Below are 57,671 nucleotides of genomic sequence, written 5' to 3' on the forward strand. Positions count from 1 at the left end.
AACCTGTTTGGTGTTGGGGTGATTAATGCCGACATTGCTGCAAGTCAGTATAAAGATGAAAATGGCTATTCGGCTCTGGTTGGTTTAGAAGGGCGCATTAGCAAGAATATTTCATTTAACACCAGCTACCGCAAAGTATTTGATAACTACTTTGACTTGGCACGGGTGTCGCAAATTCGATATTTGAAAGAAAATCAGCTTAATGCTGAATCACAAAACTATTTAAACTACAGCGCGCTGGCAGACGAGATTATTAGGGCAGGGATTAACTATAACTTTTATACGGGTTATGGTGTTTATGTCGGCTATAACCAGATCAAATACAGTGATAACTCGTATAAGTTACTGTCTGCCAACTTAAGCGGAAGTTTAAACAAGAACTGGGGCTTTTATAGTTCAGCTTATAAGGATTATGAGAACCATAAGGACTATGGCATTTACTTTGCGCTGCGCTATACACCATCTACCAGAGTCAATGCAATTACAAGTGTATCTAATGACAGTGGTAAAACAACCTACAGGCAAGAAATCAATGGATTTACAGATCCGCAAATTGGTTCATTTGGATGGGGTGGTTATGTTGAACGAGATCAAGATGCACATGCTAACAATGCATCGGTCTATGGATCTTATCGAGCACGAGCTGCGTATCTGACAGGTCGTTATAACCGAATTGGAGATAATGACCAAGTTGCACTTTCAGCGACAGGATCTTTAGTTGCAGCAGCAGGCCGTATATTTGCAGCCAATGAAATTGGAGATGGTTATGCTGTTGTCACCAATGCTGGACCGAAAAGCCAAATTATAAATGGTGGAGTAAATTTAGGAGAGACAGATAAGTCAGGAAGATTCTTAATTGCGAATTTAAGACCGTATCAATCTCATCATATCTATCTAGACCCATCTTATTTACCACTGGAATGGGATGTGACAACGACCAATCGAACAGCACTTGTGGGCTATCGCCAAGGAACTTTAGTTGACTTTGGTGCTCATCGAGTTGTTTCAGGATTAGTCAAAGTTGTAGATAAAAATAACTCGCCATTGTTACCGGGTTATAGCGTCCGAATTAATGGACAACAAGATGCCGTAGTGGGCTATGATGGTGAGGTCTTCGTTCCAAACCTATTAAAGCAAAATAAACTTGAAATAGATCTTCTTGATCATGGTTCATGTCAAGTTAATTTCACTTACGAAAGTCAGCAATACAGTGCTAAAAAATTGGGGCCTTATGTATGTCAATAAGTATTGTAAGTCATAGTTCCTACATGCTAGCCAAAAAGTTTTCATCTACTTTAAAGTATGTTTTAGCTAGTTTATTGTTATTTGTACTTTATGCTTTTTTTAGTTCAGCACATGCTGCCTGTACGGTAACTGGAACCACAAATAGTACTTATAATTATACAGCAGCAACGATTAATAGTGACGCTACCATTACTTATACAGGAACTATTCGCTGTACGAACGGTGGAACTACTGCTCAAATATCAAAATATATGTGCATGAAAACAGTATTTACTGGTGCAACTACTTCAAATAGTAATGTTTCATTACCTTATACGGTTATTGCAACTGTAGGTGGAGCAGGTTCTTCTACTACAAATCAAACTTCAAATGTTTGGTATGGTCCTGTTACTACGGTGGCACCGAGTAATATTATTAGTTACTCAGTAAGTGTTAAAGTTCCAGCAAGATCGGGCTCTTTAACAGCCTATCCGGTAGGGACTTATATTGGCTCCGTTCAAGTATTTTGGGACATGCAAGCAAATTCGAGCAGTGTATGTGAGGGTGATAGTGGCGGTGGCTGGGACTCGGGTAATATGACGATTACAGCTAACTATGTAGTACCAAGTTTCTGTCAGCTAGATTCCACATCAAATGTCGATTTTGGCAATATTAGTGATATTGGTACAACAAGTCGTGACTACACTGCTCAAGGTGCGATTAATGCAACTTGCAACAATGGAACACCTTATAGCATTTATTTGGGGGACGGTAATAATCGTATAAGCGGTGGATTTAGACGTATGACGAATGGAAGCAGTCAATATATTCCTTATCAGTTATATAAAGATTCTGCTTATAGCACCGTGTGGGATGCTACAGGTGGTACAACAACGGTGGGTGGTTCTGGTGGAGTGTCAAAGACAGGATCTGGCACTAGTCAAATTTCAAATGTATACGGAATAATTCCACAAGGAACAGCTATTTCAAGTACGCCTGGTAACTATTCAGATAGCATAGTTGTTACAGTGACCTATTAATTATTTACCAACTCACTATTCACTTAAAGCAAGCAGATAGTGAGTCGGTACCTGTATTGTTTTTATGAATCTTATTTAGTTTGTAGAGAGCTTGGTTTTCGTATTAGCAATATAAACAGTGTAATTAATAAGCTAAATCCGAAAATAGGCAAACTAATTCCTAAAATAATAAGTGTAAGTGCCGTGATTATTTTTTGTTGATTAGTTGCACGCTTCCAAACCAATAAAGTTTGGCTAACAAAATGGCTAGTCGTAAGTTTTAAATTAGAAGTTTTAAACCAAGCTTTATATGCATAAATAATCATGATACATAGCCCAAGGGCATATAAGGCGAGTATCAATTGATTGATCCAACCGAATAACACGCCAATATGAGCATCGACCCCCCAGCGTGTAAGTTTTGCAAATAACGAGTAATCTTTAAAAGCCAGTTTGTCGATGACTTTGTGTTGATGTACATCAATCGCTACACTGTCTGCTTGTGTTGGCCATTTACGCTGTAGTTCAGTAACAGTCCAAGCCTGATTTGCATCAACTGGTGGTTTGATTTGTATTTGTGCTGAATGAATTCCATTTGCTCTAGCAATTGCTAATGCAGAGTCGAATTCAGTTGGCATGATCTTTAAATTCGAAGTTTCCATGACCATACCATGATGTTCTTTATGCTCATCATGAGACATTTGGGGTAATGGAGCATTATTTAAAGTTGTGGCTAATGTTGGTGTTTGCCAATTTAACCATTGACGAGCGATACGAATATTATCACCAGCCCATTGGGACCATGTAAGACCAGTAATCGAAATGAACAATAAAAGTGGTAATAGGGTCAAGCCGATAGCGCTATGCCACTTTAATAAACGATTTTTAGATGTTTGTCTGATTTTAAAATTTTGACGACGCTTCCACCAACTATATAGGCCCGTTAGGGTTAAAATGCCCAGCCAGCTTGCTGCAAGCTCACTATAAAAACGACCCCATTTCCCTAATAATAAATTACTATGTAATTGATCTAAGAATGTACGAAATGGAAGTACTCCACTGGTCCCATATACTGCAAATTGACCTTTTATAGAGAGTGTATAAGGGTCTACAAAAACAGCTTCATTATTTAAATGATGAGCCTTGTCAGAAAAAATAACTCGTGTTGTTTGTGTGGAGCTTGGAGCTGGCCTAACTTCTGTAATTTGTGCAGATTCGGGCATCACTTTTTTTGCTGTCTCAACCTGTTGGCTTAGTGAGTAGGTATCTTTATTTAAAGGCTGAACATACAATGTATCTTTATAGATAGATTGTTCTATCTGAGGAGTAATTGCATATAGAAGACCTGTAAATGCCGCAATGAATATAAATGGGGCAATAAAAATACCAGCATAAATATGCACAAGACGAAAAAGACTACGCCAAAAGCTAGGGGTATGAGGCATGTTGAGGAGTATTAAACAAACTGTGGTGTGAAGTATAGCTACTTTATTCTTAAATTTTAAAATAATTAAGGGATGAGGGTGTTTTGTATATCTAAGCACTTGTAAGAAAGGCTTTTTTAAATAAATAGATTAGATGGTTGATATAAGGTTTTGTTATCATGATTTTTATGAAAATTGGATAAGATTGACTATAGTCAGTTAAGGCAAAAAGATATTCAGATATCTTTATGGTGGATGGCTTAAGCAATAGATTGATCAAACGACTAATAGAAATAACTTATCAGCTATTAAATTTCTACTAACCTAATAGTTTATAATTGCATTTTATATAATTAAATAATTTATATAGCTATGAAAATTCATCATTTGCGAAGTGCAACTTTTATTATTGAAGCTGGCCCTTATTTTATTTTAATTGATCCGATGTTGGGTGATAAAGGTTCGCTTCCTGCTTTTTCATACCTCCGCTTTAAGGCTAAAAAGAATCCTTTAGTTGATCTACCTTTGAATGCCCAAGAATTATTAAACAAAGTTACCCATTGTTTAATTACTCATAGCCAAACTTTTGGAATAAAAGCATTTCAACATACTGATCATCTAGATCAAAAAGGCGAGGACTTTCTTGTTCAAAAGCAAATTCCTGTTTATTCCTTTCAAAATGATGTGTCGTATTTATCTAAATATGGGATAAATGTTCAGGCAGGTATTGATTACTGGAAAGAAATCGAGTTTTTAGGTGGAAGATTGGTCGCGATACCAGCGCACCATGGGCATGGCTGGATTAGTAGATTGATGGCGAATGGTTGTGGCTTCTATTTAGAATTGCCAAATGAACCTTCTTTATATATTAGTGGTGATACCGTACTTACTCATGCTGTTAAAAATGCCTTACTTAAATTTCGACCTGATATTGCGGTAGTTGCTGCGGGACGAGCGCAAATGGATATGGGACAGCCGATTCTTATGTCGAAAGATGAAGTACGCGAATTTATTGAGCTTTCGCCTAAATATGTTATTGCTAATCATCTTGAAGCATTAAATCACTGTCCTGTAAAACGAGATGAGATAAAGCAAATTCTGCATGAAATGAATGCAGTTGACCGTGTACAAGTACCCGATGATGGACAAACACTTATTTATGAAAATTAAGACAAAATTTAATCAATATTTATTAAATGAAAATCTTGTAATTCCATATTTTCTATTATGAATAACGCTATGAGTTTTTTATGTAAATGATAGAATTGCGACGGTCGGTAAGTTGATATCTACTTTGTCTAACTGATGCACAGTCTACAAAATGTTTAAGATTAAGTTTGTAGACTGTTGAACTACAAGTGAGGGTAAATGTAGATATACATATGTAACCATCTAAAATTTTAACCTATTGAAAATACAAAGGTTTATCACTTGCTCCCATCACTTACAATCCAAACCAGACTTGGTGGATTCTACTTTTTCTATTATTCCATTGTTGGTACATTCATGCCGTATTGGAATTTATATCTTCAAGATCAAGGGTTTAATTATCAGCAAATCGGAATTTTATCATCTATTGCGATTGTGACACGATTTTTTGCACCTTTAGTTTGGGGGTGGATCGCAGATAAATCTGGTAAAAGAATGCTTTTGGTGCGACTGGCAACTTGGATGGAAGCCTGTATATGGTTGGCTATTTTTATAGTTCCTAATACCTTTCAATCTGTCGCTTTACTCATGCTTATTTTTAGTTTTTTCCAAAATGCAATTTTAGCTCAGTTTGAGGGGGTAACCTTATTTTGGTTAGGTGATCAAAGAGCAAAACTCTATGGGAAGATTCGAAAATGGGGATCAGTTGGATTTATTGTAGGTGTATTTACTATAGGTGCCATTTTAGAAATTATTCCAATTTCTATGTTGCCTATTTTATTGCTTGTTATTGCTTCACTTGCTTTTATTTGGGCTTTCACTATTCGTGAGCCTGAGGGAGCTCCAACTTCTCAAAAGCATTTAGAGCCTTTATTACCTGTGTTAAAGCGTCCTGAAGTTGCTGCTTTTTTTACAATCGAATTTATTCTCCTTTTTTCGCATGCACCTTTTTATAGTTTTTATAGTAACTTTCTAAAATCTTTAAATTACAGTACGACTGAAATTGGCTTCTTATGGGCAATGGGGGTTGTCTCTGAAATCGTAATGTTTGCATGTGCGGCTACTTTCTTCAAATATTTTTCTTGGCGTAGTCTTGTTGCTATATGTTTGGTTTTAACCAGCATACGTTGGTTGCTAGTAGCTCTCTTTTCTCATTACTTTATAGGTCAGCTATTTGCACAATGTTTACATGCTTTTAGTTTTGGTCTATTTCACCTTATTGCAATGCGGCTTATTTTCCAAAACTTTTCAATAGGACAGCAAGGTCGTGGACAGGCTTTATACAGTACCATGTGGGGATTGGGAGTGGCATTTGGAAGTATTTTAGCGGGTCATTATTGGAAAACTCTGACGGGTGAGCATATTTTTATGATTGCTGCGCTCGTTGTGCTATTCGGTTTATGTTTTGTATTTTGGTTACCTAAACAAATTGAAAAGCCAGCTTCTTAATCGAAACATCACTAACATTGTTAACATTGCATGGTTAAGCGGCTAAATTGTTTTATGGAAAGTATCTATTCGTTACGGTTGAAAAATATTGTTTTTATATGGTTATGAAGCAATGATTTTCTAAAAAAATGTGCTAACTTAAACTCATGCGTTTAATGATTAATAAATCTATGAAAAATATTTATATTATGGGATTATTATTAGCTTTTTCTGGTTTTGCTATGGCTGAAACAGCAACGCAAAAGCCTGCTGAACAGCCTGTTCGAACCGCAAGTAATCCTAATGCTATACGTATTGTTACGCGTCCTGAGATTATGGGATTATGGGGAATGGAGATTCCAAATAATAAGAAATGTGTAGAGTACTATAACTTCCGCAGTAGTAATGATGTAGTGATCAAAAGTGGTGAGGAATGGTCATATGGTATTTATGAATACCAGCCATCTGATGACCCTAAAGAGCAGTTATCTGCTTTAGTTATGCAGATTAAGTTTGATAATAATAAAGTAGATTGCTCTGGTCAGCAGCAAGATCAGACTGGTGATGTTTCCCAATATTTTGTGCAGTGGAAAAATGACCATACTATTAATTTCTGCTCAACTGCTAAAGGTGAGCAATGTTTTGCAACTTTACGTCGAATGTTGCCATAAATCTAAATAGATATAAAAAAGCCTCTTATTTAAGAGGCTTTTTTATTATGCATGTTATGCAGTTTCAGCTTTCTTCTTTTCTTCCAATTGCTTCAACAAGTGCTTTTCAAGGTAATGGATATCCATTGCCTGCTCACAGAAGCTTTTGTCTTGCAAGATAAGATCTTTATGCAAAGGAATGTTGGTTTTAATTCCAGTAAGAATCATTTCGTCTAACGCTTGACGCATACGAGCAAGCGAAGTTTCGCGATCTTTACCATGAGAAATTAATTTTGCAATCATTGAGTCGTAGTATGGAGGAATACTATATCCAGGATAGATATGAGAATCTAAACGAATACCTGCACCGCCTGGCGCATAGAAGCTCTCAATTTTACCTGGTGAAGGTAAGAAAGTTGTTGGATCTTCTGCATTAATACGACATTCAATAGCATGACCACGAACTTCAATATCTTTTTGTTGAAGCTCTAGACCCAAACCAGCTGCAATACGTAATTGTTGCTCAATAATATCGACACCAGTAACCATTTCAGTTACAGGGTGCTCGACCTGAACACGAGTGTTCATTTCGATAAAGAAGAATTCACCATCTTCGAACAAGAACTCAAATGTACCTGCACCACGATATTGCATTAACTGACATGCGTTAACACAAGCTTCTAAAATATCAGCACGTGCTTTTTCTGGTAGATTTGGAGCAGGAGCTTCTTCTAAAACTTTTTGATGACGACGTTGTAATGAACAGTCGCGATCATATAAATGAATCGCATGACCATTACCATCACCTAAAACTTGAACTTCGACATGGCGAGGTTTTTGTAAGAAGCGTTCCATGTATACGGTGTCATCACCGAACCACATTTCTGCATCACGTTGAGCAGCTTGAACTGACTCAAGTAATGTGTCTACGCGCTCAACAATACGCATACCACGACCACCACCACCAGCTGCCGCTTTAACAATGAGCGGGAAACCGATTTCTTTAGCTTCTGCTAAAGCGTTGTGGATGGTTACAGCATGGTCGCAACCAGGTACTGTAGGTACACCAGCTTTTTTCATTGCAACAATTGCAGAAACCTTGTTACCCATTAAACGAATATGTTCTGGGCGAGGGCCAATAAATGTGAAACCCGAGCTTTCTACAATTTCGGCAAACTCGGCATTCTCAGAAAGAAAGCCATAGCCTGGGTGGATTGCATCAGCACCAGTAATTTCTGCAGCAGTAATAATTGCTGGGATGTTTAAATAGCTGTCACTACTTGCACCCGGACCAATACATACTGCTTCATCAACGAAACGTAAATGCATCAAATCTTTATCAGCATCTGAATAGATACCGACAGTTTTGATTCCTAATGTTTTGCAAGCCCGGGTAATTCGTAAAGCGATTTCACCACGGTTTGCAATTAAAACTTTTTGCAACATAGTTGTCCCCGGGGTATTACGCGCGATAACGGAATAAAGGTTGACCGAATTGGATCACATCACCATTTTTCACTAAAATTTCTTCAATCACGCCGCTTTGAGTTGCTTCAATCGGGTTCATGATTTTCATTGCTTCGATAATACCCAAAGTCTCACCAGCAGATACAGTTTGACCTACTTTAACAAATGGTGCTTCACCTGGGCTTGGAGCAGCATAGAACACACCAACCATAGGAGAAGTTTCAACTGCTCCACGTGGGGTTTTTGCAACAGGTGCTTCAGCAACAGGAGCTGCTGGAAGTGCTACACCAGCCGCAGCAACGACAGGATTACGACGAGTTAAAGCGATTGATTGATCACCTTCTTTAACTTCAATCGCTTGCAAGTCAGACTCAATCATTAAATCGATGAGTTTTTTAATTTTGCGGATATCCATGGGCGACTATTCCTGAACTAGTTTGGGTTAGATGGTTGAATTTTTTCGATAGCGTAATCGAGTGCAAAGCTATAACCTTTTGCACCTAGACCACAAATCACGCCAATTGCTTTGTCTGATAAATAAGAGTGGTGTCTAAACGCTTCACGTGCGTGAACATTTGATAAATGTACTTCAATAAATGGAATGGCAACGCCAAGTAGAGCATCACGTAAAGCAACTGAGGTATGAGTAAGGGCAGCAGGGTTAATAATAATAAGTTTTACGCCTTCTGCTTGTGCCTGATGAATGCGATCAACAATGGCACCTTCCCAATTGCTTTGAAAAGTATCGAGTGTAATAGAGGCTTGTTTAGCTTGAGCAATAAGTTGTTGGTTGATATTGTCTAGGGTAAGATGACCATATACTTCTGGTTCGCGTTTTCCCAGCAAATTCAAATTCGGTCCATGAATTACCAAAATGGTCGAACTCATTCAGATTGCTCCAGCTCTAAAGTTGCAAATAGTCTTTGCAAGATGTCTGCAAAGTTTGCTTATTATGGCATATGTTTCTACAAGTTTTTTATAATTTCTTTTAATTGTCGCAGAAAGGGTACACCAAATTCGGCTTATATATTGTAAATTTTGCGACGAATTAGCAATGTTAAAAAATGACAAAATTTCAAGTAATTTAACAAGGCTCATTTTAAACCGAATTGACAAAAACAGTTCATGTATTTTGTGTAACGACGGTATGGGCATCTTCAATTGTTAACATTTCATTCCAGCGAGTTAGGTAGTTTTTTGAGCGATGGCATTGTTTCATTTGCCAAGATGGATTGCGCGAGTGATATCCCACTTGTAAATAATGACTACCAAAACGCTTACGAACTGTACCTAAAGTTTCCATTAATTGTTGTCTTTGATGAATAAGTTCCAGAGGCTGCCATAAATCATCAATGTGTTGTTGACGCGCGTGTAGACCACAAAATAATACTCCAATTTTTATATAATTTTTATTTTCTTTATATAAAACATCAATTTGATGCATTGCTGCTTTTGTGATTATGCATAAGTCATCTGTTGCATAGTGAAGACCAATGGCCTGAGAAGTGGCTTTTTTATAAGGTGGCTTATCGGTTTTCTCATAAAGCATGACTTGAATGCAGGCACAAAGTTGTTCTTGTTTCATTAAGCGGCGATGCGCTCGATTAAGATGAAAAATAAGTGCTTGTTTAATAATCTCGATACTGGATAAAGCTTGAGCAAAACTTCGTGATGCTAAAATCCGTTTAGTTGGAATACTAGGATCGTCAAGTTCAATACATGATTGGCCTTTTAGCTCACGAATAGTGCGTGCCATGACCACAGAAAATGCCTTTGCCATATGGTGTTCATTGGCAAAAGTTAAGTCTAGGCAAGAGTACACTTCATAACTTTGTAGTTGTTTGACCAATTGATAGCCAATTCCCCATACTTCTTTGACCGATGTCTGTTGCATGAGGTCTTCCATAATTAATGGATCTAAGGTGATGAAATTACAGATTCCCTTAAAACTTTTAATTTTCTTAGCAAAATGATTGGCAAGTTTTGCTTGTGTTTTTGAATATCCAATTCCAATACAACAAGGTAGACCTAACCATTGGAGGAGAGTTTCTCTCACCTTAAAGCAGTACTCAGATATATCAATAGATTGAAGGTAAGGAGTAAGATGAATAAAGCACTCATCTATAGAGTAAGCTTCTATATCATCTGGAGAGAAAAATTCACCGAGAACAGCAAAAAAACGACGGGACATCTCGGCATATAAAGTGTAGTTGCTTGAATAGACTTGAACACCAGCTTGCACGGCATCTTTCTCAATTTGAAACCACGGTACTCCCATCTTAATACCTAAAAGTTTTGCTTCTTCACTACGTGACACAACACAACCATCGTTGTTAGATAAAACAACTACAGGTTTATCAATGAGTTTAGGGTTGAAAAGTCGCTCACAGCTGACATAGCAATTATTGATATCAACCAGTGCATAAACTTCGCGGTGTGAGATCTCTCTCATTATTTCATCCCCCCAAATTCATCGACTCAAAATTCATATTTTGAATTTGTAACACAATCAAGTTAACAAAATTATGCACAGATATCTAGGGGAGTTCTGGTTGTTCGTCGAAATTATGAAAAGGATGTAAAAGTAATGAATTGTCAGTTATTGATATGAAAATGTCTGAAAATGATATGTTTAGATAGATATGATCATTTCCATAAGCGCTATATTTTCAATGGATCAGTTGAGCCTGAAAAATATAGTAATGCGTGTTTCGCATTTTGTCTTATGGGTCTTTCAAGCTGTCTTTTTTATAAAAGACAGCTTTTTTTATGCTGATTTGACTCTTAGATAGCTTATGAAGAATATAGCTGTTTGGCTTGTTCATAAGCCTCAAGATTAATACATTGAGCTCCCAAGCTTGTGATTTGTGCTTGGTCAATTTGAAGTTCATCCCACTTTTGCATTTGTTCAAATAGCCAATGGAAATCTTCAGGTTGTGGGGCAGCATTTTCTTTAACTAAGTTTTTTACAATATTTTGAATCATATAGTATTTATCGACATGTACTTCTTCAGAACAGTGAAAGCGGACAATTCCAAAATCGACCAACAACTTTAAGACAGGTGAAAAGTCTTTCAAATCACTCAATTCCTTTTGAGCTTTTATAATTGCTGCGGTGAGTGCAATTAAAGTTTGAGGATGTTGTTCAGCCCATTCTTGAGTTACTGCAAGAACTTTATCTGCCACATTGGGAATAATGTCTTGACTTGAACATACGATTTTACTTAAGCCTAAAAGTTCGCCCTGTGTATTCCACGGTTCTCCTACACAAAAACCATCAATGACATGATTATCTAAAGCTTCGACCATATAAGGTGGTGGAAGGGCTTTGAGCTTAAGTGTTTGAGCTATTTTTGAATCTGCCAAAGCAAGCCATTCTCTTAAACAATAATGATGAATTGAATGTTTAAATACGTGGGCTAAGGATAGAGCATTATCTTCTTTAATGTAGCTCGTCACTTTTTGGGCAGTAGTTTGTGCATTATCGTTTTCTTTAATAGCCAGTTGATGAGTTAATTTTTGGCTTAAGCTAATAAAGGCACGGTTTTTACTTAAAATAAGAGGGGTTTGCAGTGCAATACCAATTTGGTCTGCACCCACGGCTGCTGCAGGTAGCATGGCAGATAAACAATGTGTAGCATCTAATAGCCCAAAAGCTAAACGGTCTCGAAGACTTGCCCATGATGCTTCTTTAACTAAAGTAACATCTAAACCAACTTCTTCGAAAAAACCTTGCTGTTTTGCCCATAGTAAAGCGATGCAATCAAGTAAAGGAATATAGCCGAGTTGCAATTGAGTGTTTTCTAATGTGCTCATTTATTCGTCCTTTAGTTGATCATTTAGTAGTTTTTGAGCGTCAAGTAAACGCCGTGCCATTTCCCCAATGGTTATACGATGGCTCATGGCATTTTTTCTAAGAAGTTGAAATGCAGTTTCTTCAGGTAAGCCATGCAGTTGCATGAGTAGAACTTTAGCTTTCTCAACATCCTTACGGTCAGCAAGTTTGGTTTGAGCTTCTTTTAAATCACCTTCGAGTTTTTTATGTTTTTTATATTGCTCAATTGAAATCTCTAAAATGGTATGTAAGCGAGCAGGGTCTATACCATCTACAATATAAGCAGTTACTCCTGCATCGATGGCTTGTTTGATGGTGTCTTTATCTGAATTTTTAGTGAACAGGACAGTTGGTAGGTCATAGCTACTAACACAGCTTTCAATAATGTCGCGGTGAGGATGATCCATATCGAGCAAGATGACATCGGCTTGTAAATCTTCAAGACGAAAAATATTTAAGTGGTCCAAAGTAAGGCAGGCCACCACTTCAAAGTCATTTTCAAGCAGACTGTTTTTTATATAGTCGGCCCGCGCATGATCATCATCGATAAGAGCTATTTTGAGTTTTGGCATAAGTTCAGAAAATCAGGCTAAGAAAATGCGCCAATTCGACGCGTTTTTTGTTATTAGGTTTTAAGCAAGATTAGTGCCATCCAAAATTAAACCAAAAATCAGGAGTTATTGACAATCTAGGAGGCTAAAGAGTTGTTTTGATCGATATTAGTGCAAAACTGCGATTCATTTTGTGGCAAAACTTATTTTTGTTTAAACCATATAGAGGAGCACCAATAGTGCAGGAAAAATTAAATATTCTTTATGGATGAAAAGATGTTTTAATTTAAATAATTGAAAATAATAATAAAAAATTATTAATATTAATCTTGAAAAGAATTGGCATGCAAAATGCTTAGTTAATTACAGGTCGAAGACGACCATAAGTTTTAAAGACGGCCAACGATGTCCGTTCTGATCGAATTTGTGAGTGCAACTGTACACACAGAAAATTTACGTTCAGTCGGAGTGAAGGTTATGTCTTTATTTTTATTGCATAAAAAAGTTACATCTGAATTAACTAATTTTTCAGTTCCAGCGATGCGAGCCTTCTCTATGAGGGGGCTCGCTTTTTTTATTTGTTTTTATGACTTTGCTATGCATTGGGTGTCGTCAACGAGTGGAAAAAATGGATTCCAAGCAGCTATATGCTTTGTGATGTTGATACGTTTCTCGGTAGAGCACAAGGCAAAACAACAATGTCTATTTGAGAACGTAAGAACGCAGTTTAAAAGCAACGTGATTTGAGGAGAAACACTATGAAATTGGTAATGATTGGTCATGGTATGGTGGGCCACAAATTCATCGAAGCCATTTTAGAAAAAGCAGATGATGAACTGGAAATCACAATTCTCGCAGAAGAGCCTCGTATCGCATATGACCGCGTACATTTGACTGAATACTTCTCAGGGAAATCGGCAAAAGATTTATCTTTAGCACGTTTTGATTTTGCCGATGCGTATGGCATCGACCTGCGTTTAAATACTAAAGCAGTGGCGATTGATACGACGGCACAAACCGTAACAACCAATCATGGTGATGTGATTAGCTATGACAAGTTGGTGCTGGCGACTGGTTCATATGCATTTGTTCCGCCAATTCCGGGTAATGACCGTGAAAACTGTTTTGTTTACCGTACTATTGAAGACTTAGACGCGATTCGTGCAGCGAGTCTCAATGCAAAAACAGGTGTAGTAATTGGCGGTGGTTTACTTGGACTTGAGGCAGCCAAAGCTTTACGTGATTTAGATTTAGAAACGCACGTTGTTGAGTTTGCACCACGTTTGATGGCAGTTCAAATTGATGACTTAGGGGGCAAAGTTTTACGCCGTAAAATTGAAGATTTAGGTGTAAAAGTTCATACACAAAAAGCGACTCAGTCAATTGAGTCTGGTGTAAATACCACTCATGTGATGAAGTTTGCCGATGGTAGTGAACTCGAAACTGATGTGATTTTATTCTCTGCGGGGATCCGCCCACGTGATGAGTTAGCGCGAAATAGCGGGCTTGCGATTGGTGAGCGTGGCGGTATTGTAATTAATGATTATTGCCAAACATCTGATCAAAACATTTATGCCATTGGTGAATGTGCGCTTTGGCAAAATAAAATTTATGGCTTGGTTGCACCGGGCTATGACATGGCGCGTATTGCAGCAAAACATATTTTAGATGAAGAGTGTCATTGCTTCGCTGGCGCAGACATGAGCACCAAGTTGAAGTTGATGGGTGTTGATGTTGCCTCTGTTGGTGATGCTCATGCCATGACTCCGGGTGCATTAAGCTATTTCTATGCAGATGAGCATGCACTGATTTATAAAAAGATTGTTGTAAATGCCGATAAAACCAAATTGCTGGGCGCGGTTTTAGTGGGCGATGCGAAAGAGTACAACGACCTTTTACAAATGATGTTAAACGGTCTGGCTTTACCTGAAGTTCCTGAAAGCTTAATCATGCCTGGCTTTGAACAATCAGCAGGAAAATCTGGTGGTAGCGGAGTCGATTTGCTGCCAGACGGCGCGACCATTTGTTCATGTAACAACGTATCAAAAGCAGACATCTGCCAAGCAATTAGCGATGGTTCGACCTCTTTAGGTGCATTAAAGAAATGCACCAAAGCAGCAACAGCATGTGGTGGTTGTGCACCATTAGTGACTCAAGTATTGAAGTCAGAGTTACAGCGTCAAGGCGTGACTGTTAACAATCACATTTGCGAACACTTCCCGTACTCGCGTCAAGAGTTGTATCACTTGGTCCGTGTCAATGAAATCAAGACATTTGATGATTTGATTCATCAACATGGGCACGGTTTAGGTTGTGATATTTGTAAACCAGCCGCAGCAAATATTTTGGCATCTTGCTGGAACGATTTCGTCCTTAAGCCAAGTCACGCAGGTCTGCAAGACAGTAACGACTACTACCTAGGTAACATTCAAAAAGATGGCTCTTACTCCATTGTACCGCGTATGGCAGGTGGGGAAGTCACTCCGGATGGCTTAATTGCGATTGGCCAAATTGCGAAGAAATATAACTTGTACACCAAAATTACTGGTGGTCAACGTGTTGATATGTTTGGTGCCCAAGTTCATGAACTTCCATTTATTTGGGAAGAGTTAAATGCTGCGGGCTTCGAGTCTGGTCATGCCTACGGTAAGTCGTTACGTACAGTGAAATCTTGTGTGGGTAGCACTTGGTGCCGTTACGGGGTAGATAACTCTGTTGGTTTAGCGATTGAACTTGAAAACCGCTACAAAGGTTTGCGTTCACCGCATAAATTGAAAATGGCAGTGTCTGGCTGTACGCGTGAATGTGCAGAAGCGCAAGGTAAAGATGTAGGCGTAATTGCCACTGAAAAGGGTTGGAACCTTTATGTATGTGGTAACGGTGGTATGAAACCGCGTCATGCAGAATTACTCGCATCTGACCTTGATAAAGCAACGCTCATACGTTACATCGACCGTTTCTATATGTTCTACATCCAAACAGCAGACCGTTTACAACGTACCAGTGTATGGCGTGACAACATGGAAGGCGGTCTAGACTACCTTAAATCTGTGATCGTTGATGACTCTCTTGGTTTAGCCGCCGAGCTTGAGCGCCGTATGGAACACATTATTGGTACATATCAAGACGAATGGCGTACAGCTGTCGAGAACCCAGAAGTTCGTAAACGCTTCCAAACCTATATCAATGCAGGAGCGAATGAACAAGCTGATCCGCACATTCAATTTACAACTGAACGTGGTCAAATTCGCCCATTAACCGAAGCTGAACGTTCAGAAGACCGTATTCCAATGGTTGAAGCATAAAGGGGAACTTATATGAATATTGTACAAGACAAAAATATGCTTCCTGATGATCAGTGGATTGACGTTTGTGCACTCGATGATTTAACCCCAAACACTGGTGCAGGAGCGCTAGTGAGCGGTCAAACGGTTGCAATTTTCCGTGTGGGGCATGAAAAACGTGTTTATGTACTGAGCAATAAAGATCCGTTTAGCCAAGCGAATGTGATGAGCCGCGGGATTATTGGTGATTTACAAGGCGAACGAGTCGTTGCATCTCCAATCTATAAACAACATTTCAGTTTAGCTACGGGCCGTTGTTTAGAAGATAAAGACCAAAAATTGGCGGTTTATCCGAGCAAAATTATTGATGGCCGTGTTTGGGTCAACGCGGTGCCGCAAAAAACTTATATTACCAATACAGGTGTATCACAAGACAAACTTAGACTGGTGCTGATCGGGAATGGTTTGGCAGGAATGCGTTGTCTGGAAGATTTACTTGATATGGCACCAGACCGTTATGAAGTTACGGTGATTGGTGAAGAACCATGGGGTAACTATAACCGTATTATGTTGTCTCCGGTTTTATCGGGTGAAAAAACCATTGAAGACATTATGTTGCATCCACCGAAGTGGTACGACGATAAAGGCATTAAATTTATTGCTGGTGATAAAGCCGTAAAAATTGATCGTCCGCGTAAAGTGATTTACACCGAAAAAGGCCAGACAGTTGATTATGACCGTTTGATTCTGGCAACAGGCTCGGCACCATTTATTCCACCAGTTCAAGGTGTTGACCTAAAAGGGGTGTTAACTTTCCGCGATATTTATGACGTTAACACCATGATTGAATACTGTGGTTCAAAAACCAACGCCGTGGTGATTGGTGGCGGTTTGCTGGGTTTAGAAGCTGCCTATGGTTTAAAGCAACGTGGTATGAATGTCACGGTATTGCATTTAATGGACCGTATTATGGAGCGCCAACTTGATGGGCGTGCGAGTCAATTACTTCGTCATAGCATTGAGCAAAAAGGCATTCAAATCATTACCGAAGCCAATACCGAAGCGTTAATCGGTGATGAAAATGGTCATGTCAAACAAATCCGTTTGAAAGATGGCACAGTGTTAGATGCTGACCTTGTGGTGTTTGCTGTAGGTATCCGTCCAAATATTGCTTTGGCGCAAAGTGCAGGATTACGTTGTAACCGTGGTGTATTGGTGAATGACACCATGCAAACATTTGACCCAAGTATTTATGCCGTGGGTGAGTGTATCGAACACCGTGGTCAAACTTTCGGTTTGGTTGAACCACTGTGGGGCCAAGCTTTTATTTGCGCGACCCATTTAGCAGAGCACGGCAGCTTAACTTTTAAAGCGCCAACCGTACCGACTCAGTTAAAGGTGAGTGGAGTCGATGTATTCTCTGCGGGCAATTTTGAACCGAAAGATGATTATGAAGACATTATTCTGAATGATGAAAAACGCCAGATTTATAAACGCATTATCATTCAAAACGATCGGGTAATCGGTGCAGTATTGTTTGGAGATACTGAAGATGGCATGTGGTATGCAGAGTTAATTGCAGATCAAACTCCTGTTTCTTCATTTAGAAATAAGCTGCTATTTGGTCGAGATTTTGCATTAAAAAATGCAGGCTAAATAGGGAAAGGAGCAGTTATGAATAGTATTCCAAGCGTTGAAATTGATAGCTCCGACCATGTTGCAAAAACAACTAAAACAACATGTCCATATTGCGGTGTAGGTTGTGGTGTTAGTGTAAACGTTCAACAAAAACCTCAAGGACCTGTGGTGCAAGTTGAGGGGGATGCTGAGCATCCTTCCAACTTTGGGCGCTTATGCATTAAAGGTAGCCGACTTGCGGATACTTTGGGGTTAGAAACACGTCTACTTCAACCGATGTTTGGTCGTAAGCCACATCGGACTGTAACCACATGGGATGCAGCAATCAATAAAATTGCCGATAAATTCCAGTCTTGTATCGATCAATATGGTCGTGACAGCATCGCATTTTATGTTTCAGGTCAGCTTTTGACTGAAGACTATTATGTGGTGAACAAGTTTGTAAAAGGCTATTTGGGCACTGCAAATATCGATACCAACTCACGTCTTTGCATGTCATCTGCAGTGGCAGGTCACAAACGTAGTTTCGGTGAAGATATTGTGCCTGCAAGTTATGAAGATTTTGAACATTCAGACATGGTGGTTTTGGTTGGTTCCAATACCGCATGGTGCCATCCTGTGCTGTATCAGCGGATTATGCAGACTAAAAGCCAAAATCCAGATATGTTTGTGGTGGTAATTGACCCACGTTTTACCAGTACCTGTGAACAAGCTGATTTACATTTACCGATTTTACCGGGCCAAGATGTCGCATTGTTCAATGGTCTATTCCAATATTTATATCAAAATGGTCATGCCGATCAGGCTTTTGTAGATGCTTATACCGAAGGTTTGCAAGAGGTTTTGGCAAGCAGCGAGCCAGAAACTAATGTGGAATATTTGGCAAAGCGTACAGGAATTGCACTCGATAAGATGCAACAGTTCTTTGAGAAATTTGCGCAGACTGAAAAGGTAATCACGCTATTTTCAATGGGTGTGAATCAATCAAGTCAGGGTGTGAATAAAGCCAACAGCATTATTAATTGCCACTTGCTGACAGGCAAAATTGGAAAGCTCGGCGCTGCACCATTTTCAATGACAGGCCAGCCCAATGCTATGGGTGGCCGAGAAGTGGGTGGCTTAGCTAATATGCTGGCTGCCCATATGGATTTGGATAATCCCCTGCACCAAAAAGTAGTGCAAATCTTTTGGGACAGCCCATTTATTGCAACTCAAGCTGGCTTAAAAGCAGTTGATTTGTTCCGTGCTGTTGAAGCTGGAAAAATTAAAGCCATCTGGATTATGGCAACCAATCCGGTGGTAAGTTTACCAGATGCCGATCAGGTGAAACGTGCTTTAGAAAAATGCGACTTGGTCGTTGTGTCAGATATCTGTGTCGATACGGATACTACGGCTTACGCCGATATTTTGCTTCCAGCTTTAGGTTGGGGTGAAAAAGATGGAACTGTGACCAACTCTGAGCGTCGTATTTCACGTCAGCGTGCATTTTTACCTGCGCCGGGTGAAGCAAAAGCAGATTGGTGGTCTGTTAGCCAAGTCGCGAAAAAATTAGGCTTTAATGGTTTTGACTTTGCGAGTGCAAGTGACATCTTTAATGAGCACGCAGCGTTATCTGCACAAGACAATGCAGACATGGATATGCGAGAAGAGAGTAATAATTTTCGTTATTTCAACCTGAAAGGTTTAATGAATCTGAGTAATGCTGAGTACGATGCTCTACAACCAGTGCAATGGCCAGTATGGGATAAAAACCAAGACGCTAAAGCTGTTCAACAACTGTTTGGCAAAGGCCAGTTTAGTCATAAAAATGCCAAGGCAAAACTAATTCCGACTGTTGCAATTGATCCAGTACATGCAGTTTCAGAAGATTATCCGCTCATTTTGAACACGGGACGTATTCGTGATCAATGGCACACTATGACGCGTACTGGTTTGTCGCCAAATTTAACCAGTCATCGTGCTGAACCATTCTGTGAGATTCATCCAAGTGATGCATTGAAGTTTGGTGTACGTGATCAAGGCTTGGTAGAAGTTCGTTCGAAATGGGGCAGTTGTGTACTGCGCGTGACATTCTCATCAGGTGTTCGTCGTGGGCAAATTTTTGCACCGATTCACTGGACTGAACAGGTCGCATCCGACGCCCGTATTGGTAAAGTCGTGAATCCGGAAGTTGATGCAATTTCAGGTGAGCCCGAGTTCAAACATACGCCTGTAACCATTCAGCCGTTCTATACCACTTGGCAAGGTGTGCTCTATATTCGTGAAGGATACGATTCGCACATTCAAGAATCGCTACATCACTGTGCATGGTGGACTAAAGTCAAAATGGTGAAAACCAATCGCTATGAACTTGCAGACCGCCAAACTTTTCATGATACTCAAAAGAACCTGAAAAGCTTTTTGCCATTTGCTGATGAAACCTTTGAATGGTTAAGCATAGAAGATATTTCTTCACAGCTGAGCCATAGCGTTATTTTGAAAGATGGCATTGTAATTGCAAGTCTATATATTGCACCGCCAGATTTATTGCCAGACCGTGACTGGGTAGCAAGTCTGTTTAAACGAGAACGTTTGAGCGCTTTGCACCGTAAAGCTTTACTAGCAGGTATGCCAATGTCGGCTACCAATAATGATGGGCCTTTAGTGTGTAGTTGTTTTAAAGTAGGTAAGAATAAAATTATCGATGTGATAAAAACACAAAACATTACCCATGAAAAACAGGTCACTGCATGTTTAAAAGCAGGTGGGAACTGTGGTTCATGTTTACCTGAAATTCGGGGCTTGATTAAAGCTTGCCAACAAGAGGTGGAAGTGTGAATAAGGGATATCCCGTAACTGATCTGGTTATTCTGGCGGGTGGACAAGCCCGCCGTATGAATGGTTTAAATAAGCTGTTGCAGCAATTTGATGGCGATACGCAACTACTCAAAATTCATCAAAAGCTAAAATCTTCAGTATCTGAAATTTGGGTAAATAGTCATCGCGACTATTCAATCTATCAAAGTATTGTGCCCGATATTAAATGTTTTCAAGATGATGCTTCCGGTTTTTTTGGTCCACTTATGGGGATGAAAAGTGCATGGTCACATGTAAAAGCAGATTATGTTTTGTTTATCCCTTGTGATGTGACCTATATACCTACGCAAGTCGTTGCGAAATTACACAGCGCTCTTCGGAAAAATAAACAGGCTCAGGCAGCTTATGTTTCAATTAATGGAGATGCCTTATACCCATTTTGTTTGTTAAAACGTGAGAGTCTAGAAGTTTTGCAGCAACAAGTTGATAAACAACAATTGAGTTTAAAAAACTGTTTCAAGCTTTTGCATGCGCAAGTCGCCATATTTCAAAAGCAAAACTTATTTTTCCATAGCATCAATTCTTTAGATGAACTTCAACAATATAAGCAAATTAAAGCATTTAAAGAAATTTTTTCGACAAATTAGAACCTCAATCATATCGATTTAAAATTTACATTGATAATCTGAAATCATTTTTTAAATTTTGAGTTATTGACTGTTTAGAATTTAAGTTCTATTTTGGAACTTGTTATTTTCATTCTAGCCAGATGTATAAAAATAAACGGAGCCAGAAAAATGATGGAAGCAGCTCAGCAAAGTAAAACAGATGTGACCGCATGTATTTTATGTTCAAGAAACTGCGGTTTGAGCGTAGAAATTCAAGATAACCAATTTGTCAAAATTAAAGGTAATCCTGAGCATCCATTTTCTCAAGGTTACATTTGCCAAAAAGCCGCAAGATTACAGCATTACCAGAAACATGCAGACCGTTTAACCGCACCTTTAAAACGCCAGCCAGATGGTTCATTTCAAGAAGTGAGCTGGGAGGTTGCCATACAAGAAATTGCTGATCGATTAGTTCAGATTCGCGATAATTTTGGCGGCACTGCTTTTGCCTCTGTTGGGGGCGGTGGTCAGGGTAACCACTTGGGTGCAGCCTATGGGCGACAACTCTTGTTGGCCATGAAAAGTTATTATGCTTACAACTCGCTTGCTCAAGAAAAAACGGGTGATTTCTGGCTCAATGGTCGCCTATTCGGTAGTCAGGCTTGCCATACGACAGAAGATGTTGAGTATGCCGATTACGTTCTTTTTATTGGGACAAATCCTTTTCAGGCCCATGGTATTCCGAACGCACGAGACACGCTAAAACATATTAAGAAAGATCCGAACCGAACCATGGTGGTGTTCGACCCGCGTGTTACCGAAACGGCAAAACAAGCAGACATTCACGTGCAGCTAAAACCGGGAACAGATGCTTTTTTAATGTCGGCCATGATTGCGATCATTATTAAAGAAAAGCTTTATGATGCAGCGTTTATTGAGCAGCACACACATGGGTTTGAAGACGTAAAAGCTGCATTTAACCATGTTCCGATTGAAGACTATATTGCTAAAGCTGATGTACCTGTCGATTTGATTTATCAGATTGTTCGAGATTTTGCCAAGGCAAAAAGAGGCTGTGTACGTATCGATTTAGGTATTCAACATACTTTGAATACAACATTAAATGGTTATTTAGAAAAACTTTTATACTTGCTGACAGGGAACTTTGGAAAACAGGGTACCAATAATTTGCATACCATGTTTATTCCAATTTTGACCGATACAGATGAAAGAAATCCAAAATATCGACGTAGCGTTTATCATAAAATGTTCCCGATTTCAGGGTTTTTCCCGCCTAATATTTTACCCGATGAAATCCTAAAAGCAGGGGAAAAACAAATTCGTGCGGTGTTTGTAGATAGTTGTAATCCACTATTAACTTACCCTGATACACCTGCCTATGAAAAAGCCTTTAAAGCATTAGATTTGTTGGTGGTAGTTGATGTTGCCATGACAGAAACCGCGAGACTCGCTAACTATATTTTGCCTGCTCATACTCAGTTTGAAAAATGGGAATTTACCGGTTTTAACTTGGAATTTCCTAAGAATGGTTTTCACCTGCGTCATCCCATATTGGCTGCTCAAGCAAATACTTTACCGGAAGCCGAAATTTATACACGATTACTTGAAGCCATGCAGGTGATTCCAAAACGCTTTCCAATTCTAGAAAAAATAGCTGCGGTCGACTCGAAAAAAACAGCCTACTTACCATACTTGTCGGCGCTAGGACTTACCTTGGCACGGCATAAAAAATATATCCCTTTTGCTGCTTCTATTATTTATCGAACTCTTGGCAAACGACTTGGCAATTCTGCAGATTCAGTTGCTTTTTTATTGCCGCTATCTATTCAATATGCTGTTTTACATACCAAAGCGGTACGCCGTGCAGGTTATAAAGGTAATCCGTTAACTCAAGGTGTCAAACTATTTGAGCAGATACTAAAGCAACGTTCAGGTATGGTTTTATCCCAACATGAATATGATGAAGTCTGGAAACTGGTGGCTTATAAAGATAAGAAAATACGTCTTGCAATTCCCGAGATGTTAAGTGAACTCGCAAGCTTGAAAAGCCATAACGTTAATATTGAAGAGTTTCCTTTCATCCTTTTGTCAGGTGAACGTCGTAGCTATAACGCCAACCAAATTTACCGTGACCCAGCTTGGCGAAAAGTAGATGCAGAAGGTGCACTACGTATTCATCCCGAAGATGCAAAGCACTTAAATGTAGATACAGGAGAGCAGCTTAAATGTATCTCACAGCATGGAGAAATTCAGGTAGCTATTGAGTTAGATGATGGGATGAGAAGAGGTGTTGTGTCACTGCCACATGGCTACGGTATGCGCTTTCAAAATGGAGAACCGATTGGGCCACAATTAAACTTGCTTATTTCTGCTGAACATTGTGATCCATTGTCGAAAACGCCGTACCATAAATATGTACCCATCCGTCTAGAAAAGTGTTAGAAATAGAATCAAGTAAAACATAGATTTTACCGTGCTAACTTGAGATTTATTTTTTAATTGTTCTTAAGGTAGTGCGGTGAAAAGTCTATAAAAAATTTAAATATTATGGAAAATAAGTAGAGCTGGAACAAATTTTGCTATTAAAAATCAAATCACTATTAAGATGCAATTTTTTGTATTTGATTGTTCATAATCGGTGCTCGCAAGATTTGAAATGTTCTCGATATGAGTGCAAATGATGAAACAATATCACTCTGAAAATGCGCCAAGCCTTCTACAAGATCAATATGGGCGTATCAAGCGTAAGTTACGAATTTCTGTAACTGATCGTTGTAATTTTAAGTGTGTATATTGTATGCCTGAGCATCCAGAATGGTTAAATAAACAGGACTTGCTTAGTTTTGAAGCGCTCTTTCAATTTTGTCATTTTATGGTGCAGCAAGGTATCGAGAGTATTCGCATTACGGGTGGTGAACCATTAATGCGTCAAGGCATTGTTCATTTTGTTCGTGATTTGCAGGCCTTAAAAGCATTAGGTTTAAAACGTATATCGATGACTACGAATGGTCATTACCTTGCTAAATACGCTAAACAACTAAAAGACGCTGGATTAGATGATTTAAACATTAGTTTAGATAGTCTTGATTCAATTCAATTTAAAGAGCTCACTAAGAAAAAGTTAGAACCAGTTCTTGAGGGTATTCAAGCTGCTAAAGATGCAGGACTACCTTTTAAAATTAACTGCGTATTAATGAAAGATAAAAATGATGATCAAATCTTACCCATGGTGAAGTGGTCAATCGCCAATCATATTCCGCTACGTTTTATCGAGTTTATGCCGCTTGATGGCGATGCACTTTGGTCAAATAAAGATGTGGTGAGTGAAGCTGAAATTTTACAGGCATTGCAACCGTATTATTCGGTACAAGTCATCGAGCAACAACATGAGCCAGCACGTCAATATCTAATTAACGGTAGCTACTATTTAGGAATTATTTCCACAATTACGCATTCATTTTGTCATCAGTGTGACCGCATACGAATTACAGCAAAAGGCGAACTATATAACTGTTTGTTTGCACCGCAAGGCTTAAATATTAAGCCTCAGCTTGAAGCATTGGTAAGTAAACAACATACGCCAGAATATGATATGACGGTCCAAAATTTAAATCATTTGGTTCATCCTTATATCTGGCACAAAGCCAAAGGTTTCCATGCCTTACAACATCAACAAACCCGTAAAATCAGCATGCATATGCTTGGGGGATAAATGCAACAATCTATTCAAATTAAAGTCGAAGCATTTGGTGCAATCGAAAAATTGCTACCTGAAAATCTTTCGCTAGTTTGTCCTAGCCATATTTTGGTTAAAGATGTATTAGATGAAATTGTTTCATTACATCCAGAATCTATAAAAGCCATGGAAAAATGTGCATGTGCGATTGGTGACAATGTCATCACCAGACAAGCTACCTTAAGTGAGCCATGTACTTTGGTTTTATTATCACCAGTTGCGGGAGGTTAAACCATGCGAGATTTTGCACGTATACAAGAGCAAGCTTTAAGCCTTGATACTTTTGATCCGATTCAATCTTTTCCTGAGTGTGGCGGTATCGATATTTTTATGGGTACGGTTCGTAATCACCACGAAGGTAAAGCGGTAAAGGCGCTGAAATATACATCGTATAAACCACTTGCAGAAAAAATGATACGTGAAATTGAACTAGAAATTGAGAAAAAGTATCAGGTATCTTATGTGCGAGTGGTTCATCGGATTGGATATCTAGATGTCGGTGAAACAGCCATTATTGCGATTGCGTATGCAGCCCATCGCCGTGAAGCTTTTCAAGCATGTGAGGAAGCAGTCGAACGGGTAAAACATGAAGTGCCTGTCTTTAAAGAAGAGTTCTTTACAGATGGTACAAGTCACTATGTAGAAGGCTGTTGTATTCGTAAGGATGCATCGCACGAACACAAACATCACCATGCCGGCCATGAACACTCACACTGAAATATGTAACACTAGGATAAATAATGAAAAACGTAGGAATGAAGCCGGAAAGTTATCGTGTTGCCGAAGCACAAGCGATTTTATATGCACCACCGCACTGTATTGAATTATTAAGACAAGGAAACACGGAAAAAGGTGATGCATTAAAAACAGCGCGTGTTGCAGGAATTTTGGCAGCAAAACGAACTGATGAGCTGATTCCATTATGTCATCCGCTACCGATTTATCGGGCAGATGTTGAATATGAATTAGAACATGACTTTGTAAAAATTATTACAGTCGTTGAGACCATTGGACCAACTGGCGTAGAAATGGAAGCTTTAACGGCGGCAAGTCTGGCCGGTTTAACCATTTACGACATGTTAAAGCCACATTGTGAACCAGAAGAGCTCTGGATGGATCAATGTAAACTACTGAAGAAAAAAGGTGGTAAATCACACTTCAAGCGAGTTCTTCGTCAACCTGTTTCGGCTGCGGTTATTGTATTGTCAGATACCGTAGCAGCGGGTAGAAAGCCGGATACTGCCGGAAAATCTGTGGTTGAAACGTTAACTGAAGCAGGATTTGATCCGATTCACTACCAGATTTTGCCAGATGAAGCGGATACTTTAAAAAACTTAGTGCTTGAGTTGAGCAAATCATATGCTTGCATTATGACTGTTGGTGGTACAGGAATTGGCAAGCGTGATATTACAGTTGATACGCTAGAGCCTCTTTTAGAACGTAAATTAGATGGTTTAATGGAAGCTGCTCGCTCATTTGGACAAAAACGCACGCCATATGCTGCTATGTCACGTGGAGTGGCAGGGTTTATTGATCGTTCATTAGTAGTAACTTTACCGGGAAGCCGTGGTGGAGCAAGCGAATCAATGGCTGCTATTTTACCTGCCTTAGTCCATATTTTTGATGTTTGCCGTGATTTACCGCATCCAGGAGGCTATGAATAATGTCAGGTTGTGGTGCTGAGCGTGGATTAATCAGTATAGATGAAGCGCTAGATTTAGTGATTAATAAGCCTAAAAACTTAAACTCTATTCAAAAGACTCTAACAAATAGCCTAGGTAGTTATCTTGCAAAAGAGATTTACTCTGAAATTAATCTACCAAGTTTTTCTCAAAGTGCGGTAGATGGCTATGCACTTTGTAGCCATGCAGAAGACTTAAATTATCAAAAGTTCCAAGTCACAGGTGAGATTCGTGCCGGAAGTGAGAGTCATGACATACTCGGTGAAGGTCAGGCGATTCGTATATTTACGGGCGGCAAAATTCCTGAAGGGACAACGCATGTAGCTCGACAAGAAATCGTATCGGTTATTTCGGCCCAAGAAATTTGTTTAACGGAACATATACGCCCTCAATCCGATATCCGTTTTACTGGTGAAGAAATCCAGCAGGGGCAGTTGCTTGCTCAAGTTGGACAGTTTCTAAATATTGGAAGCTTGGCTGCTTTAAGTATGGCGGGAGTGCAAGAGCTTACTGTTTATCGTAGACCAAAAGTTGCAGTACTAGTCACAGGTGATGAAGTTGCTCAAACGGTAGATGATTTAATTGATGGAAAAGTCTTTGATGCAAATGGGCCTTTATTAAAAGCTTGGTTTATAGATTATGGTTTAGATATCGAACTCATTCATGTTGCAGATGAAGCTGAACAGGTCACTCAATACTTTAACCAGTTAAAAGACAGCTATGATGTCATCATAACAACAGGCGGAGTTTCGGTCGGAGACTACGACTTTGTTCGACCTTGTGCTTTCGAAGTTGGGTTTGAACAAATCTTTTGGAAAGTTAAACAAAAACCGGGTAAACCTTTATTCTTTGCCGAATACCATAATTCACAAGCTAGCCATTCTTGCTATTTGTTAGGCTTGCCGGGCAATCCGGCTGCGGTATATGTAGCAATGCAAGTTTACGGCAAATCTTTGCTTGATGCATTGCAGGGCAATAGACAGGGATCAGAATGGTTTACTGCAATTTTAGAGCATGATTTAAAAGAAGATGCACGTGAGCGTTTTTTGCGAATGTATGCTTATTTTGATGCAGGACAACTTAGAGTAAAAAGTTTGGCTAAGCAGCAGTCTCATATGCTGAGTAACCTTATGCAAGCCAATTGTTTAGTCCGTATTCCTGCGAGTACAAAACTAGAGTCAGGTACATTATTAAAAGGAATCTTTATTTCAAATTAGCCTATAAATAAGCTGAATATGATTAATTTATGCTTATAAGTTAATCATATTTTATAAGTATTTCTATTCATGGTTATTTAAAAAATAAGCATCATAAGTACATTAAAAACTTATTTTTAAGCTGAATATTGCATATAACATATTAAGTGGTTTAGGGTATAAATAATAAGGCAAGTAGGCCAGTTCTATATTGAGGTAAGCATAAAGATGAAATGGGATGACATCGGTGATCAACCTTGTTCTGTTGCCCGTATGCTATCAGTAATTGGTGATCGATGGACGATGCTAATATTACGTAATGCTTTTATGGGAATTCGCCGTTTTGATGATTTTCAAAAATCGCTAGGTGTCACTCGTCATGTCCTATCGGATCGTTTAAAGCGTTTGGTTGAATACGAAATTTTAGTCAAAGCTCCTTATTTTGACCGTCAGGAACGCTTTGAATATCGTCTCACAGATAAAGGATTTGAGCTTTATCCAATTATATTATCTATGGCGAACTGGGCAGATAAATGGATGGATCAAGGTTTAGGTAAACCGTTGGAATATCGTCATAAAGCTTGTGGTCATAAATTTGAACCAGTCATGGTATGTTCGGTCTGCCGTGAACCTTTACATGCAAAACAAGTTCAAGTTACGGCTGGACCGGGCTATTTTGCTTATATAGAACAAAAGCAAAAACAAGCTTAAAGCATTTTCTTTAAAGACTCTTGCTGAAGTGCCTCTGTAAGAGTCTTATAAATATAATCATGGTTTGACTGGGTAATATTAAAACGAATAAATTGGCCTGCCGATTGTGCTTGGCTAAAGGCATTACCCGGAGCAAGAATTACTTCTCGATTCAGACAAAACTGAGCAATCTTCGCTGCATCTACACCTTTGGATAACCGACACCACACAAAAATTCCAGCCTTTGGTTCAATCCACGGTTCTATTCCAATCGCTTTAAGCTTTGCTATCGTTTCCTGCATGGCTTGAGATAAACGAACTTTTAACACATCTAGATGCTTACGGTATGAACCATCGGTTAAAGCTGTATGTAATATTTTGGCTGAAAGGCCATTGTGAGAAAAACTGGTAGCTATTTTTAAATCGGTAATTTGATCAATCCATTCTGGTTTAGCAATAATATACCCGCAGCGAATAGAGGCAGAGAGTGTTTTAGAGAAACTTCCAATAAAAATCACGCGTGAAAGGTTGTCTAGGGCCGCAAGTCGTGGCGCTGAAGTATGTTCAAAATCTGAAAATATATCGTCTTCAATCACAATCAAATTAGACTGCTCAATCAGTTTTAATAATTGATGAGCGATCGAAAGTGAGAGTGTTGCACCAGTGGGGTTGTGTATTCCAGAATTTGTAATGTAAAGCCGTGGATTATGGGTCTCAATCGCTTCTTTAAATGCTTCTAAATCTGGACCATTTGGTGTGTAAGGAATACCAATAACTTTAACTTGATGAACTTTAAGTAAAGCATGAAAGTTAAAGTAACAAGGGTCATCAATCAAAACAACATCATCTGGTTTAAGTAAAAAACGACAAACCAGATCAATTGCTTGGGTACCCGAATCAGTTAAAAGAACTTGGTTTAAGTTTGCTTCTATACCTTTACTTTGCGCTCGCCTAGCGAGTAAATCTCTTAATGCTGGTAGCCCTAAAGGTGACGAATAGCCCATTAAGTTATCATCTTCGTTACGCGTAGCAGATCTTAAAGCTTTACGAATACTCTCAAGTGGCATCCATTCATTTGGTAACCAACCACAACCAGGTTTAAATGCATCGGGTTTTGCTTCCAAAGACTGACGTGAAATCCATAACGGATCTATAGAACGATCTAATTTAGGGCCTAATTCACTTAAAGCCAAAGGGGCAAGCGGTCCTACGACATAAAAACCGGAGCCACTACGAGATTCAATTTTACCTACGGCAATTAACCGCTCATAAGCTTCAACAATAGTAGAAACAGAAAAACCTAAATCTTTGGATAGTTTACGTACAGAAGGTAAACGGGAGCCTGGTGTTAAAGAACGATTTTTAATTTGCTGTTCAATCTGTGAAATAACAAGCTCGATTTTTGTTTTTGACTGATTCACGTTAACCATCTCTAACTGTATTGCTTATTTATACATAACAGTTTTTTGAAATTGTACTGCTTTGTATCTGGTTTTGACACCATATCACAGCTTAAATTCTTCGTATAGTTGCGGAGAATAATATGCAAAAGTTTATGAATGGTTGGGTAAATGGTTTTATTGGGGTTGCGATTTTTGCAGGCTCATTACCAGCCACCCGTGTTGCGGTTACCAGTTTTGATCCTGGTTTTCTCACGGCGGCAAGAGCAGCCATTGCGGGTATTTTGGGTTTAATTCTTATCTTTTTGCTTAAAGAAAAAAGACCTGCTAAACAATATTGGGGGCCACTTGCTATTGTTGCTTTAGGTGTTGTGGTGGGTTTTCCCTTATTTACGGCACTTGCTTTGCAATATATGAATGCAGCACATTCAATTGTCTTTGTGAGTCTTCTACCGCTCGCTACTGCCATATTCGCAGTAGTAAGAGGGGGAGAAAAACCAAATTTATTTTTTTGGATATTTGCAATTTTAGGCAGCCTGGTTGTCTTTACCTACATGTTTTTTTTGTCGGGTGAAGCTTCTTTTGGCATCGGCGATTTATACATGCTTATTGCAATTATTCTATGTGGATTTGGCTATGCAGAAGGCGGAGTACTTTCGAAAAAAATAGGTGGTTGGCAGGTGATTTGTTGGGCGCTTATTTTAGCTTTACCGATTATGTTATTTGCTACTATTTTTTACATGCCTGTTTCTTTCCAAGATGTATCTACATCGGCGATAGCAGGGCTGGTTTATGTATCGTTATTTAGTATGCTTATCGGGTTCTTTTTCTGGTACAAAGGGCTTGCACAAGGCGGTATTGCTGCAATTAGCCAGCTACAGCTTTTACAACCTTTAATGGGACTCGCGATTGCCGCACTGTTATTACATGAACATGTAAGTTGGTCGATGTTAATGGTAACGGCAGTAACAATTCTATGTGTCGCTGCCGCTAAAAAGTTCGCATAAAAAAGTTATAAACAATTTGCTGGTTTAGGAATGCCTGCCAAACGACTGAGATGGCGCGCAACTAAACCAGTATTAAATTTTTGCTGTAAAACAGCATTATTAATATCTGGGCTGACGGTTTTCATTAAAAACTTAATCAGAGGGCGTGTTGCAGGAGAGTGCCCAAATTGCTGATAAAATTGGCGAACCGCAGCTAAAACTTCAAAATGCCAATCTGTTAATTCAAGATCGAGAGATTTGGCAAGTTCCTGTGCGACTTCGGGATTCCAAATCGTATAGTCGACTAAATGACCATCTTGATCTAATTCTAAATTCATAAAAATGAGCCTAACTATATTATTTGAAAGAAATACATCGATTAAATTGTAAAACCAGATCCGCAAACTGGTCATAATTTAATACCTTAACGTGAGCCAAGGTTTCTGCATCAATTAAATCTTTTTCATGAGACAAACAAGAAACTGAGCCAAACTGCTGACAAATGCTTATGGAAAGCTGTGCGGTTGAATCTCCCATAAAAACAATTTGATCGTCTTTATGAAAGAGCTTTTCAAGTTCTTCAATAATGCGAGGAGTATGGTAATAAGAAGCTTGCACCAGATAAAGTGTTGATTGCGTCATTAAATTTACACCTTTATCTACCAATATAAGACATGATCGAAAGATTGGATGAGTTCAGTATTTAACTGAACAAACTCTAGCTCCTGCTCAGTGTTTTGAACAAAAGGATGCTGTTTATTTTTGGTCTCAATAAGAATGGGGCTCAAGTCATAAAACTCAAAGCTATCCACCATGTTTGAAGCAATTTTAAAAGCATGCTGCAACTGGTCAAAGTTATGTTCATTTTGTAAGAGGCTAAGAGCTGCATCTTTCAATAATACTTTGACTGGCGAGCCAAAGGTTGCTAAAACCATAGTAGCGGCGAGGCTTTCATTGACTTGTAGGCTGGTTAGATTGGCTTGGGTCAAAATAACGAGTACAGTTTTCACACAATATACCTTTTAAAAGCAACAATCTAAGTTAACAAAGTAACTTAGAATTGAAGAAGACGAGAGGCTGACTGTACTGCATCAGCAAGTTCACCTAGTCCAACTAACTCAAAGTTGTCTGCTAGGTTGTGATGACTAAGTTGATGGCGACTCGCATTTTCTGCATCGGTAATACCACGTGCAAGGGCGGCGCTGACACAGACAGGAAGTCGGATCGAGAGCTTTTGCCATTCATGCGTTAAATTACGCTGGTCGTCAGGAACCCACTGAAAATCATTCGCAACCTGAACGCCATCTTGGTAAAAGAATACACGAAAGTCTTCATTTTTACTTTTGAGTGCCTGAGCAAGGCCCAGCGCATGCCAAGCATGGATTGAAGTAGGAGCAGAGGTTATTAGTAGTAATGTACTCATTGAGAATTCACTATGGTCATACGTCTAAATGGGCGTAGATACATTAAGAGAAAGGTAAGTATACAATGATTTTAGTGACAGGTGGTTTAGGCTTTATCGGTTCACACATTGCATTGAGTCTGTTGGCTCAAGGCCAAGAAGTGGTTATTGTCGATAATTTGGCTAACTCGACCTTGCAAACGCTTGAGCGGTTAGAATACATCTCTGGTATGTACGTTCCGTTTGTTAAACTTGATGTACGTAATACACCTGCATTGAATAAGGTATTTGAACAATACTCAATTGATGCAGTCATTCACACCGCTGGTTTTAAATCCATTGAAGAATCTAACTTAAAACCGCTCGAATATTATAACGATAATGTCAGTTGCATCATGAGTCTATTACGTGCGATGCAACGTACAGGAGTTCGTCATTTTATCCATTTATCTAGCTTGGCAGTCTATGGAAAATCTGATTTAGAACTGAGTGAAACACAAGATTTCAACTACGCTTATCCAAATCCATATATCAAATCTCAACAGATGATTGAAGAAATCATCCGTGATACCTATAAAATTGATCATGAATGGAAAATTGCGATCTTACGCCTATCAAATATTGTAGGTGCTTTTGAGCATGGTGTATTAGGTGAGTATGTTGCGCAGCTTCCTAAAAATATTGTACCCCTTGCATTGCAAGTAGCAGCCATGCAGCGTGATTTAATTGAATTACAAGACCAAGTGTCTACCGAAGACCATACTGTAGAGCGTAGTTTTCTACATGTCTTAGATGTATGCGAAGCTGTAAGTGCAACTCTACTATGGCTACGTGATCAAACCCATTGCTGTGAAGCATTTAATATTGCACATAACCAAGTACATTCAATTCGTCAGTTATTAGATGAAATTTCACAAGTGACCCAAGCTGAAATTCCGACACAATCGGCAATTTATAAGCATGAAGAATTGGCTCAACTTGGTGCAAATGTAGGAAAAGCAAAAACTTTATTACAATGGAATCCGAAACGAACTTTAAAGCAAATGATTGAAGATGAATGGAGATTCTATCAAAACACATTAAATGGAAGATAAGATAATGATTCTTATTTACAATAATGGAATGCTTGAGTACGATATTAAAATTAACTAGCCAAAGCAAAAATTGCTTCAGCCCGTGAGTTCTTTAACCACATAACCGAGGTTTCTATGCAAACACGAATTGAACATGACACTATGGGTGAGATTGAAGTTCCAAATGAAGCGCTATGGGGAGCACAAACCCAACGTAGCTTACAGAACTTCAAAATCGGGCAGGAGCGTTTACCCCGTGCCATGATTCGAGCGATGGGCTTGGTAAAAAAAGCAGCAGCAATAACCAATGCAGAGTTAGGACAGTTACCACAAGATTTAAGTCAATATATTGTGGGCGCTGCCGAAGAAGTGATTGCAGGAAAATGGGACTCACAGTTCCCACTCGTAGTTTGGCAAACAGGTTCTGGTACACAAAGCAACATGAACTGTAATGAAGTGATTGCCAATATTGCCAACCAAAAATTAGGTGAAGTGCTGGGTGCACAAAAACCAGTACATCCAAATGATCATGTCAATCGTGCACAATCTACCAATGACTCTTTTCCAACAGCTATTCACGTAGCAGCAAGTTTGCAAATTAATGAATTGCTGATTCCAGCTGTAGAGCAGCTTAAAGCGACTTTGCAGAAGAAGTCCGATGAATTTCAAGATATTGTTAAAATTGGCCGTACTCATCTGCAAGATGCCACACCATTAACCTTAGGCCAAGAATTTAGTGGTTATGTTTCTCAACTTGAGCACGGTCTAGTACGCCTAGAACAAGCTTTAACTGGTTTGTATGAGTTGCCATTGGGTGGCACAGCAGTAGGAACAGGTTTAAATGCTCATCCTGACTATGCTGTTAAGGCAGCAACTCAGCTTGCAGCTTTAACGGGTTTGCCATTTGTTACTGCTCCTAATAAATTTGAAGCACTTGCAGGGCGTGATGCCGCTGTTTTTGCATCAGGCGCATTAAAAACTTTAGCAGTAAGCTTAAATAAGATTGCTAATGATATTCGTTGGTTAGCAAGTGGCCCACGCTGTGGTTTTGGGGAAATTCGCATTCCTGAAAATGAACCAGGCTCAAGTATTATGCCAGGTAAAGTGAACCCAACTCAAAGTGAAGCAATGACCATGGTGGTTGCACAAGTGCTTGGTAACGATACCACTATTAATATCGCTGGTGCTTCGGGTAACTTCGAATTAAACGTATTTATGCCAGTGATTGCTTATAATTTATTGCAATCTATTCAGCTTCTTGGCGATGCATGTAATAGTTTTAATGATCACTGTGCGGTTGGAATTGAACCTAATCGCGATAAAATTGACCACTTCTTGCATAACTCTCTCATGTTAGTTACTGCATTAAATCCAGTTATTGGTTATGAAAACTCTGCAAAAGTAGCGAAAACTGCGTATAAAGAGAATAAGACTTTAAAACAAGTGGCTGTTGAGCTTGGTTTAGTAACAGCAGAACAGTTTGACGAGGTCGTTAAACCTGAAAAAATGGTTTCGCCAAATAGTAAATAAGCAGTCTATATAGCCATCAGTAGTGCCATTTTGTACTGAATGTACAGATAAACTACTGATGGCTATTATATGTACGCATTAAATCTATAGCTTTTGATATGTGCTCTAACTTATAGGTTGAGAATAAATGCTACATCAGTAGATCTTCTATATATTCCCAACCATTTACTTTCATTTCTTCAAATTTTCTTTTTAGTTCTTCTTTTGTGTATTCATGAGCATCTTTTGCTAAAAGAATATGATAAGAATTTGAGGCTGGATCTATAGTGACCTCTGTAATTTCTATCGGTTCAATCACACCATTTTCGGTCAAACCAAGATCGGTAAAGCACATTCCTTTTACTGGAATAACGCTGCATTCATATTCTTTTGAAATAAAATAGTGATTTGAATAAGTTGAATAGGTACGTGAAGCTCGAATCTTCATTGATCTCTCCTTTATTTGTAGGGAAGACATCAATAGTTTGGTGTCTTTTAACTGTTAAAACTGTTTAATTTTTATTGTTTATTTACTATGAATCTTTGTTTTTTATAATTTTTAACCTTCTATCTCAAAGTTTCTCATAGAAGCCTTCCATTAAAAGAAGGCTTCAGAATATATAAAAGCTTATTTTAAAATTTTGTAAACTTTCTCTTTGTATTCGTCGTTGGAAATGACTCCTTTATCGTATTGCTGTTTTAATGATCTATATTGTTGAATACGAATATCTCTTTTGAGACCTATATCATCATGATTTCTAATGTAGTAGAGACTTCGGTCATGATCACTCATATTCACAGTTGGATCTGGAGAGTGAGAGTATGTATTTTGTGGTTTCTCATCTTGGTATTGTTTTGCAATTTCAAAAAAATCTACTGCTTTCTTGTTCGAATCGGAACGAAAAGGATTGTGTTGTGATTCGTTAAACTTATGATTTGAATTGTTTATCTCAAGCATACTTCTATGGCGATTCGATTTTTGGTCATAAAACTCTTGTTCAGTTGGGAAGGTAATCGTTTCAGAAAATACAGAAGAAGAAAAAGTACAAATACTTAAAAATAATAAAATTAACTGTGATCTATTCATTTCTTTGGGAGCCAGATGAAATTGAGTAAATCACTGTATTGTAACATTAAATCTTAATAAGAGGCTGAGTTGTAGTATGTTTAATGATCACTCACTTTTTGAGCTATTAATTCATATCTGCGCTCTTTACAAAGTTAATTGAATTTAATTGTTCTTATATAGCTTAATCAAACTAACTTAGAGTTGAATAAGCTGTCATAATTGTTAAAATGCCCACCTTATCCTGTTTTTGTATTGTTTTTAATTTGCATTTATTTTGCGATATAGAAATTAAACACATAATAAACAGTTGCTTAGCTAAGGATTTTTGAATGCTCTCGATTTATTTAACAGATACCGAACAACATGTGCAGTTTAATGATTACCCAAGTGATCAGCCTGTTAAATTTCTGTTAAATCTTAAAAAGATTTTTCTAAGTACTGGTGATTTACTGTTACCTGTTTTACCCGAAGATAATAATCTGGAAAACGTAACTTGGGAATCAACGACAAAAGACTTTGAAATCTTCAAAAAATTATTGGCAGGTTGGGGTGTTATTGAGCTTCGTTTAAATGCAATCACAACATATAAAGATAAAAATTTTGCAAATGAGCTCATTAAACAAGCTCAAGCTAAACGTAAAAAACTAGCACAAAAAAATCATCAACTGTCTTTAGTTTCGTTGGATTATATTTTTATGCACGAAATTCATGCACTAATTGATGCTGAGTTGGTCACAATTGGTGAGAAGTTTTATTTACCAGCTTTGAGAGAGCAATGGAAAGGTCTAGTTTCTGACCAAGTGCTTGAAGGAAAGCTCTGATAAATGGCAAAAGGTGAATTTAAATAATTCACCTTTTTTATAGTTAAATCAAAAACTTTCTTATTTAATTGAATTGCTGTACAAAAGTTTACAAGAAAAGAATGCGTTTTTTTAAAAGTGGCAGATACATTGCTTATATAAATACAAAATTATTGCGGGAGAGAGGTTCTTAGGAACCCGCCGAAGGAGCAACAGGCCCGGAAACTCTCAGGCAAAAGGACTGTAATAATTAAAAAATCTGGAGAGCAGCTTAAGATTTATAAGCATGAAGAATAAAAACTTATAAGTCATAAACTCACCGAAGGGGAAGATCGAAATGCTAAAAGGTAGTGTTTAGGTCGAAACTCTCAGGTACAAATGACAGATGGGCTGTACTGATGAAATGTTTTTGCATTTCAGAGGAGTCTGTTATGCCACATGTTATTGTGATTGGTGCAGGAATCACAGGGGTTACTTCAGCCTATGAATTATCTCAATTAGGTTACCAAGTCACAGTGATTGATCGCCATCTTTATCCAGCTATGGAAACATCATTTGCAAATGGAGGGCAATTATCTGCTTGTAATGCAGAAGTCTGGAACCAGAAAGCGACCGTTATAAAAGGTTTTAAATGGATGAGGCAAAAAGATGCTCCTCTATTACTTAACCCTTCTTTTAGTTTGCACAAATATAGCTGGTTAGTTGAGTTTCTATCTCATATTAAAAACTATGAGGCTAATACCATAGAAACTGTTCGCTTAGCATTGCTCGCGCGTAAGCGCTTGTTTGAAGTCGCTGAAAAAGAGCAGCTTCAATTTGATTTGGAGAAACGCGGTATTCTTCATATGTATCACAGTAAGGCTGATTATGATGTTGCTAAACAGGTGAATGACGTCTTAAACAAAGGTACTTTGGAGCGCTATTCAGTTTCACCAGAGGAAATGAAGACAATCGAGCCATCTTTAACTGGTGATTACTTTGGGGGGTATTACACTCCAAGTGATGCAACTGGAGACATTCATAAGTATTCAACTTCTTTAGCTGAAAAGACTAAACAATATGGTGTTCAGTATAAATTTGGGCTTGAAGTGACTGATATTAAGTGTCACACAGATAAAGTAGTGTTGAATTGTCAGCCAAGTGCTGAACATCCTCATCTTTCTCAATCAGATAGCTTTCAATTGGAAGGTGATGTTCTGGTTGTTTGTGGTGGTGTCGGAAGTTATCAGTTGGCTGATATGGTCGGTGAGCGTGTAAATGTTTATCCAGTTAAAGGCTATTCAATTACTGTCCAATTGAAAGATGAGAAAAGTATTAAAAATGCGCCATGGGTGAGTTTGCTTGATGAAAGCGCCAAAATTGTAACGTCTCGTTTAGGCCAAGATCGTTTACGTATTGCAGGTACAGCTGAGTTTAACGGCTATAATCGAGACATTCGAGCGGATCGTATTCAACCTTTAGTGAATTGGGTGAATCGTAATTTTGACATTTCAACTGAGCATGTTGTGCCGTGGGCAGGTTTAAGACCAATGATGCCAAATATGTTACCAGTCGTAAAACAGTCTAAACAGCCACGAGTTTTTTATAATACCGGACATGGCCATTTAGGTTGGACTTTATCAGCAGCGACTGCTGTATTGGTGAGTCAAGATATTCTGCAGAAATATCCAGCTTAAAAAAGAAAAGCCAGTGTAGATTCACTGGCTTTTTTGTTTTATATCAACTAATCATATAGTCTATAAACACCAGTAAATCGTTCACAGCCTTTTTGTTGGGTTTTCACTACAAGTAAGGCCTTTTGGAAATCGAACTTATATTTGCAGTTATGTTCGTTGTCTAAAATTTCACTTTTTTGTTCAGGAGAGCTATAAGCCATTAGTGAAATAGTTTGCGTATCTTTTCGGTTATTCGGATTACGGTAAGCTAATCCTTCGATTTTGATTTTATCTTTAGCAAGTTGATGAATTTGTAAATGAACAGATTGAGCTGCAATATGCCCATTTTCAAATTTAAGATAATGCTGCGTTAGGGTTTGCTTAAGTGATGCATAAAAGTTTAAATCATCCCCACGTATATCAAACTGTTGTTGAAAACATGAAGTGTTTTTGCATTGTTGAGTATGTTTAAACCACAAAGTCTGTGTATCTTGTAGAAGTTTTAAGGGGGCATCTGTAACTAAGTATGCAGAAAGATATTGATTGTTAAGTTGCTTACGCGCTTCACTAAAGGTTTTTGAGCAGATTTTGAGCTCAGATTTTGAATTTGAGCAGTCGATAGATTCCGCAAAAACAAATGGTGAGCATAAACAACTCAATGTCACGACAAAACTTAATCTTTTCAATTGATTCATATCAGTATTCGACGGCATGATCGCTTATACTTTCAGTCTACTTTGCTAAGTGTACTATAGCGAAACACAACAGCTGAATACAAGATTTCTTAAGTTTTTATAGAAGGGAAGAGTTGATATGGTTGCTCAAATTCGTATTGGACAAGGACTGGATGTACATGCCTTTGAAGAGGGTAGCTTCGTAACTTTGGCTGGCGTTCAGATCCCACATACGCATGGCTTAAAAGCACATTCTGATGGCGATGTTGTGTTACATGCGCTATGTGATGCTTTACTCGGTGCACTGGCACTTGGTGATATTGGTCAGCATTTTCCAGATACCGATCCCGAGTTTAAAGGAGCGGATAGCCGTGTACTGCTAAAACACGTTTATCAATTAATATTAGACCGTGGTTATCGTTTGAATAATGCTGATATTACTGTAGCTTGCGAACGTCCTAAATTAGCGAAACATAATTTAGAGATGCGCCAAAGCATTGCAGATGTTTTGAATGTGGATTTAAATCAAATTAGTATCAAAGCGACCACTACCGAAAAACTTGGGTTTACGGGTCGCCAAGAAGGAATTTTATCAACAGCGACGGTATTAATCTCTAATTAAACTAAATCATCAGTTTGTTGCAAAGACTGTTGAAGTTCTAAGGTAGCCTTACGGCCTTGTAGCTGTAAGGTAATGCTATGGATTAGTCCTGTCCAGGTTTCATTGGGTTCCCAAATTTCGTGCAGTAAATCTTGAGAAGTTGGCATGTCCATATTCATGTAAAATTGTCTGTATACGTACATGAGACAACTTACACGTTTGTTTTTGGCACAATGTAACCAAACGATTTCATTTTGAACCAAATGATCAATTAAATCTAAAACCAATAAGCATTGGTCAGAAGAAGGTGTTTCCCAGTCAATTGGAATATGAATGTAATTTAAACCATGCTCAAGACAAACCTGATCTTCATTTTCAATACAATTCGATGAATTTGTCAAAGCTAAATTGATAACAGTACTACAGCCGTACTCTTTAATGAGTTTGAGCTGTTCAACGGAAGGTTGTGCTGAACTAAATAAATGTTCATGAATAATTGAAAATGCAGGGATTTGAGATAGTGATTCTTCAAGGGTTGTCATAATCGCACTCTACAAGAGTAGGCTTGGCTTATTGTGTAGAATGTTATACACGATTCTAGAGTATAGTTGAAATATAGGCTGTTTATATATTCAGCAACATCGTGAAAAATTTTAAAAAATAAACAAGAAAAATAAGAGTTTTAGAGAAATAAAAAAACAGCACCTTAAAGATGCTGTTTTTCTATCGAGATTAAGCTTTTTTCAAATTTTCATTCAATAAAAATTCCATTAAAGCTTTTTGAGCATGTAGGCGGTTTTCTGCTTCATCCCATACGACTGAATTTTTATGATCAAGCATGGTTTCTGAAATTTCTTCACCACGATGTGCTGGTAAACAATGCATAAATAAACAATCTGGATGTGCAAGACTCATCAGTTTTTCATTGACTTGAAACGCTGAAAAAGCATTCTTACGTAATTTTTGTTCTTCTTCTTGTCCCATGCTTGCCCATACGTCTGTAACGATAAGGTCAGCATTTACAGCAGCATCTTCAGCATTGTCAAAAAGCTCAACACAATGACCAAACTCTGCTAAAAATTCAGGTTTAGGTTCAAAACCCTTTGGCGAAGCAATTTTTAATTTAAAACCCATTAAATGTGCAGCTTCAATATATGAATTACACATATTATTGCCATCACCAATCCAAGCTACAGTTTTACCTTCAATACTACCGCGATGCTCAATATAGGTTTGTAAATCTGCAAGTAACTGACAAGGGTGGTGGTCATCAGTTAGGCCGTTAATCACAGGAACTTTTGAGTAAGATGCAAAGCGTTCAACAATGTCGTGACCAAAAGTACGAATCATTACAATATCAAGCATGCTTGATATAACACGTGCTGAGTCTTCAATAGGCTCACCACGACCTAGTTGTGTGTCGCGAGGTGACAAAAATATGGCACTGCCACCAAATTGGTTAATACCAGCCTCAAAAGAAATACGAGTGCGTGTGCTCGATTTTTCAAAAATCATTCCCAATACTTTACCAACAAAAGGCTGATAAACCTTATTGCCTTGTTGCATTTTTTTTAGTTCACTTGCGCGTTCTAAGATGCGGTTAAGTTCTAATGTGGATAGATCACGTAAAGTCAGGAAATGTCTTAGAGCCATGTAGCTACTCCATAATAATTGTCTTTGAAATACAACAATTATCTGTTGTTGGCTGGGTGGATGTGGAGAAAAAGAAGTCTACTATACTATAAGCATTTCAAAATGCAAAAGAATTAGACTTTATGGTGGCCTTTTAAGAAAATGTCTACACAATATTCAATATAATCAAAAGCTTCTTTCTCATTAGGTAGAGCTGGCATACCCATAATCATACGCCACTCAATATCGCGTAAAATCCCAAAGTACATGAGTGAAGAATGATAAGGAGAAGGACATGTGATTTCTCCTACATTATGTGCAAACTCTAATGCTTGAGTAAGAGTATTCTGTAAGTTGTGTACCCATTTGTCATAAAGGTATTGTATGAGGACAGTATTACATTCTGTCTGTTCTATAATAAGTCGTAAAAACGCGATATGTTCCGGTTGAATGATATGAACGTAAACACGTTCGAGCGTTTGAATTAGATATTCTTTTAAAGTACTTTTTTCAGGATTAAATGGAATACACACATCTTTAAAAAACATTTCACGTTTATAGTCACAAATAGCGGTAAAAAGTCCTTCTTTGTTTCCAAAATATTTATAAATAGAGGCCTTTGAACCACCTGCATGATTTACGATATCGTCCAGAGATACAGCATCATATCCTTTTTCCAAAAACAGCTCGGTTGCGCTTAGCAATAAAGCTAAACGACGTTCGATACCGCGGCGCGTCTGAGGTTTGTCACATATAGGATGATGTGACTCAAGGACTGGATCATGCATAAAATTTAATAACAACGATTAATACTGCTTAGCTAGTATATCAAAACTATCTTTACCGATGGACATTGCTATATTCTTAGATTGTCTGCTAAACAATCATATAAGTATGAAACTGAATAAATATTTTAAAATATAAAAGCTTACACGATCTTTTGGAATTTTTTAGTGATGTAACTATATGTTCAATTTTTAATTTAACGATTAATTTCCTTATCAATAGATATAATGAAAAAGCGCCTAAAATCAATTAGCCGCTCTTGTTGTGTATTTTACAATTAAGCTTCAGATAAAGTTGCTTTATGTTCGTCCTCATCATCGTCATCAGCAGAATCCATTCCTAGTTCCTTTAACTTTCGGGTTAGGGTGTTCCGTCCCCAACCTAATAGTTCAGCTGCATGACGTTTGCGTCCACGAGTTTGTTGTAGGGCAGCATTAATTAATGTGCGTTCAAACATCGGTGTTGCAATATCCAAAATCTTCATTTCGCCATTTTTTAGCTTTTGAATTGCCCATTGATTTAATAGTTCATCCCAATGATGTAAAGAAATACGCTCAAAAGACGGGGCTGGCTGACTAGTTTCACTAGTTTTTTGAAGTGGCACTTGTTTTAGTTCAGAAGGTAAATCTTCTGGATAAACTTCACGACCAGTAATCATGACAGTTAACCAACGACAGGTATTTTCAAGCTGACGCACGTTACCTGGCCATGGCAGTTGTTGCATATAGTCTGTTGTTTCAGTACGTAAAATCTTTGGACTTACACCTAACTCTTTGCCTGCACGGGCCAAGAAGTGCTGAGCAAGCATTGGTATATCTTCACTACGATGCGCAAGCTTAGGAATGTGAATACGAATTACATTTAAACGATGATATAAGTCTTCACGGAATCGACCTTCATTCACCAATTTTTCTAAATCTTGGTGTGTCGCAGCGACAATTCGAACATCCACTTTAACCGGGATATGCCCACCCACTCGATAAAACTCACCATCTGCAAGTACGCGAAGTAAACGAGTCTGTGTTTCAAAAGGCATATCACCAATTTCATCAAGGAATAATGTTCCGCCATTGGCTTGTTCAAAACGACCTTGATGTTGAGTGTTTGCGCCCGTAAAAGCACCTTTTTCATGACCAAATAATTCCGTTTCGATTAAGTCTTTCGGAATTGCTGCCATGTTTAGCGCAATAAATGGTTTGGCACGGCGCGGTGAATGCTTGTGTAAAGCATGTGCAACAAGCTCTTTACCAGTTCCTGACTCGCCATTAATTAAAACGGTAATGTGTGATTGCGATAACCGCCCAATTGCTCGGAAAACCTCTTGCATGGCAGGAGATTCACCAATAATTTCTGTCGATTGTAGCGGAGAAGCAGTTCTTGTAGCTTCTTGCTGCTGCAATTTATTGATATGCAAAATCGCACGATTGACTAAAGCTAAAGCTTCATCAATATCAAATGGCTTTGGTAAATATTCAAACGCACCAGTTTGATAGCTTGATACAGCTGACTCTAAGTCTGAATGAGCTGTCATAATAATGACGGGTAAGTCGGGGTGTGTGTTTTTTACTTTGGATAAAAAAGTCAACCCATCGATACCAGGCATACGGATGTCAGTTAAGATGACATCGGGCGCATCATGATGTAAACGTTCGAGTGCTGTTTGAGCTTCTTCAAAATTGGTGACGTCAAATCCTTCTTCTTTAAAGGTCTTTTCAAGTACCCATCGCATGGCGCGATCGTCATCAATAACCCATATTTTATTTCGCGACACGGTCTGACTCCCAAGGTAAATATAAGCTAAACATTGTTTTTCCAGGAACTGATTGACATTCAATCATTCCGTTATGTTGATGCATAATGTTCTGTGCAATACTCAGGCCAAGCCCTGTACCTTTTGCTCGCCCTGTAACCAACGGGTAAAACACAGATTCTAAAATGCTTTCTGGAATACCCGGTCCATTGTCTTCAATATCAACTCGTACAGCAGAGCGGTTGAGCACACCATTAATAGTGACTAGACGTTGAATTCGGGTACGTAAAATTAATTCGGGTTCTTGATCTATAAAAAATGACTTATTTTCTGTAATCGCTTGAATGGCATTAACGCTAATATTGAGCATAACTTGAATTAATTGGTCTCGGTCAGCATTCACATCTGGCAAAGACAAATCATAATCACGCGTAATTTTAATTTTTTTCTTGGTTTGGTTTGCAATTAAAGACCGAACTCGTTCCAAAGGTTCATGAACATTTACGTTCTCATAACTCGGCAGTTGTCTTGAACCTAACATAGTGTCAGCTAAGTTAGTAAGACGATCTACTTCATTAATAATAACATCTGTAAATTCCGCATAACTCTCGTCATTCAAGCTCCGAGCAAGTAATTGAGTGGCCCCTCGTATCCCAGCCAGTGGATTTTTAATTTCGTGAGCAACGCCTCGAACCAACTGTCTAGCCACTTGATGTTGTTGAATTAAGTTTTCTTCTTTAGAAATTTTCAACATACGGTCAATTGGATTTAACTCAATAAGTAAAAGTGGATGATAACTTTTACCTGCATTTAATTGTGAAACCGTATAATCAACATGTAAGTCTTTAAAGTTGACATTAATCACAGCTTCACGACGTGTATAAGGTTGTCCTGTTTTTAAAGTATTGAGTAAAGCTTCATGTGTATTAAAGGTATCATCGGGCGCATGAAGTAAATTTAAAACCGGCTGCCCAGAAGCACGTAGCAAACTAATGTCGAAAAGTGCTTCGCAAGCTGAATTCAAATAAAAAATATTAAAATTACTATCGATTAATAAAATCGCAGTAGTTAAATTGTCTACCAAAAGGCGATAGTCGATAGGTGCGTGTTGATCCATTAGCGAATCGTTCCTGTCTTAAAATGGCGCAATGGCATCTTCATTGGTTATCGGTATTCACCGTTATAGAACATGAATGATGCAAAATGTACGCCAACTTTGTTTATGGATTATTTTGAGGTTTCAAGCGTAATTAAAGCGCGCTAAAATCGTTCTTAATATCTTTTGGTCAAAAATAGCAGCCTGCTTGCTAATAATAACATGTTCCAACTTGGTGCAATATTGGGTTTTGGTGCAAATATTGGTTGTATTTTGGTGCATTACACAAAGAGTGGGGTTTCCACCTATGCGTGAGACGAGAAAAGACATACAATACGCGCATTCAAGTGGAGCGCAGATTCATGAAGACCCCCAAAGTCGGTTTTGTTTCTTTAGGTTGTCCTAAGGCATTGGTAGATTCTGAACGAATTTTAACTCAGTTAAAGACTGAAGGTTATCAAGTTGCATCAGATTATGATGGTGCTGATTTAGTAGTTGTTAATACCTGTGGTTTTATTGAATCTGCGGTACAAGAGTCGCTAGATGCAATTGGCGAGGCCATGAGTGAAAATGGTCGAGTAATCGTTACAGGATGCTTAGGTAAAGACGAAGATAAAATTCGTCAAATGCATCCGAACGTTTTAAAGGTTACTGGTGCGGCAGCTTATCAAGATGTGATGGAAGCTGTACATGAATATGTACCAGCACCGCCAAAACATAATCCTTTTATTGATCTTGTTCCTGAACAAGGTATCCGTTTAACGCCTAAGCATTATGCTTATTTAAAAATATCTGAAGGCTGTAACCACCGTTGTACCTTCTGTATTATCCCGAGCATGCGTGGTGATTTAGTATCACGTCCAGTTGGTAGCGTGTTAGAAGAAGCAGCTGCGTTAAAACGCGCAGGTGTGAAAGAAATATTGGTTATTTCACAAGATACTTCAGCTTATGGTGTAGATACTAAATATAAGTTGGATTTTTGGAACGGACAGCCAGTAAAAACTAAATTCTTTGACATGTGTGAAGCACTTGGTCAGCTTGGAATTTGGGTGCGTCTACATTATGTATATCCATATCCACATGTTGATGCAGTGATTGATTTGATGGCTCAGGGTAAAATCCTGCCCTATCTGGATATTCCATTCCAACATGCGAGCCCACGCGTTCTTAAATTAATGAAGCGTCCAGCGCATAGTGAAAATACTCTAGAAAAAATTAAATTGTGGCGTGAAAAATGCCCGGATCTTGTGATCCGTTCTACTTTTGTGGTTGGTTTTCCAGGCGAAACTGAAGAAGATTTCCAGATTTTGCTAGATTGGTTAGTTGAAGCTCAACTTGATCGTGTAGGCTGCTTTACCTACTCACCAGTAGAAGGCGCTACGGCCAATGATTTACCAGATCATGTGCCAGAAGAAATTAAGCAAGAGCGTTACGAGCGCTTTATGCAAGTGCAGCAGCAAATATCTGCTGCCAAATTACAAAAACGTATCGGTCAAACGATGACTGTATTAGTCGATGGTTTGGAAGATGAATATCCTGTTGCTGTTGCACGTTCTTATGCCGATGCTCCGGAAATTGACGGTAATGTCTTCGTAGAAGATATCGATAAGAGCACGATTCAACCAGGTGATATGTTGGAAGTCGAAATTACCGATGCGGATGAATACGACTTATTTGCAAAGTTAATTAAAATTAAATCGGTCTAATCGAATCACGATTCAAAAAGCATTCAGTTTAAGAGGTCTTGGAGCAAAATCATGGCGGAAACAATAAGCCCCCGTTATTCACGAATTTTATTAAAATTATCTGGTGAGGCATTATCAGGTAATAAAGATATGGGTATTGATGCTCAAGTTTTAGATCAGATGTCACTTTCTATTGCACATTTGGTGGGCTTGGGTGTGCAAGTAGGTATCGTTGTTGGTGGGGGTAACTTATATCGTGGTAGCCAGTTACAAAAAGATGGCTTGGTTGGCCGTGTAACAGGTGACCAGATGGGTATGCTTGCAACTGTCATGAATGGTTTGGCAATGCGTGATGCATTAGTGCGTCGAAACATTAGAACTCGTCTTATGTCTGCATTACCAATTGGTACTGTTGTAGAGTCATATTCAAGTCGTGATGCAATCCGTCATTTAAGCCAGGGCGAAGTTTGTGTTTTCGTTGCGGGAACAGGTAATCCATTCTTTACAACTGATACAGCAGCTTGTCTACGTGGTATTGAAATTGAAGCAAATTTAATTTTGAAAGCAACCAAAGTAGACGGTGTTTATAATAAAGACCCTAGCAAATACGAAGATGCAGTCAAATATGATCATTTAACATTTGATCAAGTGTTAGATGAGAAGCTAGGCGTTATGGATTTAACAGCAATTTGTCTATGCCGTGACCATAATGTTCCATTGCAAGTATTTGATATGAATAAATCTGGTGCGCTTTTATCTGTTGTGATGGGTGAAAAAGAGGGTACGCGCGTTACTAAATAATGTACGTGTGCTGCAAAGCTCTTTATACTAGCGCTAAATTAAATTTGTTATATACATCCTTGAATAAATAAGTAAGGAAGATCATATGATTAACGATCTGAAAAAAGACAGCGAACAGCGTATGATGAAAACTCTTGAGTCTTTGGAACAAGGGTTTAATAAAGTTCGTACCGGCCGTGCACACCCATCAATTTTAAATGGGGTAATGGTTCCTTACTATGGTTCTGATGTGCCTTTAAACCAAGTAGCGAACGTTGGTGTCGAAGATTCTCGTACGCTTATCGTTCAACCATTTGAACGTACAATGGTTTCTGCAATTGATAAGGCAATTCGTGAAAGTGATTTAGGTTTAAACCCTATTACTGCCGATTCAATTCGTGTGCCTTTACCAGCTTTAACTGAAGAAACACGCCGTGATATGCAAAAAGTTGCACGCAGTGAAGCTGAAAATGCAAAAGTTGCTATTCGTAACATTCGTCGTGATGTTTTAGGTGATATCAAGGCACTCTTGAAAGAGAAAGAAATCTCTGAAGATGATGAACGTCGTGCAGGTGATGATATTCAGAAAATTACTGATAAATATGTTGCAGAAGTAGATAAGCGTCTTGCAGCGAAAGAAGCAGAATTGATGAAGGTCTAATTTTATGACCGAATCAGAAGAGTATCATCTTCCTCAGCATGTTGCCATCATCATGGATGGCAACAACCGCTTTGCCAAGAAAAATCAAATGCAAAAAGGCGATGGGCATCGAGAAGGTAAAAATATTCTTGATCCTATTGTTGAGCATTGTATAAAAACTAGCGTCCGTGCTTTAACTGTTTTTGCATTTTCGAGTGAAAATTGGAATCGACCACAATATGAAGTCGATCTGCTTATGAAGCTTCTTGAAGAAACAATTCATGAGCAAATACCTCGCATGAAAAAATTCAATATTGCTTTGCGTTTTATAGGGGATCGTTCTCGATTACCTTTACATTTAGTTGCCTTAATGGAAGATGCAGAGCAACAAACAGTACATCATGACACCATGACATTAACTATTGCGATTAGCTATGGTGGTATGTGGGATATTGCAAATGCAGCTAAAGATGTTGCACAAGCAGTTTCTCGTGGTGAAATTGACGCTGATCAAATAAATGTTGATTTGTTCGGAAAATATGTCAGTCTAAACGATCTGCCAGCTGTGGACTTGTTGATCCGTACAGGTGGAGATTTCCGTATATCTAACTTCTTGTTGTGGCAAGCAGCTTATGCGGAACTGTATTTTACGGATACATTATGGCCGGAATTTACAGTCGAGGAATTCGATCATGCACTGAATGTGTTTTCAGGGCGTGAACGTCGTTTCGGTAAAACATCTGAACAAATTCAGCAAGAGAAAATCGAGAAATTATAATGTTAGAGCGGATTGTTACCGCATTGGTACTTGTTGCAGTTGTTTTGGGCTGTATGTTTGCTACGCAATCACATTATCCAATGTTGGTACTTATGATTGTGGCGGCAGCGGTTGCGGGGTATGAATGGTATAAGTTAATGCCTCATGAAGCTGGTGCGGTAGTAAAGCCTAAAGCATGGGGTTATGGTCTACTTGTTGCCTTTGTTTCTGGTGTTGCCTTATTCTTTCATGACATTGCATTGTTGCTATGGTCTGCTTCAATTTTAACTTGGCTCGTTAGTGTATATTGGGTTAAGTCTTTTCCTGAATTTGATGGTTGGTATAACGCGACTCTCTATATTATTGGTTTAATTCTTATCTGTGCAGCAGTGACCGCAATCTTTGTAGTATGGCAAAGCTCACCATGGTGGTTGATGTATTTGTTCTTGCTTGTATGGGGTGCAGATAGTGGAGCTTACTTTGTAGGCCGCAAATTTGGTAAAAGAAAGTTGGCACCCACAGTAAGTCCAAATAAATCGGTAGAAGGATTGTATGGTGGTATTTTAACTACAGTGGTTGTCATGCTTGTAGTGCAATATCAATATTTAAACCTAACTTGGGTTCAACAACTTTTATTCCTGATCTTATCTTTAATTACAGTATTTGGTTCAGTATTAGGTGATTTATTTGAATCAATGATCAAACGTCGTGCTGGTATTAAAGACTCTGGCCGTGTGTTGCCTGGTCATGGTGGTGTGTTGGATCGTATTGATTCTTTACTCGCAGCAGCCCCGATTTTTGCAACGGGAATGTATATATTAAAGCTTATTGGTGTAGATTTATAGATGACACAATCTGTTTGCATATTGGGTGTAACTGGTTCTATTGGACAAAGTACCTTAAAAATTTTAAGTCAGCATCCAGATAAGTATTCAGTCTTTGCAGTTTCGGCATATAGTCGAATTTCTGAACTTGTTGAAATCTGCAAACAGTTTCGTCCTAAAGTTGTTGTTGTGCCTGAACTGAAGATAGCTGAATTAAAAACATTATTTGCGCAACAAAACATACAAGATATTGATATTTTAGTTGGGCAAGATGGTCTGATTGATATTGCATCACATGCTGACGCTGATATTGTAATGGCTGCAATTGTAGGTGCTGCAGGTCTTTTACCTACTTTGGCAGCTGTTAAAGCAGGTAAACGAGTATTGCTTGCAAATAAAGAAGCATTGGTGATGTCTGGTGAAATCATGATGCAAGCTGCTCTTGATCATCAAGCATTGTTATTGCCAGTGGATTCAGAACATAATGCTATTTTCCAGTCATTACCTCATAATTATTTAGAAGTTGAGAGAACTGGGCAACCACAATTAGGTGTATCCAAAATACTACTGACGGCATCTGGTGGTCCCTTTTTAAATCATTCCCTAGAACAATTGGAACATGTAACACCACAACAAGCATGTAAACATCCAAACTGGTCTATGGGCCAAAAAATCTCAGTTGACTCAGCCACTCTTATGAATAAAGGGTTAGAGTTAATCGAAGCATGTCATTTGTTTTCAATATCTGAACATTTTGTTACAGTTGTTGTTCACCCACAAAGTATTATTCACTCTATGGTGCAGTATGTTGATGGTTCAACATTAGCACAAATGGGTAATCCTGATATGTGTACGCCAATAGCACATGCATTAGCATGGCCTGAGCGTTTACAAACAAGTGTTCCTGCTTTAGATTTATTTGAGTATTCTCAACTTAATTTTCAAGCTCCGGATACCCAAAAATTTCCTGCACTAAATCTTGCAAGACAAGCAATGCGTGCAGGAGGTTTGGCGCCTACCATTTTGAATGCAGCGAATGAAATTGCTGTTGAAGCATTCTTAAAGGAAAGGATTGGATTTACACATATTCCGCAAGTGGTAGAGCATACTTTGCAAGATTTAGAGAATGCAGCCGCTGAGAGCATTGAGTGCATTTTAGACAAAGATGAAATGGCTCGCTCAGTAGCTCAACAATATATATCAAGTATTGGAGGCTGAAATGAATGCTCTTTTTATGATTGCAGCAGCGGCTCTTTTACTTGGTCCGTTAATTGCAATTCATGAGTTTGGTCATTACTGGGTTGCACGTAAACTTGGTGTTAAAGTTTTAGTTTATTCAATTGGATTTGGTCCAACTTTACTCAAATGGACCTCTAAAAAGTCTGGTATTAAATATCAGCTTTCTGCTTTACCTTTAGGTGGCTACGTTAAAATGTTAGACGAGCGAGAAGGTAATGTGGCAGAACAAGATTTACCATATGCTTTTAACCGTCAAAAACCATGGAAACGTATTGCTATTGTTGCGGCAGGGCCATTAATTAACCTAATTTTTGCCATATTGCTTTTTTGGGTTTTATTTTTGCCGGCGCAACAACAATTAAATACTAAAATCGGTAAAATTATACCAAACTCGCCAGCTGCAGCTGCTCAGTTACATGTAGGTGATAAAATTATTGCTGTTGATGGCAAAGAAACAGCAACTTGGGAAAAGTTAAATTTTGCTTTGATCGATCGGGTAGGTGAAACCGGTACTGTAAATATCGATGTAAATCGTGCAGGCACCGAGAAAAATTTTGTATTACCGATAAAAGATTTTTTAAAAAACCAAAATGAATCTGCACTCGATGTATTAGGCTTCTTACCTTATCGACCTGTAATTCCTGCTGTTGTAACAGATTTAACAGCAGATGGTGCTGCAATTCGTCAAGGAATGAAAGTGGGTGATCGTATTGTTGCGATTGACGGTCAGCCTATGAAAGATTGGTTTGATGTTGTTGAGGTTGTTCAGCGCTCTCCAGAAAAGTTACTTAATATAGATGTGTTGCGTCATCAACAGTTGGTTCATTTGCAAGTGATGCCACAAGGAAAACGCGATAACATGGGACAAGTAAATGGTGTTCTTGGTGTAAAAAGTGACGCTGGAAAAATTACAATTCCTGACGAATATAAGCAAACAATCCAATATACTCCAATACAAGCTTTTGAAATGGCTCTTGATAAAACTGGCCAGATCTCTAGCATGATTTTGAACTCAATAGTGAAAATGGTAAAAGGACTTATTGGATTAGAAAATCTTTCTGGACCTATCACTATTGCAAAAGTAGCTGGGCAAAGTGCGGAAATGGGATGGCAAACTTTTATCTCTTTCATGGCATTGATGAGTGTAAGTCTTGGAATTTTAAATTTATTACCAATTCCAATGTTAGATGGTGGTCATCTAGTGTATTACATCATTGAAGCTATTCGAGGAAAGCCTGTTTCTGAACAAATACAAATGTTTGGTCTGAAAATTGGTATGGTACTGCTCGGTAGTATGATGCTTTTAGCTTTATTTAATGATTTTATGCGTTTGTAAACGTGTATGGATTTATAACTTACTGGAAAAAACTGGCATGCGGCACACACATTTTTTAATGCCTTTGGCACTTGTTAGCGCTATGGCAGCGGTACAACAAGCATATGCAGCTGATGATTTCGTTGTTAGAGATATTCGTGTAAACGGTTTAGTCCGTCTTACTCCTGCAAATGTTTATACCATGTTGCCAATCAACAGTGGCGATCGCGTTAATGAGCCGATGATCGCCGAAGCAATTCGAACATTGTATGCCACGGGTCTTTTTGATGATATTAAAGCGTCAAAAGATAACGATACTTTGGTTTTTAATGTTATTGAACGCCCTATTATTTCAAAACTTGAATTTAAGGGTAATAAACTTATTCCTAAAGAGGCGTTAGAACAAGGCCTTAAAAAAATGGGTGTTGCAGAGGGTGAGGTTTTTAAGAAATCTGCTTTGCAAACCATTCAAACAGAATTAGAGCAGCAATACACTCAACAAGGTCGTTACGATGCTAGTGTTACTGTCGATACCGTTGCGCGACCAAATAACCGCGTTGAATTAAAAATTAATTTCAACGAAGGAACGGCAGCAAAAGTTTTTGATATCAATGTAATTGGTAATACTGTTTTTAAAGACAGTGAAATCAAGCAAGCATTTGCTCTTAAAGAAAGCGGCTGGGCTTCAATCGTTACACGCAATGACCGCTATGCGCGTGAAAAAATGGCTGCAAGCCTTGAAGCATTACGTGCTATGTACCTTAACAAGGGGTATATTAATTTCAATATTAATAACTCTCAGCTTAATATTAGTGAAGATAAAAAACATATCTTTATTGAAGTTGCAGTTGAGGAAGGTAATCAGTTTAAATTTGGCCAAACTAAATTTTTGGGTGATGCACTGTATAAGCCTGAAGAATTACAAGCCTTAAAAATTTATAAAGATGGCGATACTTATTCTCAAGAAAAGGTAAATGCTGTTAAGCAATTACTTTTACGTAAGTATGGTAATGCAGGTTATTACTTTGCTGATGTAAATATTGTTCCCCAAATTAATAATGAAACTGGTGTTGTTGACCTAAATTATTATGTTAATCCAGGTCAGCAAGTTACCGTACGTCGTATTAATTTCACTGGTAATAGTAAAACTTCTGATGAGGTATTACGTCGTGAAATGCGTCAGATGGAAGGCGCTTTGGCAAGTAATGAAAAAATTGACTTGTCTAAAGTTCGATTGGAGCGTACAGGTTTCTTTAAAACTGTTGATATTAAACCTGCCCGAATTCCAAACTCACCTGATCAAGTCGATTTGAATGTAAATGTTGAAGAACAACATTCAGGTACCACAACATTGGCGGTAGGTTATTCGCAAAATGGTGGTATCACGTTCCAAGCAGGACTTAGTCAAACTAACTTCATGGGTACTGGTAACCGAGTTGCAATTGATTTGTCTCGTTCAGAAACTCAAGATTATTATAATTTAAGTGTCACTGACCCATACTTCACCATTGATGGAGTAAGCCGTGGTTATAACGTTTATTATCGTAAAACTAAGCTAAATGATAACTATAACGTTAATAACTATGTAACCGATAGTGTGGGTGGTAGTTTAAGTTTTGGTTATCCTATTGATGAAAACCAAAGTTTAAGTGCTTCGGTTGGTGTTGATAATACTAAAGTCACCACTGGTCCTTACGTCTCTACCTATGTACGTGATTATTTATTAGCAAATGGTGGTAAAGCAACTGGTAAGACGACTTGGTGTCCAAGTGGTAAGACAGAGACAGATCCTAAAACAAATGAATCAATAGCTGATACATGTCAAGGTGGATTTGAAGACTACAATAGTGCTTTTGATGGTGAATTCTTTACTTATAATTTAAACTTAGGTTGGTCATATAACACGTTAAATAGACCGATTTTCCCAACATCTGGTATGTCTCACCGTTTAGGCCTTGAAATAGGCTTACCAGGAAGTGATGTTGACTACCAAAAACTTACTTATGATACGCAAGCATTCTTACCGATTGGTAATTCAGGCTTTGTACTTCGTGGTTATGGTAAGCTTGGTTATGGTAACGATTTACCATTCTATAAAAACTTCTACGCGGGCGGTTATGGTTCTGTTCGAGGCTATGACAACAGTACTTTGGGGCCTAAATATGCTAGTGTAAATTTACAAGAAACAAAACAAAATGATCCTTCACCTGAAAATGTGGGTGGTAATGCTCTAGTTCAATTTGGTACTGAGTTAGCATTACCTATGCCATTTAAAGGAGATTGGACTCGTCAGGTACGTCCTGTGTTATTTGCAGAAGGCGGTCAGGTCTTCGATACTAAGTGTAATATTGATAACACTGTTTATGGCAAGAAGGGCATGATGATAAATGGTCAGTCAATTTCAGATGTTAAGAAATATTGTGAAGATAACTATGGCTTCGATTTAGGTAATCTACGTTATAGCGTGGGTGTGGGTGTAACTTGGATTACTATGATTGGGCCACTGTCACTTAGCTATGCATTCCCGTTAAACGATAAGCCGGGTGATGAAACTAAAGAAATCCAGTTTGAAATTGGTCGTACTTTCTAAGTACGACTTCATTGAACAACGAAATAAGGAAAGTGATTTATATGAAAAAATTAAATGCATTAATGTTAGGATTGGGTTTAACGGTAGCTTCAGTGGCAGCTAATGCAGCTGGTTATGGCGTAATTGATCTAGCTAAAGTTGTTGAGAGTAGTACTTATTTGAAACAGCAAAATGCAAGCTTAAACCAGTCGGTAAAACCAACGACAACTAAGCTAGAACAACTTGGTAAAGAGTTAGAAGGACTTCAACGTCAGGCGCAAACTCAAGGCCAAAAAATGAAAGAAGATGATATTAAGAAATTGCAATCTCAGTATCAATCGAAATTAAATGAATTTAATTCTACACAGCAAGGCTTACAATCTAGAGTTCAAACTAGCTTACAAAGTATGAATACAACGTTTGAAACAAGAGTTAAGCAAGCTGCCGAACAGTTACGAAAAGAAAATAATCTTGACTTTGTTTTGAATAAAAATTCAACTGTTGCCTATGACCCTAAGTATGATTTAACTGATAAAATGATTCAAAAGGTTAATTCAATGAAATAAATTAATGAAAGTGCAACAATATCGTTTAGATGAATTAGCTCATCTGGTTCAAGGTGAGCTAATTGGTGAAGGTAGTCTTCAACTTTCGAACTTGGCAAGTTTAGAAAAAGCTAATTCAAACCATATTACTTTTATAAATGGTGAGAAATATCTTGAGCAAGCCAAAATGAGTAATGCTGGTGCCTTTATTGTTACAGCTACTTTAAAAGAACTTCTTCCAGAAAAACATAATTTTATTATTGTTGAAAATCCTTACCTTGCATTTGCAATTTTGACTCATGTGTTTGATAAAAAGGTTTCCATAACGGGGATAGAAAGCACTGCTCAAATTCACCCTTCTGCTATTATTTCGGAAACGGCATACATTGGTCACTATGTGGTTATTGGTGAAAATTGTGTGGTAGGTGATAATACGATCATTCAGTCACATACTAAACTTGATGATTATGTAGAAGTTGGAAAAGATTGTTTTATCGATTCTCATGTCACCATTACGGGTAGCTCTAAATTACAAGATCGTGTGCGTGTACACTCGAGTACTGTGATTGGAGGTGAGGGCTTTGGCTTTGCGCCATATCAAGGTAAGTGGCATCGTATTGCTCAGCTAGGTTCGGTCTTAATTGGAAATGATGTTCGAATAGGATCAAATTGTAGTATTGATAGGGGTGCACTTGATAATACAATTTTGGAAGATGGAGTAATTATTGATAACCTTGTGCAAATTGCACATAACGTTCATATTGGTTCAAATACTGCTATTGCAGCCAAGTGCGGTATTGCTGGAAGTACAAAGATTGGCAAAAACTGTATTCTAGGTGGAGCATGTGGAGTATCAGGTCACCTTTCAATTACCGATAATGTGACTTTTACTGCAATGTCAATGGTCACAAAAAATATTTCTGTTGCAGGAACTTATTCATCGGGAATTGGATTATTTGAAAATAGTCATTGGAAAAAGACTGTTGTACGCTTGCGACAATTAGCAGATGTGCCATTGACCCAAATCACTAAACGACTTGATCATATACAAGCTCAAATAGAGTCTCTTGAATCAACTTTTAATTTGCGTAAATAGAATATTATGACCGAGTCAACTACCCCTAAATTTGCCATCCCTGAATTACCAATGCAGATTCAAACGATTCGTCAATATTTGCCGCATCGTTATCCATTCTTGTTGGTTGATCGTGTGACTGAAGTTACTGACAATAGTATTGTTGGTTATAAAAATGTTTCTATCAATGAAGAGTTCTTACAAGGACATTTTCCAGAATATCCAATTATGCCTGGTGTTCTAATTGTTGAAGCACTTGCTCAAGTTTCAGGTGTTCTTGGTTTTATTATGAACAATGAAACGCCAAAACCAGGTTCTTTGTTCCTGTTTGCTGGTGCTGAAAGAGTTAGATTTAAAAAACAAGTAGTTGCAGGTGACCAACTTGTATTAAAATCTGAGTTGGTAATGCAGAAGCGCGGCATTTACAAATATAATTGTACAGCTAGCGTTGATGGCATTGTAGCAGCAACCGCTGAGATTATGATTTCACACCAAAAAACAGAGCAGGCATGAGCAATCACGATTTAATCCATTCTACCGCCATTATTGATCCATCTGCAGTAATTGCTGCAGATGTTCAAATAGGACCTTATTGTGTTATTGGTCCTCAAGTGACTATTGGTGCTGGTACTAAATTACATTCTCATGTGGTAGTAGGTGGTTTTACCAGAATAGGCCAAAATAATGAAATCTTTCAATTTGCAAGTGTTGGTGAAGTTTGCCAAGACCTCAAATATAAAGGTGAAGAAACTTGGCTTGAAATTGGTAACTATAATTTAATTCGCGAACATTGCAGCTTACATAGAGGCACAGTGCAGGATAATGCATTAACCAAAATAGGTAGCCATAATCTATTGATGGTAAACACGCATATTGCACATGACTGTATCGTAGGTGACCATAATATTTTTGCTAATAATGTCGGTGTCGCTGGGCATGTACATATTGGTGATCACGTTATTGTGGGCGGTAATTCTGGAATTCATCAATTCTGCAAGATTGATTCTTACAGCATGATTGGTGGTGCTTCATTAATTCTTAAAGATGTACCTGCCTATGTGATGGCTTCTGGTAATCCTGCTCATGCTTTTGGTATAAATACTGAAGGTATGCGAAGAAAAGGTTGGTCTAAAAATACAATTCAGGGTTTAAGAGAAGCTTATAAATTGATATTTAAGTCTGGACTGACTTCTGTTCAAGCTGTTGAACAAATTAAAAGTGAAATTTTGCCTTCTGTTCCAGAAGCTCAATTATTAATTGATTCTATTGAGCAATCAGAGCGTGGAATTGTACGCTAATTAATAAGACATAAAAAAAGACACTGTTTAACAGTGTCTTTTTTTATGTCTAAATTATTTTTTAAAGAATTTAACTTCTTCAGATTTAGGATATTGCGTAAGTAATTTGTTCT

General features: G+C 38.2%; 57 protein-coding genes and 1 riboswitch (1 of these 58 running past the window's edge). Of the genes, 36 read left to right on the forward strand and 21 right to left on the reverse strand.

Features of this window, described 5'->3' with window-relative positions; genetic code table 11:
* Both ACLCEG_RS00005 and ACLCEG_RS00010 read left to right on the forward strand, forming a co-directional pair.
* The coding region (locus tag ACLCEG_RS00005) for a fimbria/pilus outer membrane usher protein (protein WP_410564862.1) at window positions 1–1,245 on the forward strand (1,245 nt) is incomplete at its 5' end.
* A complete protein-coding gene (locus ACLCEG_RS00010) occupies window positions 1,236–2,264 on the forward strand; it encodes a spore coat U domain-containing protein (protein ID WP_410564865.1) in 1,029 nt (342 codons plus the stop codon). The genes ACLCEG_RS00005 and ACLCEG_RS00010, both read left to right, overlap by 10 nt.
* 71 nt (window positions 2,265–2,335) lie before the next feature.
* Here the strand turns inward: ACLCEG_RS00010 and ACLCEG_RS00015 are convergent, their stop codons facing one another.
* The gene (locus tag ACLCEG_RS00015; protein WP_410564868.1) at window positions 2,336–3,688 is read right to left on the reverse strand and encodes a PepSY-associated TM helix domain-containing protein; all 1,353 of its coding nucleotides are present in this window, start codon (window positions 3,686–3,688) and stop codon (window positions 2,336–2,338) included.
* Window positions 3,689–4,039: 351 nt separating this feature from the next.
* Between ACLCEG_RS00015 and ACLCEG_RS00020 the strand changes: the two genes are divergently transcribed.
* The 3 genes from ACLCEG_RS00020 to ACLCEG_RS00030 all read left to right on the forward strand — a co-directional run bounded on the left by ACLCEG_RS00020 (window position 4,040) and on the right by ACLCEG_RS00030 (window position 6,915).
* Complete coding sequence (locus ACLCEG_RS00020; RefSeq protein WP_151762224.1) at window positions 4,040–4,837, forward strand: MBL fold metallo-hydrolase; 798 nt, start codon at window positions 4,040–4,042, stop codon at window positions 4,835–4,837.
* A 261-nt stretch (window positions 4,838–5,098) separates the two neighbouring features.
* Window positions 5,099–6,265, forward strand: coding sequence for an MFS transporter (locus tag ACLCEG_RS00025; protein WP_198072514.1), 1,167 nt, complete (start codon window positions 5,099–5,101; stop codon window positions 6,263–6,265).
* A gap of 146 nt (window positions 6,266–6,411) precedes the next feature.
* On the forward strand, window positions 6,412–6,915 hold the full coding sequence (locus tag ACLCEG_RS00030; RefSeq protein ID WP_004701120.1) for a hypothetical protein: 504 nt from the start codon (window positions 6,412–6,414) through the stop codon (window positions 6,913–6,915).
* Between the two features lie 54 nt (window positions 6,916–6,969).
* On the opposite strand, the gene accC is transcribed toward ACLCEG_RS00030, so the two are convergent.
* From accC to ACLCEG_RS00050, 4 genes are all read right to left on the reverse strand, one after another.
* Window positions 6,970–8,340, reverse strand: a complete 1,371-nt coding sequence (gene accC, locus ACLCEG_RS00035) for an acetyl-CoA carboxylase biotin carboxylase subunit (RefSeq protein ID WP_004701123.1) — start codon at window positions 8,338–8,340, stop codon at window positions 6,970–6,972.
* Window positions 8,341–8,356: 16 nt separating this feature from the next.
* Window positions 8,357–8,776 carry an acetyl-CoA carboxylase biotin carboxyl carrier protein gene (gene accB / locus ACLCEG_RS00040; protein ID WP_004701124.1) on the reverse strand — a complete coding sequence of 140 codons (420 nt, stop codon included), beginning with the start codon at window positions 8,774–8,776 and terminating at the stop codon, window positions 8,357–8,359.
* Between the two features lie 17 nt (window positions 8,777–8,793).
* The gene (gene aroQ, locus ACLCEG_RS00045) at window positions 8,794–9,249 is read right to left on the reverse strand and encodes a type II 3-dehydroquinate dehydratase (protein WP_019458705.1); all 456 of its coding nucleotides are present in this window, start codon (window positions 9,247–9,249) and stop codon (window positions 8,794–8,796) included.
* A gap of 235 nt (window positions 9,250–9,484) precedes the next feature.
* Complete coding sequence (locus tag ACLCEG_RS00050) at window positions 9,485–10,813, reverse strand: Y-family DNA polymerase (RefSeq protein ID WP_410564871.1); 1,329 nt, start codon at window positions 10,811–10,813, stop codon at window positions 9,485–9,487.
* 220 nt (window positions 10,814–11,033) lie between these two features.
* Between ACLCEG_RS00050 and ACLCEG_RS00055 the strand changes: the two genes are divergently transcribed.
* Window positions 11,034–11,153: a hypothetical protein gene (locus ACLCEG_RS00055; RefSeq protein ID WP_100192615.1), complete on the forward strand. Its 120-nt coding sequence runs from the start codon at window positions 11,034–11,036 to the stop codon at window positions 11,151–11,153.
* A 1-nt stretch (window position 11,154) separates the two neighbouring features.
* Here the strand turns inward: ACLCEG_RS00055 and ACLCEG_RS00060 are convergent, their stop codons facing one another.
* Window positions 11,155–12,177, reverse strand: a complete 1,023-nt coding sequence (locus tag ACLCEG_RS00060; protein ID WP_410564873.1) for an ABC transporter substrate-binding protein — start codon at window positions 12,175–12,177, stop codon at window positions 11,155–11,157.
* The gene (locus tag ACLCEG_RS00065; RefSeq protein ID WP_039252556.1) at window positions 12,178–12,768 is read right to left on the reverse strand and encodes an ANTAR domain-containing response regulator; all 591 of its coding nucleotides are present in this window, start codon (window positions 12,766–12,768) and stop codon (window positions 12,178–12,180) included.
* Between the two features lie 384 nt (window positions 12,769–13,152).
* Here ACLCEG_RS00065 and ACLCEG_RS00070 point away from each other — a divergent pair, with 384 nt between their 5' ends.
* From ACLCEG_RS00070 to ACLCEG_RS00125, 12 genes are all read left to right on the forward strand, one after another.
* Window positions 13,153–13,494 (forward strand): hypothetical protein, encoded by a 342-nt coding sequence (locus ACLCEG_RS00070; RefSeq protein ID WP_410564877.1) that lies wholly within the window; start codon window positions 13,153–13,155, stop codon window positions 13,492–13,494.
* 11 nt (window positions 13,495–13,505) lie between these two features.
* Window positions 13,506–16,052, forward strand: coding sequence for a nitrite reductase large subunit NirB (gene nirB / locus ACLCEG_RS00075; protein WP_410564880.1), 2,547 nt, complete (start codon window positions 13,506–13,508; stop codon window positions 16,050–16,052).
* Window positions 16,053–16,064: 12 nt separating this feature from the next.
* Complete coding sequence (gene nirD, locus ACLCEG_RS00080; protein ID WP_274785430.1) at window positions 16,065–17,687, forward strand: nitrite reductase small subunit NirD; 1,623 nt, start codon at window positions 16,065–16,067, stop codon at window positions 17,685–17,687.
* Window positions 17,688–17,705: 18 nt separating this feature from the next.
* The gene (locus tag ACLCEG_RS00085; protein WP_410564882.1) at window positions 17,706–20,486 is read left to right on the forward strand and encodes a molybdopterin-dependent oxidoreductase; all 2,781 of its coding nucleotides are present in this window, start codon (window positions 17,706–17,708) and stop codon (window positions 20,484–20,486) included.
* Window positions 20,483–21,112 carry a molybdenum cofactor guanylyltransferase gene (locus tag ACLCEG_RS00090; RefSeq protein WP_410564885.1) on the forward strand — a complete coding sequence of 210 codons (630 nt, stop codon included), beginning with the start codon at window positions 20,483–20,485 and terminating at the stop codon, window positions 21,110–21,112. Before ACLCEG_RS00085 ends, ACLCEG_RS00090 begins: the two co-directional genes overlap by 4 nt.
* 150 nt (window positions 21,113–21,262) lie before the next feature.
* Window positions 21,263–23,536, forward strand: coding sequence for a molybdopterin-dependent oxidoreductase (locus ACLCEG_RS00095; RefSeq protein WP_410564887.1), 2,274 nt, complete (start codon window positions 21,263–21,265; stop codon window positions 23,534–23,536).
* Window positions 23,537–23,765: 229 nt separating this feature from the next.
* Entirely contained in the window at window positions 23,766–24,806 is a 1,041-nt protein-coding gene (gene moaA, locus ACLCEG_RS00100) for a GTP 3',8-cyclase MoaA (protein WP_410564889.1), read from the forward strand.
* Window positions 24,807–25,061 (forward strand): MoaD/ThiS family protein, encoded by a 255-nt coding sequence (locus ACLCEG_RS00105; protein WP_191010035.1) that lies wholly within the window; start codon window positions 24,807–24,809, stop codon window positions 25,059–25,061.
* A gap of 3 nt (window positions 25,062–25,064) precedes the next feature.
* Complete coding sequence (locus tag ACLCEG_RS00110) at window positions 25,065–25,547, forward strand: molybdenum cofactor biosynthesis protein MoaE (RefSeq protein ID WP_410564891.1); 483 nt, start codon at window positions 25,065–25,067, stop codon at window positions 25,545–25,547.
* 23 nt (window positions 25,548–25,570) lie between these two features.
* Complete coding sequence (gene moaCB / locus ACLCEG_RS00115; protein WP_000799986.1) at window positions 25,571–26,494, forward strand: bifunctional molybdenum cofactor biosynthesis protein MoaC/MoaB; 924 nt, start codon at window positions 25,571–25,573, stop codon at window positions 26,492–26,494.
* Entirely contained in the window at window positions 26,494–27,729 is a 1,236-nt protein-coding gene (locus tag ACLCEG_RS00120) for a molybdopterin molybdotransferase MoeA (RefSeq protein ID WP_410564894.1), read from the forward strand. The genes moaCB and ACLCEG_RS00120 overlap by 1 nt, the downstream gene beginning before the upstream one ends.
* 207 nt (window positions 27,730–27,936) lie before the next feature.
* Entirely contained in the window at window positions 27,937–28,419 is a 483-nt protein-coding gene (locus ACLCEG_RS00125; protein ID WP_100290413.1) for a winged helix-turn-helix transcriptional regulator, read from the forward strand.
* On the opposite strand, the gene ACLCEG_RS00130 is transcribed toward ACLCEG_RS00125, so the two are convergent.
* On the reverse strand, window positions 28,416–29,819 hold the full coding sequence (locus ACLCEG_RS00130) for a PLP-dependent aminotransferase family protein (protein WP_410564896.1): 1,404 nt from the start codon (window positions 29,817–29,819) through the stop codon (window positions 28,416–28,418). The two genes, ACLCEG_RS00125 and ACLCEG_RS00130, sit on opposite strands and share 4 nt — an antisense overlap.
* A gap of 122 nt (window positions 29,820–29,941) precedes the next feature.
* Between ACLCEG_RS00130 and ACLCEG_RS00135 the strand changes: the two genes are divergently transcribed.
* Window positions 29,942–30,805 (forward strand): DMT family transporter, encoded by an 864-nt coding sequence (locus ACLCEG_RS00135; protein ID WP_019458722.1) that lies wholly within the window; start codon window positions 29,942–29,944, stop codon window positions 30,803–30,805.
* A 5-nt stretch (window positions 30,806–30,810) separates the two neighbouring features.
* On the opposite strand, the gene ACLCEG_RS00140 is transcribed toward ACLCEG_RS00135, so the two are convergent.
* From ACLCEG_RS00140 to tusD, 4 genes are read right to left on the reverse strand one after another with little or no spacing between them, the layout of a single operon-like run.
* Window positions 30,811–31,122 (reverse strand): TusE/DsrC/DsvC family sulfur relay protein, encoded by a 312-nt coding sequence (locus ACLCEG_RS00140; RefSeq protein WP_001047539.1) that lies wholly within the window; start codon window positions 31,120–31,122, stop codon window positions 30,811–30,813.
* A gap of 19 nt (window positions 31,123–31,141) precedes the next feature.
* A complete protein-coding gene (locus ACLCEG_RS00145; RefSeq protein ID WP_410564898.1) occupies window positions 31,142–31,426 on the reverse strand; it encodes a DsrH like protein in 285 nt (94 codons plus the stop codon).
* Between the two features lie 17 nt (window positions 31,427–31,443).
* Window positions 31,444–31,794 (reverse strand): hypothetical protein, encoded by a 351-nt coding sequence (locus ACLCEG_RS00150; RefSeq protein ID WP_410564901.1) that lies wholly within the window; start codon window positions 31,792–31,794, stop codon window positions 31,444–31,446.
* Window positions 31,795–31,838: 44 nt separating this feature from the next.
* Window positions 31,839–32,207 (reverse strand): sulfurtransferase complex subunit TusD, encoded by a 369-nt coding sequence (tusD, locus tag ACLCEG_RS00155; RefSeq protein ID WP_004701165.1) that lies wholly within the window; start codon window positions 32,205–32,207, stop codon window positions 31,839–31,841.
* A 65-nt stretch (window positions 32,208–32,272) separates the two neighbouring features.
* Between tusD and galE the strand changes: the two genes are divergently transcribed.
* Together galE and fumC are read left to right on the forward strand one after the other, a co-directional pair.
* Window positions 32,273–33,280: a UDP-glucose 4-epimerase GalE gene (gene galE, locus ACLCEG_RS00160; RefSeq protein ID WP_031982816.1), complete on the forward strand. Its 1,008-nt coding sequence runs from the start codon at window positions 32,273–32,275 to the stop codon at window positions 33,278–33,280.
* Between the two features lie 114 nt (window positions 33,281–33,394).
* On the forward strand, window positions 33,395–34,789 hold the full coding sequence (gene fumC, locus ACLCEG_RS00165; protein ID WP_410564904.1) for a class II fumarate hydratase: 1,395 nt from the start codon (window positions 33,395–33,397) through the stop codon (window positions 34,787–34,789).
* 130 nt (window positions 34,790–34,919) lie between these two features.
* Here fumC and ACLCEG_RS00170 read toward each other — a convergent pair whose 3' ends face one another.
* Window positions 34,920–35,216 (reverse strand): hypothetical protein, encoded by a 297-nt coding sequence (locus tag ACLCEG_RS00170; protein WP_410564907.1) that lies wholly within the window; start codon window positions 35,214–35,216, stop codon window positions 34,920–34,922.
* A gap of 180 nt (window positions 35,217–35,396) precedes the next feature.
* Window positions 35,397–35,855, reverse strand: a complete 459-nt coding sequence (locus ACLCEG_RS00175; RefSeq protein ID WP_068933673.1) for a hypothetical protein — start codon at window positions 35,853–35,855, stop codon at window positions 35,397–35,399.
* A 311-nt stretch (window positions 35,856–36,166) separates the two neighbouring features.
* Between ACLCEG_RS00175 and ACLCEG_RS00180 the strand changes: the two genes are divergently transcribed.
* The gene (locus ACLCEG_RS00180) at window positions 36,167–36,658 is read left to right on the forward strand and encodes a hypothetical protein (RefSeq protein WP_410564909.1); all 492 of its coding nucleotides are present in this window, start codon (window positions 36,167–36,169) and stop codon (window positions 36,656–36,658) included.
* Window positions 36,659–36,803: 145 nt separating this feature from the next.
* A riboswitch (glycine riboswitch) is annotated at window positions 36,804–36,891 on the forward strand.
* Window positions 36,892–37,068: 177 nt separating this feature from the next.
* Window positions 37,069–38,313: a D-amino acid dehydrogenase gene (locus ACLCEG_RS00185; protein WP_077166175.1), complete on the forward strand. Its 1,245-nt coding sequence runs from the start codon at window positions 37,069–37,071 to the stop codon at window positions 38,311–38,313.
* A gap of 47 nt (window positions 38,314–38,360) precedes the next feature.
* Here ACLCEG_RS00185 and ACLCEG_RS00190 read toward each other — a convergent pair whose 3' ends face one another.
* Window positions 38,361–39,005 carry a hypothetical protein gene (locus tag ACLCEG_RS00190; RefSeq protein WP_410564912.1) on the reverse strand — a complete coding sequence of 215 codons (645 nt, stop codon included), beginning with the start codon at window positions 39,003–39,005 and terminating at the stop codon, window positions 38,361–38,363.
* Between the two features lie 100 nt (window positions 39,006–39,105).
* Between ACLCEG_RS00190 and ispF the strand changes: the two genes are divergently transcribed.
* Window positions 39,106–39,588 carry a 2-C-methyl-D-erythritol 2,4-cyclodiphosphate synthase gene (ispF, locus tag ACLCEG_RS00195; RefSeq protein ID WP_410564915.1) on the forward strand — a complete coding sequence of 161 codons (483 nt, stop codon included), beginning with the start codon at window positions 39,106–39,108 and terminating at the stop codon, window positions 39,586–39,588.
* Here ispF and ACLCEG_RS00200 read toward each other — a convergent pair.
* The 5 genes from ACLCEG_RS00200 to glnL form a co-directional block, all read right to left on the reverse strand.
* Entirely contained in the window at window positions 39,585–40,109 is a 525-nt protein-coding gene (locus tag ACLCEG_RS00200; RefSeq protein ID WP_004701184.1) for a protein tyrosine phosphatase family protein, read from the reverse strand. The genes ispF and ACLCEG_RS00200 overlap by 4 nt on opposite strands.
* A gap of 190 nt (window positions 40,110–40,299) precedes the next feature.
* On the reverse strand, window positions 40,300–41,220 hold the full coding sequence (argF, locus tag ACLCEG_RS00205) for an ornithine carbamoyltransferase (RefSeq protein ID WP_004701186.1): 921 nt from the start codon (window positions 41,218–41,220) through the stop codon (window positions 40,300–40,302).
* A gap of 113 nt (window positions 41,221–41,333) precedes the next feature.
* On the reverse strand, window positions 41,334–41,987 hold the full coding sequence (locus tag ACLCEG_RS00210) for a TetR/AcrR family transcriptional regulator (RefSeq protein WP_410564917.1): 654 nt from the start codon (window positions 41,985–41,987) through the stop codon (window positions 41,334–41,336).
* A gap of 275 nt (window positions 41,988–42,262) precedes the next feature.
* Window positions 42,263–43,756, reverse strand: coding sequence for a nitrogen regulation protein NR(I) (glnG, locus tag ACLCEG_RS00215; RefSeq protein WP_410564919.1), 1,494 nt, complete (start codon window positions 43,754–43,756; stop codon window positions 42,263–42,265).
* Window positions 43,743–44,852, reverse strand: coding sequence for a nitrogen regulation protein NR(II) (gene glnL, locus ACLCEG_RS00220; protein WP_004701192.1), 1,110 nt, complete (start codon window positions 44,850–44,852; stop codon window positions 43,743–43,745). The genes glnG and glnL overlap by 14 nt, the downstream gene beginning before the upstream one ends.
* A 341-nt stretch (window positions 44,853–45,193) precedes the next feature.
* Between glnL and rimO the strand changes: the two genes are divergently transcribed.
* The 12 genes from rimO to lpxA all read left to right on the forward strand — a co-directional run bounded on the left by rimO (window position 45,194) and on the right by lpxA (window position 57,558).
* Entirely contained in the window at window positions 45,194–46,537 is a 1,344-nt protein-coding gene (gene rimO, locus ACLCEG_RS00225) for a 30S ribosomal protein S12 methylthiotransferase RimO (protein ID WP_004701193.1), read from the forward strand.
* 51 nt (window positions 46,538–46,588) lie between these two features.
* A complete protein-coding gene (gene pyrH, locus ACLCEG_RS00230) occupies window positions 46,589–47,317 on the forward strand; it encodes a UMP kinase (protein WP_000852257.1) in 729 nt (242 codons plus the stop codon).
* 85 nt (window positions 47,318–47,402) lie between these two features.
* Window positions 47,403–47,957 (forward strand): ribosome recycling factor, encoded by a 555-nt coding sequence (gene frr / locus ACLCEG_RS00235; protein ID WP_004701195.1) that lies wholly within the window; start codon window positions 47,403–47,405, stop codon window positions 47,955–47,957.
* Window positions 47,958–47,961: 4 nt separating this feature from the next.
* On the forward strand, window positions 47,962–48,714 hold the full coding sequence (gene uppS, locus ACLCEG_RS00240) for a polyprenyl diphosphate synthase (RefSeq protein WP_216135047.1): 753 nt from the start codon (window positions 47,962–47,964) through the stop codon (window positions 48,712–48,714).
* Complete coding sequence (locus tag ACLCEG_RS00245) at window positions 48,714–49,538, forward strand: phosphatidate cytidylyltransferase (RefSeq protein ID WP_410564923.1); 825 nt, start codon at window positions 48,714–48,716, stop codon at window positions 49,536–49,538. The genes uppS and ACLCEG_RS00245 overlap by 1 nt, the downstream gene beginning before the upstream one ends.
* Window positions 49,539–50,735, forward strand: coding sequence for a 1-deoxy-D-xylulose-5-phosphate reductoisomerase (ispC, locus tag ACLCEG_RS00250; protein WP_410564925.1), 1,197 nt, complete (start codon window positions 49,539–49,541; stop codon window positions 50,733–50,735).
* A gap of 1 nt (window position 50,736) precedes the next feature.
* Window positions 50,737–52,092 (forward strand): RIP metalloprotease RseP, encoded by a 1,356-nt coding sequence (gene rseP, locus ACLCEG_RS00255; RefSeq protein ID WP_077163337.1) that lies wholly within the window; start codon window positions 50,737–50,739, stop codon window positions 52,090–52,092.
* Window positions 52,093–52,129: 37 nt separating this feature from the next.
* Window positions 52,130–54,661 carry an outer membrane protein assembly factor BamA gene (bamA, locus tag ACLCEG_RS00260; protein ID WP_410564929.1) on the forward strand — a complete coding sequence of 844 codons (2,532 nt, stop codon included), beginning with the start codon at window positions 52,130–52,132 and terminating at the stop codon, window positions 54,659–54,661.
* Window positions 54,662–54,702: 41 nt separating this feature from the next.
* Window positions 54,703–55,206: an OmpH family outer membrane protein gene (locus ACLCEG_RS00265; protein ID WP_004701206.1), complete on the forward strand. Its 504-nt coding sequence runs from the start codon at window positions 54,703–54,705 to the stop codon at window positions 55,204–55,206.
* Between the two features lie 4 nt (window positions 55,207–55,210).
* The gene (gene lpxD, locus ACLCEG_RS00270) at window positions 55,211–56,281 is read left to right on the forward strand and encodes a UDP-3-O-(3-hydroxymyristoyl)glucosamine N-acyltransferase (RefSeq protein WP_410564931.1); all 1,071 of its coding nucleotides are present in this window, start codon (window positions 55,211–55,213) and stop codon (window positions 56,279–56,281) included.
* A gap of 6 nt (window positions 56,282–56,287) precedes the next feature.
* Window positions 56,288–56,773 (forward strand): 3-hydroxyacyl-ACP dehydratase FabZ, encoded by a 486-nt coding sequence (gene fabZ / locus ACLCEG_RS00275; protein WP_000140523.1) that lies wholly within the window; start codon window positions 56,288–56,290, stop codon window positions 56,771–56,773.
* Window positions 56,770–57,558, forward strand: coding sequence for an acyl-ACP--UDP-N-acetylglucosamine O-acyltransferase (gene lpxA, locus ACLCEG_RS00280; protein WP_019458740.1), 789 nt, complete (start codon window positions 56,770–56,772; stop codon window positions 57,556–57,558). The genes fabZ and lpxA overlap by 4 nt, the downstream gene beginning before the upstream one ends.
* Window positions 57,559–57,612: 54 nt before the next feature.
* Here lpxA and ACLCEG_RS00285 read toward each other — a convergent pair whose 3' ends face one another.
* Window positions 57,613–57,671: the 3' portion of a YbgF trimerization domain-containing protein gene (locus ACLCEG_RS00285; protein ID WP_410564934.1), read on the reverse strand. The gene runs 832 nt beyond the window's last position; only the last 59 of its 891 coding nucleotides appear in the window; its start codon lies off the right edge, out of view; the stop codon is at window positions 57,613–57,615.

The sequence above is a fragment of the Acinetobacter sp. H1(2024) genome, assembly GCF_046557555.1.
GTDB lineage: Bacteria > Pseudomonadota > Gammaproteobacteria > Pseudomonadales > Moraxellaceae > Acinetobacter > Acinetobacter seifertii.

What these genes read in the sequence shown, in the direction of transcription:
- ACLCEG_RS00050 (WP_410564871.1), bottom strand. Translation starts at nt 10,813, where the DNA reads ATGAGAGAGATCTCACACCGCGAAGTTTATGCACTGGTTGATATCAAT.
- ispF (WP_410564915.1), top strand. Translation starts at nt 39,106, where the DNA reads ATGGTTGCTCAAATTCGTATTGGACAAGGACTGGATGTACATGCCTTT.
- ACLCEG_RS00105 (WP_191010035.1), top strand. Translation starts at nt 24,807, where the DNA reads ATGCAACAATCTATTCAAATTAAAGTCGAAGCATTTGGTGCAATCGAA.
- ACLCEG_RS00185 (WP_077166175.1), top strand. Translation starts at nt 37,069, where the DNA reads ATGCCACATGTTATTGTGATTGGTGCAGGAATCACAGGGGTTACTTCA.
- nirB (WP_410564880.1), top strand. Translation starts at nt 13,506, where the DNA reads ATGAAATTGGTAATGATTGGTCATGGTATGGTGGGCCACAAATTCATC.
- ACLCEG_RS00140 (WP_001047539.1), bottom strand. Translation starts at nt 31,122, where the DNA reads ATGAATTTAGAATTAGATCAAGATGGTCATTTAGTCGACTATACGATT.
- aroQ (WP_019458705.1), bottom strand. Translation starts at nt 9,249, where the DNA reads ATGAGTTCGACCATTTTGGTAATTCATGGACCGAATTTGAATTTGCTG.
- glnL (WP_004701192.1), bottom strand. Translation starts at nt 44,852, where the DNA reads ATGGATCAACACGCACCTATCGACTATCGCCTTTTGGTAGACAATTTA.
- ispC (WP_410564925.1), top strand. Translation starts at nt 49,539, where the DNA reads ATGACACAATCTGTTTGCATATTGGGTGTAACTGGTTCTATTGGACAA.
- ACLCEG_RS00145 (WP_410564898.1), bottom strand. Translation starts at nt 31,426, where the DNA reads ATGACGCAATCAACACTTTATCTGGTGCAAGCTTCTTATTACCATACT.
- rseP (WP_077163337.1), top strand. Translation starts at nt 50,737, where the DNA reads ATGAATGCTCTTTTTATGATTGCAGCAGCGGCTCTTTTACTTGGTCCG.
- frr (WP_004701195.1), top strand. Translation starts at nt 47,403, where the DNA reads ATGATTAACGATCTGAAAAAAGACAGCGAACAGCGTATGATGAAAACT.
- ACLCEG_RS00265 (WP_004701206.1), top strand. Translation starts at nt 54,703, where the DNA reads ATGAAAAAATTAAATGCATTAATGTTAGGATTGGGTTTAACGGTAGCT.
- ACLCEG_RS00085 (WP_410564882.1), top strand. Translation starts at nt 17,706, where the DNA reads ATGAATAGTATTCCAAGCGTTGAAATTGATAGCTCCGACCATGTTGCA.
- lpxD (WP_410564931.1), top strand. Translation starts at nt 55,211, where the DNA reads ATGAAAGTGCAACAATATCGTTTAGATGAATTAGCTCATCTGGTTCAA.
- galE (WP_031982816.1), top strand. Translation starts at nt 32,273, where the DNA reads ATGATTTTAGTGACAGGTGGTTTAGGCTTTATCGGTTCACACATTGCA.
- fumC (WP_410564904.1), top strand. Translation starts at nt 33,395, where the DNA reads ATGCAAACACGAATTGAACATGACACTATGGGTGAGATTGAAGTTCCA.
- ACLCEG_RS00010 (WP_410564865.1), top strand. Translation starts at nt 1,236, where the DNA reads ATGTCAATAAGTATTGTAAGTCATAGTTCCTACATGCTAGCCAAAAAG.
- ACLCEG_RS00180 (WP_410564909.1), top strand. Translation starts at nt 36,167, where the DNA reads ATGCTCTCGATTTATTTAACAGATACCGAACAACATGTGCAGTTTAAT.
- fabZ (WP_000140523.1), top strand. Translation starts at nt 56,288, where the DNA reads ATGACCGAGTCAACTACCCCTAAATTTGCCATCCCTGAATTACCAATG.
- ACLCEG_RS00060 (WP_410564873.1), bottom strand. Translation starts at nt 12,177, where the DNA reads ATGAGCACATTAGAAAACACTCAATTGCAACTCGGCTATATTCCTTTA.
- ACLCEG_RS00135 (WP_019458722.1), top strand. Translation starts at nt 29,942, where the DNA reads ATGCAAAAGTTTATGAATGGTTGGGTAAATGGTTTTATTGGGGTTGCG.
- moaCB (WP_000799986.1), top strand. Translation starts at nt 25,571, where the DNA reads ATGAAAAACGTAGGAATGAAGCCGGAAAGTTATCGTGTTGCCGAAGCA.
- ACLCEG_RS00095 (WP_410564887.1), top strand. Translation starts at nt 21,263, where the DNA reads ATGATGGAAGCAGCTCAGCAAAGTAAAACAGATGTGACCGCATGTATT.
- ACLCEG_RS00030 (WP_004701120.1), top strand. Translation starts at nt 6,412, where the DNA reads ATGCGTTTAATGATTAATAAATCTATGAAAAATATTTATATTATGGGA.
- uppS (WP_216135047.1), top strand. Translation starts at nt 47,962, where the DNA reads ATGACCGAATCAGAAGAGTATCATCTTCCTCAGCATGTTGCCATCATC.
- accB (WP_004701124.1), bottom strand. Translation starts at nt 8,776, where the DNA reads ATGGATATCCGCAAAATTAAAAAACTCATCGATTTAATGATTGAGTCT.
- ACLCEG_RS00175 (WP_068933673.1), bottom strand. Translation starts at nt 35,855, where the DNA reads ATGAATAGATCACAGTTAATTTTATTATTTTTAAGTATTTGTACTTTT.
- ACLCEG_RS00110 (WP_410564891.1), top strand. Translation starts at nt 25,065, where the DNA reads ATGCGAGATTTTGCACGTATACAAGAGCAAGCTTTAAGCCTTGATACT.
- tusD (WP_004701165.1), bottom strand. Translation starts at nt 32,207, where the DNA reads ATGAGTACATTACTACTAATAACCTCTGCTCCTACTTCAATCCATGCT.
- nirD (WP_274785430.1), top strand. Translation starts at nt 16,065, where the DNA reads ATGAATATTGTACAAGACAAAAATATGCTTCCTGATGATCAGTGGATT.
- lpxA (WP_019458740.1), top strand. Translation starts at nt 56,770, where the DNA reads ATGAGCAATCACGATTTAATCCATTCTACCGCCATTATTGATCCATCT.
- ACLCEG_RS00170 (WP_410564907.1), bottom strand. Translation starts at nt 35,216, where the DNA reads ATGAAGATTCGAGCTTCACGTACCTATTCAACTTATTCAAATCACTAT.
- ACLCEG_RS00020 (WP_151762224.1), top strand. Translation starts at nt 4,040, where the DNA reads ATGAAAATTCATCATTTGCGAAGTGCAACTTTTATTATTGAAGCTGGC.
- ACLCEG_RS00245 (WP_410564923.1), top strand. Translation starts at nt 48,714, where the DNA reads ATGTTAGAGCGGATTGTTACCGCATTGGTACTTGTTGCAGTTGTTTTG.
- ACLCEG_RS00055 (WP_100192615.1), top strand. Translation starts at nt 11,034, where the DNA reads ATGGATCAGTTGAGCCTGAAAAATATAGTAATGCGTGTTTCGCATTTT.
- argF (WP_004701186.1), bottom strand. Translation starts at nt 41,220, where the DNA reads ATGGCTCTAAGACATTTCCTGACTTTACGTGATCTATCCACATTAGAA.
- ACLCEG_RS00120 (WP_410564894.1), top strand. Translation starts at nt 26,494, where the DNA reads ATGTCAGGTTGTGGTGCTGAGCGTGGATTAATCAGTATAGATGAAGCG.
- rimO (WP_004701193.1), top strand. Translation starts at nt 45,194, where the DNA reads ATGAAGACCCCCAAAGTCGGTTTTGTTTCTTTAGGTTGTCCTAAGGCA.
- ACLCEG_RS00015 (WP_410564868.1), bottom strand. Translation starts at nt 3,688, where the DNA reads ATGCCTCATACCCCTAGCTTTTGGCGTAGTCTTTTTCGTCTTGTGCAT.
- ACLCEG_RS00070 (WP_410564877.1), top strand. Translation starts at nt 13,153, where the DNA reads ATGTCCGTTCTGATCGAATTTGTGAGTGCAACTGTACACACAGAAAAT.
- accC (WP_004701123.1), bottom strand. Translation starts at nt 8,340, where the DNA reads ATGTTGCAAAAAGTTTTAATTGCAAACCGTGGTGAAATCGCTTTACGA.
- bamA (WP_410564929.1), top strand. Translation starts at nt 52,130, where the DNA reads ATGCGGCACACACATTTTTTAATGCCTTTGGCACTTGTTAGCGCTATG.
- ACLCEG_RS00065 (WP_039252556.1), bottom strand. Translation starts at nt 12,768, where the DNA reads ATGCCAAAACTCAAAATAGCTCTTATCGATGATGATCATGCGCGGGCC.
- ACLCEG_RS00190 (WP_410564912.1), bottom strand. Translation starts at nt 39,005, where the DNA reads ATGCCGTCGAATACTGATATGAATCAATTGAAAAGATTAAGTTTTGTC.
- pyrH (WP_000852257.1), top strand. Translation starts at nt 46,589, where the DNA reads ATGGCGGAAACAATAAGCCCCCGTTATTCACGAATTTTATTAAAATTA.
- ACLCEG_RS00210 (WP_410564917.1), bottom strand. Translation starts at nt 41,987, where the DNA reads ATGCATGATCCAGTCCTTGAGTCACATCATCCTATATGTGACAAACCT.
- ACLCEG_RS00125 (WP_100290413.1), top strand. Translation starts at nt 27,937, where the DNA reads ATGAAATGGGATGACATCGGTGATCAACCTTGTTCTGTTGCCCGTATG.
- ACLCEG_RS00200 (WP_004701184.1), bottom strand. Translation starts at nt 40,109, where the DNA reads ATGACAACCCTTGAAGAATCACTATCTCAAATCCCTGCATTTTCAATT.